Origin of the sequence: Burkholderia sp. IMCC1007, assembly GCF_027257875.1 — a bacterium.
Lineage (GTDB): Bacteria > Pseudomonadota > Gammaproteobacteria > Burkholderiales > Burkholderiaceae > Burkholderia.
Genome location: NZ_JAPVQY010000046.1, coordinates 1 through 57671 on the forward strand (window position 1 = coordinate 1; position 57671 = coordinate 57671).

The 57671-nt window shown below is 64.9% G+C and carries 50 protein-coding genes, 1 tRNA gene and 2 pseudogenes (1 of these 53 running past the window's edge); 29 read left to right on the plus strand and 24 right to left on the minus strand.

Going from position 1 to position 57671, the window contains the following annotated elements; genetic code table 11:
* Window positions 1–226 precede the first annotated feature (226 nt).
* The 4 genes from argC to O1Q03_RS29390 all read left to right on the plus strand — a co-directional run bounded on the left by argC (window position 227) and on the right by O1Q03_RS29390 (window position 5268).
* Window positions 227–1177: an N-acetyl-gamma-glutamyl-phosphate reductase gene (gene argC / locus O1Q03_RS29375; RefSeq protein WP_269507554.1), complete on the plus strand. Its 951-nt coding sequence runs from the start codon at window positions 227–229 to the stop codon at window positions 1175–1177.
* A gap of 432 nt (window positions 1178–1609) precedes the next feature.
* A complete protein-coding gene (locus tag O1Q03_RS29380; RefSeq protein ID WP_269507555.1) occupies window positions 1610–3025 on the plus strand; it encodes a DUF2957 domain-containing protein in 1416 nt (471 codons plus the stop codon).
* A 151-nt stretch (window positions 3026–3176) separates the two neighbouring features.
* Window positions 3177–4418: a DUF2957 domain-containing protein gene (locus tag O1Q03_RS29385; RefSeq protein WP_269507556.1), complete on the plus strand. Its 1242-nt coding sequence runs from the start codon at window positions 3177–3179 to the stop codon at window positions 4416–4418.
* A gap of 16 nt (window positions 4419–4434) precedes the next feature.
* Complete coding sequence (locus tag O1Q03_RS29390) at window positions 4435–5268, plus strand: OmpW/AlkL family protein (RefSeq protein WP_269507557.1); 834 nt, start codon at window positions 4435–4437, stop codon at window positions 5266–5268.
* Between the two features lie 221 nt (window positions 5269–5489).
* On the opposite strand, the gene O1Q03_RS29395 is transcribed toward O1Q03_RS29390, so the two are convergent.
* Entirely contained in the window at window positions 5490–6389 is a 900-nt protein-coding gene (locus tag O1Q03_RS29395; RefSeq protein WP_269507558.1) for a LysR family transcriptional regulator, read from the minus strand.
* 97 nt (window positions 6390–6486) lie between these two features.
* Here O1Q03_RS29395 and O1Q03_RS29400 point away from each other — a divergent pair, with 97 nt between their 5' ends.
* Complete coding sequence (locus tag O1Q03_RS29400) at window positions 6487–7764, plus strand: MFS transporter (RefSeq protein ID WP_269507559.1); 1278 nt, start codon at window positions 6487–6489, stop codon at window positions 7762–7764.
* 73 nt (window positions 7765–7837) lie between these two features.
* On the opposite strand, the gene O1Q03_RS29405 is transcribed toward O1Q03_RS29400, so the two are convergent.
* Window positions 7838–8473 carry a LysE family translocator gene (locus tag O1Q03_RS29405; protein WP_269507560.1) on the minus strand — a complete coding sequence of 212 codons (636 nt, stop codon included), beginning with the start codon at window positions 8471–8473 and terminating at the stop codon, window positions 7838–7840.
* A 71-nt stretch (window positions 8474–8544) separates the two neighbouring features.
* Complete coding sequence (locus O1Q03_RS29410) at window positions 8545–9621, minus strand: NAD(P)-dependent oxidoreductase (protein ID WP_269507561.1); 1077 nt, start codon at window positions 9619–9621, stop codon at window positions 8545–8547.
* On the opposite strand from O1Q03_RS29410, the gene O1Q03_RS29415 reads away from it, so the two are divergent.
* On the plus strand, window positions 9511–10314 hold the full coding sequence (locus O1Q03_RS29415) for a Mut7-C RNAse domain-containing protein (RefSeq protein ID WP_269507562.1): 804 nt from the start codon (window positions 9511–9513) through the stop codon (window positions 10312–10314). The two genes, O1Q03_RS29410 and O1Q03_RS29415, sit on opposite strands and share 111 nt — an antisense overlap.
* Before the next feature lie 78 nt (window positions 10315–10392).
* Here the strand turns inward: O1Q03_RS29415 and O1Q03_RS29420 are convergent, their stop codons facing one another.
* A complete protein-coding gene (locus tag O1Q03_RS29420; RefSeq protein WP_269507563.1) occupies window positions 10393–10626 on the minus strand; it encodes a hypothetical protein in 234 nt (77 codons plus the stop codon).
* Between the two features lie 365 nt (window positions 10627–10991).
* On the opposite strand from O1Q03_RS29420, the gene O1Q03_RS29425 reads away from it, so the two are divergent.
* The 4 genes from O1Q03_RS29425 to O1Q03_RS29440 are packed head-to-tail and all read left to right on the plus strand — an operon-like array spanning window position 10992 to window position 15254.
* Entirely contained in the window at window positions 10992–12197 is a 1206-nt protein-coding gene (locus tag O1Q03_RS29425; protein WP_269507564.1) for an efflux RND transporter periplasmic adaptor subunit, read from the plus strand.
* Window positions 12198–12207: 10 nt separating this feature from the next.
* A complete protein-coding gene (locus tag O1Q03_RS29430; protein WP_269507565.1) occupies window positions 12208–12906 on the plus strand; it encodes an ABC transporter ATP-binding protein in 699 nt (232 codons plus the stop codon).
* Window positions 12907–12924: 18 nt separating this feature from the next.
* Complete coding sequence (locus tag O1Q03_RS29435) at window positions 12925–14079, plus strand: ABC transporter permease (RefSeq protein WP_269507566.1); 1155 nt, start codon at window positions 12925–12927, stop codon at window positions 14077–14079.
* An 8-nt stretch (window positions 14080–14087) separates the two neighbouring features.
* Window positions 14088–15254, plus strand: a complete 1167-nt coding sequence (locus O1Q03_RS29440; RefSeq protein ID WP_269507567.1) for an ABC transporter permease — start codon at window positions 14088–14090, stop codon at window positions 15252–15254.
* A gap of 19 nt (window positions 15255–15273) precedes the next feature.
* Here the strand turns inward: O1Q03_RS29440 and O1Q03_RS29445 are convergent, their stop codons facing one another.
* The 3 genes from O1Q03_RS29445 to O1Q03_RS29455 form a co-directional block, all read right to left on the minus strand.
* Window positions 15274–16605, minus strand: coding sequence for a carotenoid oxygenase family protein (locus tag O1Q03_RS29445; protein WP_269507568.1), 1332 nt, complete (start codon window positions 16603–16605; stop codon window positions 15274–15276).
* Window positions 16606–16621: 16 nt separating this feature from the next.
* Entirely contained in the window at window positions 16622–17266 is a 645-nt protein-coding gene (locus tag O1Q03_RS29450; protein ID WP_269507569.1) for a DUF2239 family protein, read from the minus strand.
* Between the two features lie 130 nt (window positions 17267–17396).
* Window positions 17397–18128 carry a glutathione S-transferase family protein gene (locus O1Q03_RS29455; RefSeq protein ID WP_269507570.1) on the minus strand — a complete coding sequence of 244 codons (732 nt, stop codon included), beginning with the start codon at window positions 18126–18128 and terminating at the stop codon, window positions 17397–17399.
* A 40-nt stretch (window positions 18129–18168) separates the two neighbouring features.
* Between O1Q03_RS29455 and O1Q03_RS29460 the strand changes: the two genes are divergently transcribed.
* The 10 genes from O1Q03_RS29460 to O1Q03_RS29505 all read left to right on the plus strand — a co-directional run bounded on the left by O1Q03_RS29460 (window position 18169) and on the right by O1Q03_RS29505 (window position 31349).
* The gene (locus tag O1Q03_RS29460) at window positions 18169–19149 is read left to right on the plus strand and encodes a LysR substrate-binding domain-containing protein (RefSeq protein WP_269507571.1); all 981 of its coding nucleotides are present in this window, start codon (window positions 18169–18171) and stop codon (window positions 19147–19149) included.
* Window positions 19150–19360: 211 nt separating this feature from the next.
* Complete coding sequence (locus O1Q03_RS29465; RefSeq protein WP_269507572.1) at window positions 19361–20701, plus strand: MFS transporter; 1341 nt, start codon at window positions 19361–19363, stop codon at window positions 20699–20701.
* A gap of 62 nt (window positions 20702–20763) precedes the next feature.
* Window positions 20764–22167, plus strand: a complete 1404-nt coding sequence (locus tag O1Q03_RS29470; protein WP_269507573.1) for an enolase C-terminal domain-like protein — start codon at window positions 20764–20766, stop codon at window positions 22165–22167.
* 1205 nt (window positions 22168–23372) lie between these two features.
* On the plus strand, window positions 23373–24644 hold the full coding sequence (locus O1Q03_RS29475) for a glycosyltransferase family 2 protein (protein ID WP_269507574.1): 1272 nt from the start codon (window positions 23373–23375) through the stop codon (window positions 24642–24644).
* 7 nt (window positions 24645–24651) lie between these two features.
* Entirely contained in the window at window positions 24652–25728 is a 1077-nt protein-coding gene (locus O1Q03_RS29480; protein WP_269507575.1) for a Gfo/Idh/MocA family protein, read from the plus strand.
* Window positions 25729–25743: 15 nt separating this feature from the next.
* Window positions 25744–26589, plus strand: a complete 846-nt coding sequence (locus O1Q03_RS29485; protein ID WP_269507576.1) for a class I SAM-dependent methyltransferase — start codon at window positions 25744–25746, stop codon at window positions 26587–26589.
* A gap of 4 nt (window positions 26590–26593) precedes the next feature.
* A complete protein-coding gene (locus O1Q03_RS29490; RefSeq protein WP_269507577.1) occupies window positions 26594–27001 on the plus strand; it encodes a GtrA family protein in 408 nt (135 codons plus the stop codon).
* A 26-nt stretch (window positions 27002–27027) separates the two neighbouring features.
* Complete coding sequence (locus O1Q03_RS29495) at window positions 27028–28224, plus strand: glycosyltransferase family 4 protein (RefSeq protein ID WP_269507578.1); 1197 nt, start codon at window positions 27028–27030, stop codon at window positions 28222–28224.
* Window positions 28225–28227: 3 nt separating this feature from the next.
* On the plus strand, window positions 28228–29910 hold the full coding sequence (locus tag O1Q03_RS29500; RefSeq protein ID WP_269507579.1) for a hypothetical protein: 1683 nt from the start codon (window positions 28228–28230) through the stop codon (window positions 29908–29910).
* 566 nt (window positions 29911–30476) lie between these two features.
* Window positions 30477–31349: a hypothetical protein gene (locus O1Q03_RS29505; RefSeq protein WP_269507580.1), complete on the plus strand. Its 873-nt coding sequence runs from the start codon at window positions 30477–30479 to the stop codon at window positions 31347–31349.
* Window positions 31350–31632: 283 nt separating this feature from the next.
* Here O1Q03_RS29505 and O1Q03_RS29510 read toward each other — a convergent pair.
* The 5 genes and pseudogenes from O1Q03_RS29510 to O1Q03_RS29525 form a co-directional block, all read right to left on the minus strand.
* Window positions 31633–33356, minus strand: a pseudogene (locus O1Q03_RS29510) (ShlB/FhaC/HecB family hemolysin secretion/activation protein).
* A 75-nt stretch (window positions 33357–33431) separates the two neighbouring features.
* The gene (gene bcpO / locus O1Q03_RS29515) at window positions 33432–33653 is read right to left on the minus strand and encodes a CDI system lipoprotein BcpO (RefSeq protein ID WP_013696314.1); all 222 of its coding nucleotides are present in this window, start codon (window positions 33651–33653) and stop codon (window positions 33432–33434) included.
* 73 nt (window positions 33654–33726) lie between these two features.
* On the minus strand, window positions 33727–34023 hold the full coding sequence (locus O1Q03_RS29520; RefSeq protein WP_269507581.1) for a hypothetical protein: 297 nt from the start codon (window positions 34021–34023) through the stop codon (window positions 33727–33729).
* 1 nt (window position 34024) lies between these two features.
* Window positions 34025–34660 carry an RES family NAD+ phosphorylase gene (locus tag O1Q03_RS40315; RefSeq protein WP_442865885.1) on the minus strand — a complete coding sequence of 212 codons (636 nt, stop codon included), beginning with the start codon at window positions 34658–34660 and terminating at the stop codon, window positions 34025–34027.
* A 378-nt stretch (window positions 34661–35038) separates the two neighbouring features.
* Window positions 35039–37348: pseudogene (locus O1Q03_RS29525) on the minus strand (hemagglutinin repeat-containing protein); the annotation flags it as partial.
* A gap of 49 nt (window positions 37349–37397) precedes the next feature.
* On the opposite strand from O1Q03_RS29525, the gene O1Q03_RS29530 reads away from it, so the two are divergent.
* The 3 genes from O1Q03_RS29530 to O1Q03_RS29540 all read left to right on the plus strand — a co-directional run bounded on the left by O1Q03_RS29530 (window position 37398) and on the right by O1Q03_RS29540 (window position 41435).
* Complete coding sequence (locus O1Q03_RS29530; protein WP_269507582.1) at window positions 37398–38456, plus strand: hypothetical protein; 1059 nt, start codon at window positions 37398–37400, stop codon at window positions 38454–38456.
* Between the two features lie 1109 nt (window positions 38457–39565).
* A complete protein-coding gene (locus O1Q03_RS29535) occupies window positions 39566–40228 on the plus strand; it encodes a hypothetical protein (protein ID WP_269507583.1) in 663 nt (220 codons plus the stop codon).
* 4 nt (window positions 40229–40232) lie between these two features.
* A complete protein-coding gene (locus O1Q03_RS29540) occupies window positions 40233–41435 on the plus strand; it encodes a helix-turn-helix domain-containing protein (RefSeq protein ID WP_269507584.1) in 1203 nt (400 codons plus the stop codon).
* Here the strand turns inward: O1Q03_RS29540 and O1Q03_RS29545 are convergent.
* The 6 genes from O1Q03_RS29545 to O1Q03_RS29570 form a co-directional block, all read right to left on the minus strand.
* Window positions 41320–42582 carry a restriction endonuclease gene (locus O1Q03_RS29545; RefSeq protein WP_269507585.1) on the minus strand — a complete coding sequence of 421 codons (1263 nt, stop codon included), beginning with the start codon at window positions 42580–42582 and terminating at the stop codon, window positions 41320–41322. The two genes, O1Q03_RS29540 and O1Q03_RS29545, sit on opposite strands and share 116 nt — an antisense overlap.
* A 514-nt stretch (window positions 42583–43096) precedes the next feature.
* Window positions 43097–43172, minus strand: a tRNA-Ala gene (locus O1Q03_RS29550).
* A 65-nt stretch (window positions 43173–43237) separates the two neighbouring features.
* A complete protein-coding gene (locus O1Q03_RS29555) occupies window positions 43238–43591 on the minus strand; it encodes a c-type cytochrome (RefSeq protein ID WP_269507586.1) in 354 nt (117 codons plus the stop codon).
* The gene (locus O1Q03_RS29560) at window positions 43588–44385 is read right to left on the minus strand and encodes a BON domain-containing protein (RefSeq protein WP_269507587.1); all 798 of its coding nucleotides are present in this window, start codon (window positions 44383–44385) and stop codon (window positions 43588–43590) included. The genes O1Q03_RS29555 and O1Q03_RS29560 overlap by 4 nt, the downstream gene beginning before the upstream one ends.
* A 17-nt stretch (window positions 44386–44402) precedes the next feature.
* The gene (locus O1Q03_RS29565) at window positions 44403–44987 is read right to left on the minus strand and encodes an SIS domain-containing protein (RefSeq protein ID WP_269507588.1); all 585 of its coding nucleotides are present in this window, start codon (window positions 44985–44987) and stop codon (window positions 44403–44405) included.
* 126 nt (window positions 44988–45113) lie between these two features.
* Window positions 45114–45542, minus strand: coding sequence for a YraN family protein (locus O1Q03_RS29570; protein ID WP_269507607.1), 429 nt, complete (start codon window positions 45540–45542; stop codon window positions 45114–45116).
* A gap of 46 nt (window positions 45543–45588) precedes the next feature.
* On the opposite strand from O1Q03_RS29570, the gene rsmI reads away from it, so the two are divergent.
* A complete protein-coding gene (gene rsmI, locus O1Q03_RS29575) occupies window positions 45589–46467 on the plus strand; it encodes a 16S rRNA (cytidine(1402)-2'-O)-methyltransferase (protein ID WP_269507589.1) in 879 nt (292 codons plus the stop codon).
* 86 nt (window positions 46468–46553) lie between these two features.
* Here rsmI and O1Q03_RS29580 read toward each other — a convergent pair whose 3' ends face one another.
* Window positions 46554–47165, minus strand: a complete 612-nt coding sequence (locus O1Q03_RS29580; protein ID WP_269507590.1) for a septal ring lytic transglycosylase RlpA family protein — start codon at window positions 47163–47165, stop codon at window positions 46554–46556.
* A 656-nt stretch (window positions 47166–47821) separates the two neighbouring features.
* On the opposite strand from O1Q03_RS29580, the gene O1Q03_RS29585 reads away from it, so the two are divergent.
* The 3 genes from O1Q03_RS29585 to O1Q03_RS29595 all read left to right on the plus strand — a co-directional run bounded on the left by O1Q03_RS29585 (window position 47822) and on the right by O1Q03_RS29595 (window position 49672).
* Complete coding sequence (locus O1Q03_RS29585; protein WP_269507591.1) at window positions 47822–48466, plus strand: MBL fold metallo-hydrolase; 645 nt, start codon at window positions 47822–47824, stop codon at window positions 48464–48466.
* Window positions 48463–49122 (plus strand): exonuclease, encoded by a 660-nt coding sequence (locus tag O1Q03_RS29590; protein WP_269507592.1) that lies wholly within the window; start codon window positions 48463–48465, stop codon window positions 49120–49122. Before O1Q03_RS29585 ends, O1Q03_RS29590 begins: the two co-directional genes overlap by 4 nt.
* A gap of 79 nt (window positions 49123–49201) precedes the next feature.
* Window positions 49202–49672, plus strand: coding sequence for an Lrp/AsnC family transcriptional regulator (locus O1Q03_RS29595; RefSeq protein ID WP_006477376.1), 471 nt, complete (start codon window positions 49202–49204; stop codon window positions 49670–49672).
* A gap of 31 nt (window positions 49673–49703) precedes the next feature.
* On the opposite strand, the gene O1Q03_RS29600 is transcribed toward O1Q03_RS29595, so the two are convergent.
* The 3 genes from O1Q03_RS29600 to O1Q03_RS29610 form a co-directional block, all read right to left on the minus strand.
* Window positions 49704–50861 carry a cation diffusion facilitator family transporter gene (locus tag O1Q03_RS29600; RefSeq protein ID WP_269507593.1) on the minus strand — a complete coding sequence of 386 codons (1158 nt, stop codon included), beginning with the start codon at window positions 50859–50861 and terminating at the stop codon, window positions 49704–49706.
* A 237-nt stretch (window positions 50862–51098) separates the two neighbouring features.
* Window positions 51099–51392 (minus strand): H-NS histone family protein, encoded by a 294-nt coding sequence (locus O1Q03_RS29605; protein WP_096508184.1) that lies wholly within the window; start codon window positions 51390–51392, stop codon window positions 51099–51101.
* 355 nt (window positions 51393–51747) lie between these two features.
* Entirely contained in the window at window positions 51748–52407 is a 660-nt protein-coding gene (locus O1Q03_RS29610; RefSeq protein WP_269507594.1) for a HugZ family pyridoxamine 5'-phosphate oxidase, read from the minus strand.
* Between the two features lie 291 nt (window positions 52408–52698).
* On the opposite strand from O1Q03_RS29610, the gene O1Q03_RS29615 reads away from it, so the two are divergent.
* Entirely contained in the window at window positions 52699–53913 is a 1215-nt protein-coding gene (locus O1Q03_RS29615) for an MFS transporter (protein ID WP_269507595.1), read from the plus strand.
* 93 nt (window positions 53914–54006) lie between these two features.
* Here O1Q03_RS29615 and O1Q03_RS29620 read toward each other — a convergent pair whose 3' ends face one another.
* Window positions 54007–55149, minus strand: coding sequence for a branched-chain amino acid ABC transporter substrate-binding protein (locus O1Q03_RS29620; RefSeq protein ID WP_269507596.1), 1143 nt, complete (start codon window positions 55147–55149; stop codon window positions 54007–54009).
* Window positions 55150–55648: 499 nt separating this feature from the next.
* Window positions 55649–56740, minus strand: coding sequence for an NAD(P)H-dependent flavin oxidoreductase (locus tag O1Q03_RS29625; protein ID WP_269507597.1), 1092 nt, complete (start codon window positions 56738–56740; stop codon window positions 55649–55651).
* Window positions 56741–57007: 267 nt separating this feature from the next.
* On the opposite strand from O1Q03_RS29625, the gene O1Q03_RS29630 reads away from it, so the two are divergent.
* Window positions 57008–57671: the 5' portion of a dienelactone hydrolase family protein gene (locus tag O1Q03_RS29630; RefSeq protein WP_269507598.1), read on the plus strand. Its footprint extends 29 nt past the window's final position; 664 of the gene's 693 nt are visible here — the first part of the coding sequence; it begins with the start codon at window positions 57008–57010; its stop codon lies beyond the right edge, outside the window.

The window sequence follows — 57671 nt, forward strand, 5'->3', positions numbered from 1 at the left end:
CCCGCTGGGTGGCCGGCGGCCGCTGAGCGCGCCCGCGGTGCCTGCCCGCTCGCGCGGCCTCGGCGCGCGGGGGCGGTGGGGCGTGCGGGTGCGGGGCGTGTCAAATGGACCCGCGACGGCCCGCGGGCCGTCTTTTTTCGCCCCGTGCGGTGCAGGCCCGCCGGATGACGTCTTAAAATGGCGGTTTCAGGGCGCCGCGGCTCCCGTTTCATTCAGTGAGAGCGAAATGAGCACCAAAGTTTTTGTCGACGGCCAGGAAGGCACGACCGGCCTCAAGATCTTCGAATACCTGTCGGCACGCAACGACATCGAGATCCTGCGGATCGATGAAGCGAAGCGCAAGGACGTCGACGAGCGCCGCCGCCTGATCAATGCGTCGGACGTCACGTTCCTGTGCCTGCCCGACGTCGCGTCGCGCGAATCGGCATCGCTGGTCGAGAACCCGAACACGACGCTGATCGACGCGAGCACCGCGTTCCGTACCAATGCCGACTGGGCCTACGGCCTGCCGGAACTGACCCGCGCGCAGCGCGAGAAGATCCGCACGTCGAAGCGCATCGCGGTGCCGGGCTGCCATGCATCGGCCTTCGTGCTCGCGATGCGTCCGCTCGTCGACGCCGGCATCGTCGCGCCGACGTTCGCCGCGCACAGCTATTCGATCACCGGTTACAGCGGCGGCGGCAAGTCGATGATCGCCGAGTACGAAAACGCAGCGCCGGGCGGCAAGCTCGCGAGCCCGCGTCCGTATGCACTGGCGCTCGCGCACAAGCATCTGCCGGAAATGGCCGCGCACACGGGCCTCGCGCACGCGCCGATCTTCACGCCGATCGTCGGGCCGTTCCTGAAGGGCCTCGCCGTGACGACCTACTTCTCGCCCGAACAGCTCGCGAAGCGCGCGACGCCGCAGGACGTGCAGCGCGTGTTCGCCGAGTACTACGCGGACGAACCGTTCGTGCGCGTCGCGCCGTTCAACGCGGACGCGAATCTCGACAGCGGCTTCTTCGACGTACAGGCGAACAACGATACGAACCGCGTGGACCTGTTCGTGTTCGGCAACGAAGAACGCTTCGTCACGGTCGCGCGACTCGACAACCTCGGCAAGGGTGCGTCGGGCGCCGCGATCCAGTGCATGAACCTCAACATCGGCGCGGCCGAGGACAGCGGCCTGAAGCGCTGATCCTCCTTGCATGCGATGCAAAGCCGGCCGCTGGCCGGCTTTTTATTTACCGTGCCAGGCAATATATAAAGCCACACACTCGCGCATTTACAAATATTTACAAGCTTTCCATTGCGAGATTACCAGTGAATTAACTTCCCCTCCTTTTTATCCAGTCCAGCCCGAGTAGGGATAAACCGGATATCGTCAATTTAAACGCTGCCGTTATACGCGGGAAGGCCGTTCGAAAGCCTGCCGGGCGTGGCACGCTCCCCACGTCGACGACGTCCCGTCAGCCTCGTCGCGTTTTAATTCTTACTCCCGGCCCCATCCCGAAAGGAATTGAAACGCACAAGCCGTTTCAATCGTCTTTTTTAGACGAGTTCATCAATTGACAGCAAAAATCCATGCAGCGACATTAGCTCGCACAATTAAACGATTGGAGACAGCGGCATGTCGCACGCCTTATCGAAGGGGGTGGCAACGGCCTTTGCCATCGCCCCGTTCCTGATTGCCTGTGGTGGTGGCGACGGCGGCTCGCCCGCGCCGATCAATACGCCCCAATGTTCCGGATCAAGCTGCGGCACGCAAGGGCAGCCGCCGTCGCAGCCCGTCAACGGCGCGCTGTGTCCGGCCGACGCCGACATCGTGAAGAGCACGTACCTCGGCGGCGCCGGTAGCGGCGAGATCGTCAGCGTCAACATCGACGCGGTCGCGATGACCTACACGCTCAAGTGGCTCGAGTCGCCGATTCCGCTCGCGACCGGCACGGTCACGCCGAGCCGCGCCGGCACGACCATCACCGGCAAGGTCATCCATCCGCCGACCGGCACGCTGCCGACCGCAGAACAGACGCGCTGCGCATTCGTCCTCACGCCGGGTTCGGGCACAGCGCCGAACAGCTCGACCTATTCGACGGCCGCCGACTTCAACCCGGCGAACCCGCCGATGCTGCTGGTCGGCATGGGCGTCGCGGGCGGCGGCATTCCGGGGGCGACGGTTCAGTACGACGGGCTGACGATCCTTCCGGTCGTCGCGGAAAACGTCGGCAAGGTCCCGAACCGCCACTTCGATTTCTATCCGTTCCTCGGCTTCGCGAACACGACGACCGATCTCTCGAAGCTGCCGGGCACCTACAACGCGCTGATCTACCACCTCGTGCCGTCGGGCAACTACGCGACGAAGGGCATCAACTCGAGCGAGACGTTCGACGCGAACGGCGCATGCACGTCGACCTCCGGCAGTTGCCAGACCACCGGCAATCCGTGGACGGTGAACGCGACCGGCGGGTATCTCGACAGCACCCAAGCGCCACAGATCCTGCCGCAGACGTCGCTGCCGCTGATCGGTACGACCGGCAAGTCGGCGACCGCGCACATGGTGATCGGCCAGCTCAACGGCGCGACCGTGCCGGTGGTCGTGCGCACGGGCTTCGTGAACCTCGGCACGCCGCCGCTGCACGCCGACGCAAAGGTCGACGACGAATCGGGCATCGCAGTGCTCGGCGCGGCGACGGCGATCCGGTCGGGTGCGATCGACGGCGGCTACGCGGGCGCGGATTCGAACTTCAAGTACACGGCCGCGCTGATCCGCGGCAGCAACGCGTCGTTCATCAACCCGACCACGCAGGCCGAAGAAGACGGCTTCACGCTCGACTACGGCCAGACGACGGCGGGCCTGCTGAACGCAACGACCACGCCGCCGAGCGGCGCGAGCTACCCGTCCGCATCGGGCGTGGTGATCGCGACGGGCGGGCTGTATGCGGCGCTGATCCAGGGCACGGTGAACGGCGGCGTCACGCAGACATCGGCGAATTCGACCACGTCGTCGACACCGTACTTCGGCGTGGGCGCGCAGATCAGCAAGTAGCGAGCGGGGACGCGCCGGCGGCCGGCGCGCCGCCGCGTACCGCAGGGCAACGAAAACACGACGGCGTCCGGCACGACGCAGGCGCCTACAAGCAAACAGAAGCGGTCGACAGGGAGCTGACCGCCGTACAAGACAAATCTGGAGGAGCAACATGAAGCGCAACCTCGTTCTGGCGGCGGCCCTTGCCGCCCCCCTTCTTTCCGCATGCGGCGGCGGCGACAACAACCCGCCTCCGCTCGTCGAAGACCGGCTCTGCCCTGCGTCGCTCGACTACAGCACCGTATTCACGGGCGGCGCCGGTAGCGGCGAACTCGCGAAGGTGCAGCTCGACACGACCAAGATGACCTGGCAGGTGACCTATGTCGAATCGCCGGTGCCGCAAACGACCGGCACCGTCACGCCGACCCGCGCGGGCACCGTCGACAGCGGCACGCTCACGCAGGAAACGATGCTGCCGACCAACAAGCTGAACCAGTGCGCGTTCCGCCTGAACGGCGCGAGCCTCGACGCGTCGCGTCCGGCGCGCATCTTCGTCGGCTTCGGCGTCGCGGGCGGCACGATTCCGGGCAAGGAAATCCAGTTCAACGGCGTGCTCGGCCAGGCCGCGGTGCCCGACACGAAATTCCCGTACTACCCGTTCATCGGGTTCTCGTCGATCGAAACCGACATCACGAAGGTCGCGGGCACGTACAGCCATGTCGGGTTCGGCGAGGTGCCGTCGCAGAAGTTCGCGCCGGCGTCGATCGACGCGAAGGTGACGATCAACGCCGACGGCTCGTGGACCAAGTGCGACACGACCGGCCAGTTCGCCGGCGGCGCGTGCACGCAGCAGGGCACGAACTTCGTGCAGTCGGCCGACGGCAGCGGCGCGTTCCAGTCGAACCACTACGCGAGCCAGCTGAAGCCGACGCTGTCGGCCACGCCGCAGGGCAAGGGCTTCATGATCGTCGGCAAGCTGCGCAACCAGCTCGTGCCGATCCTCGTGCGCACCGGTGTCGCGAACCCGAACCCGACGCCCGACAGCAACGGCGTGCCGGGCCTCACCGCCGACGACGAATCGAGCATCTCGATCCTCGCGCCGCAGACGGCCATCGCAGCCGGCTCGCAGAACGGCGAGTACATCGGCGTCGACAGCCAGTTCGATTACCGGACCACCGCGCTGATCGACAAGCAGGCCACGCTGCTCGATCCGTTCCAGCCGTCGCAGGCTTCGCTCGCGACCGCGCTCGATCTGGACTACACGCAGAAGGTGCCGGGCACGGTCACGACGATCCACACCGGCTCGGGCAGCACGTCGCCGACCGGCAAGTTCATCTTCACCGGTGGCGTGTTCGGTTTCCTCGACAACGCGGGTTCGACGCCGTATTTCACGATCGGCGCGTTCGTCCAGTAAGCGGAGGCAAGCCGTGATGAAGAAGACCCTTCTCTGCGCGGCCGCCGGCGCCGCCGCACTGGCGCCGCTCGCGGCGCACGCGCAGAGCGCCGGCAGCAACGTCGTCACGCTGGGCTGGTTCCACGTGATGCCGCAGCAAAGCAGCACGCCGATGACGACCAACGTCGCGCCGACGCCGATCAACACGCCGCTGCGACTGCCGCCGTCGTTCACGTCGCCGGGCACCGGGCTGCGCACCAGCGGCGCGGATACCGTCGGCCTGACGGTCAGCCACTTCCTGACCGACCACATCGCGGTCACGTCGGTGGCCGGCGTGCCGCCGGTGTTCAAGGTGTCGGGCCAGGGGACGATCAAGCCGCCCGGCCCTGCCGGCGCGCTGGGCACGCAGAACATCGGGCTGGCCTCGGTCAACCCGATCGTGAAAAGCGTGCGGCAGTGGAGCCCGGCGGCGATCCTGCAGTACTACTTCGGGGCGGCGAACGCGAAATTCCGGCCGTTCCTCGGCCTCGGCGTGTCGTACAACTGGTTCAGCGACCTGCAGCTCAACACGAACTTCATCAAGCAGACGCAGGAGAACCTCGGCGCGATTCTCGCGGCGGGCGCGGGCAAGCCGGGCACGACCTCGGTGGAGGCAAAGGCGTCGTCGTCATGGCAGCCGGTGTTCAACGCGGGCCTGCAATACAACATGACCGAGCATTTCGGGCTGGTGGCGTCGGTGACGTACATCCCGCTGAAGACGACGTCGACGGTGACGATCAAGGCGGCCGACGGCACAACCCTCGCCGAATCGAAATCGGACCTGAAGGCGGACCCGATCATCAGCTACGTCGGGATGACGTACAAGTTCTGACGCCGGCGACGGAGGACCCGAGAAAGCACGGATGACCCGCGCCAAAAACGCGGGCAAAAAAAAGCCCGCCTAAGAGGCGGGCTGAATCCATATCAGAGGAGACATGGAGGAGACAGGTGTAACTATAGCGAATCGATTTCCGCATTGCAACATTTCCGTAGAGAAAATAAGGATTTTCCCTCGAATGGATGCTCTAGATCGCTAACTGACATCCGACCCCTTCATGTTTCCCGCTCCAGCACGTCCGCGAGCGCATCGCGCAGCAGCCCGACCGGCCGCGTCAGGCGGCCCGGCAACGCGGCGTGCACGAGCCACACGTTGATCCGCGTTTCCAGCCCCACCGTTTCCACCACCCGCAGCGCGTCGCGATGTGCGCTGCGCGCCAGCGCGTTCGGCGGCGCGATGCCGATGCCCACGCCGCGCGCGACGAGCGACAACTGCAGCTCCGAGCCGAACGCCTCGACCGCGACATCGAACGGCAGCCCGGCGGAACCGAGCGCGCGGCTCAGCGACGAGCGCATCCCGCAGCCGTCCTGGCTCAGCACCCACGGAAAACCCGACAGCACGTCGAGCGAGAGCGGACCGTCCGGCAGCGGAAAATCGCGCGCGGCGACGAGCACCGTCGGCCGCGTGCCGAGCAGGGTCGCCGTGAGCGTGTCGGGCAGCGTCGCGCTGGCCGGCACCATCACCGTCGCGACATCGAGCGCGCCGCGCTCGATGCCCTGCACGAGCGCCGGCGACCAGCCGGCCGTCACGCGCAACGTCAGCCGCGGAAATGCATCGCGCAGCCGGTCGATCGGCCGCTCGAGCGCGAGCTCGGACAGGAACGGCGGCACGCCGATGCGCAGTTCGCCGGACGGCTCGCTGTCCGGCGAGCCCGCGGCCATCAGTTCGTCGACGGCGCACAGCACGTTGCGCGCGAGCGCGTAGACGTCGCGCCCGGCGGCGGTCGGCTTCAGCGGCTTGCTCTGCCGCTCGAGCAGCGGCACGCCCAGCAGCGTTTCGAGGTTTTGCACGCGGCGGGTAAGGCCCGGCTGCGTCAGATGAAGCTTCGCAGCGGCGGCGACCATCGACCCGCTGTCGACCACCGCGACGAACGCCTGGAGATCACGCGTATTCAAAACAAACTCGCATAATCATGTTAGACATATTTCAATTGTCGCATAAACATCGGGCACCTACGATGGGGATTCTTTCGCTCCTCTTGCCACGCCTCCGATGAACTGCCCCGCCGATTCCCGCCCCGTTGCCATGCGCGCCGCGCGCGGCGCACCGCCCGCGCTGAGCACGGGCATGACCCTGTTCTTCGCCGCGACGGTCGGCGTGATCGTGATGGACCTGTTCGCCGCGCAACCGCTGACGGGCCCGATCAGTGCCGACCTGCACCTGCCGCCCGGCCTCACCGGCCTCGTCGCGATGCTGCCGCAGCTCGGCTACGCGGCCGGCCTCGTGCTGCTGGTGCCGCTCGTCGACCTCCGCGAAAACCGCCGGCTGATCGTCGCGACGCTCGTTGCGTGCGCGGCGGCGCTCGCGTTGCCCGCATTCACGCGCTCGGGCGCCGTGTTCCTCGCTGCGACGCTGATCGCGGGCGCCGCGTCGAGCGTGATCCAGATGCTGGTGCCGATGGCCGCGTCGATGGCGCCCGAAGCACAGCGCGGCCGTGCGGTCGGCAACGTGATGAGCGGGCTGATGCTCGGCATCCTGCTGTCGCGGCCGCTCGCGAGCCTGATCGCGGGCATCGCGGGCTGGCGTGCGTTCTATGCGCTGGCCGCGCTCGCGAATGTGGCGATCGCCGTCGTGCTGGCGCTGCGCTTGCCGGTGCGCCAGCCGGCGGTGACGGCCCGCTATCGCACGCTGCTCGCGTCGATGGGCCGGCTGCTCGCCGACGAGCCGGTGCTGCGCCGGCACGCGCTGTCGGCCGCGCTCGCGATGGCCGCGTTCAGCGCGTTCTGGACGGCCATCGGGCTGCGGCTCGCGCAGCCGCCGTTCGGCCTCGGCCTGCACGGCATCGCGCTGTTCGCGTTCGCCGGCGCGAGCGGCGCGATCGTCACGCCGCTCGCCGGCCGTGCGGGCGATCGCGGCCACGGTCCGGCCGCGCAGCGCGTCGCGCACGTGACGATGCTCGTGGCGCTCGCGGTGCTCGGCGTCGCGGGCGCCGGCTGGTTCGGCTTCGACCTGCACGCGCATCGCGGCGTCGCGCTGGCGCTGCTGGCCGGCGGCGCGGCGCTCCTCGATGCGGGCGTGATCGTCGACCAGACGATCGGCCGGCGCGCCATCAATCTGCTGAACCCGGCCGCGCGCGGGCGCCTGAACGGCTTGTTCGTCGGGCTGTTTTTCGTCGGCGGCGCGCTGGGCGCGGCGCTCGCGGGCAGCGCATGGGCGTGGGGCGGATGGAGCGCCGTGTGCGGCGTCGGCTTCGCGTTCGCCGGCGCGGCCGCCGGATTCGGCGTCGCGACCGGGCGCCGGGCCGGTGCTGCCACGTTGCCGCGCGCGTAGGCCAGGCCCGGATGTGCAAACGCCCCGCCCTCTGACGAGGCGCGGGGCGTTGCGCAGGCCGCGAGGCCCGAAATCAGTGACGAACGAGCGCCATCATCGCGCCGAAACCGACGAAGATGCCGCCCGTCAGCCGGTTGAAGATCTTCGCGACGCTCTGGCTCTTCAGCGTCGCGCCGATGCGCGTGCCGAACGACGCGTAGACGAGATACCAGCTCACCTCGATCACCGCGAACGTGACGACGAGGATGCCGAACTGCGGCAGCGTGGGCTCCGACGCGTTGATGAACTGCGGCAGCAGCGCGGCCGCGAACAGGATCGCCTTCGGGTTGCTGCCTGCGACCAGGAAGCCGTTGCGGAACAGCGCCACGCGCGATGCCGACGCGCCGGGCGACACCGCATCGACATCGGCGGCCGGCGTGTCGTCGACGCGCGCGCGCCACGCCTTGACGCCGAGATAGATCAGATAGGCGGCGCCCGCGAAGCGCAACGCATCGAACATCGCCGGCCATGCCTCGAGCACCGCCCCGAGCCCCGCCGCGGACACCGCGAGCATCAACACCAGCGCGCTCAGGCAACCCGCCATCGTCGACGACGAGCGGCGCAGCCCGTGCCGCGCGCCGTGCGTCATCACGAGCAGCATGTTCGGGCCCGGAATCGCCGACACGACGAACACCGTCGCCACGAAAAGCCACCACGTATGCAGGTTCATGACCGCCTCAGCCGAAAGAAAGACGAAACGTCGATTATGCCGTGAGCGCGGCGCTTCTGTCGCGCGCCGGCTCAGCGGCCCGCGCGGCGCAGCGCGACTTCGCCGAGCACCGCGAAGTCCTGTTCGCCGCCGCCGTGCGCGAGCGCATCGAGCAGGCTGTCGCGCACGACGCTCGCCACCGGCAGCGGCACCGACGCCGCGTCGCCGGCTTCCAGCGCGAGCCGCACGTCCTTCAGGCCCAGCCGGGCCTTGAAGCGCGCGGGTTCGTAGCTGCGCTCGGCGATCATCCCGCCGTAGCCCTGGTAGACCGGCCCCGGAAACACGCTGCTGGTGATCACGTCGAGGAAATCGCGCATCGCGACGCCGTGCGCGCCGAGCAGCGCGGACGCCTCGCCGAGCGTCTCGATCGCCGATGCGAGCGTGAAGTTCGCGGCGATCTTCGCGACGTTCGCGTGCTGCGGCAGCGAGCCGAACCGCCAGGTCTTCTGGCCGATCGCGTCGAACAGCGGCTGCACGCGGTCGATCGCCTCGGCCGGGCCGCCGGCCATGATCGTCAGGCGCGCGGCTGCCGCGACGTCCGGGCGCCCCATCACGGGTGCGGCCACGTAGTCGATGCCGCGCGACGCATGCGCGTGCGCGAGCGACTCGGCCAGCGCGACGGAGACCGTCGCCATGTTCACGTGGATCAGGCCGCGCGGCGCCTGCGCGAGCAGCGCGTCGTCGAACACGGCGCGCGCCGCCGCATCGTCGGCCAGCATCGAGAACACGGCGTCGCCGCGAAACGCGTCGGCCGGCGACGCGACGATCTGCGCGCCCAGCGCGGCGAGCGGCTCGGCGCGCTCGCGCGTCCGGTTCCAGACCCGCACGGTATGCCCCGCCTTCAGCAGGTTTGCCGCGATCGCCTGCCCCATTTCGCCCAGCCCGATAAATCCGAGATCCATTGCCCGCTCCTTCGATCCATGAAGCGAGGAGTTAAACACAGATGGCGGCGGCCTGCAGCGGCCGCGGCCGGCCGTGCGCGGTGCGATACTGGACCAATGGCGACCGCGACCTTCCGCTTCCACGGCGAACTCAACGCGTTTCTCGCGCGGGCGCAGCGCGAGCGCGCGTTCGCGCACGCGTTTGCGCGCGACGCGACGCTCAAGCATGCGATCGAGGCGCTCGGCGTCCCGCATACGGAAATCGGGCGGCTCTGCGTGAACGGCGCGCCGGCTGCGCTCGACCGGCCGCTCGGCGACGGCGAGCGCGTCGACGTCCATCCGGAGCGCGCGCGGCCGGCGGCCGGCGCTTCGGCCGCGCCGCAGCCGGACCGCTGGCGTTTCGTCGCCGACGCGCACCTCGGCGGCCTCGCGCAGTTGCTGCGCCTCGCCGGCTTCGACACCTGCTACGACAACCATTACCGCGACGACGAGCTCGTCGCGCTCGCCGCCCGCGAAGGCCGGATCGTGCTGACCCGCGACCGAGAGCTGCTGAAGCGCCGCGCGGTCGCGCGCGGCTGCTACCTGCACGCGCAGCTGCCGGACGCGCAGTTGCGCGAACTGTTCACGCGGCTCGACCTCGCGCCGCAGATGCGGCCGTTCCGGCTGTGCCTGCGCTGCAACGCGCCGCTACGCGCGCTCGATGCGGCGGACGCCGCGCCGCACGTGCCGCCCGGCGTCCGCCAGCGGCACCAGCGCTTCGTCGCGTGCGACGTGTGCCGGCGCGTGTTCTGGGAAGGATCGCACTGGCGGCGCATGCGCACGGTGGTCGACGCGATGCGGGCGCCGCCCGGCGAGCGGGATGCACCTCATCCACCTGACCCACCTGATGTACCCGATGTACCGCCTGCGGCGGACGCCTGAAAAAACAAAACCCCGCCTGCCGAAGCGTGCGGGGTTTCGCGACGGGTGGCCGGCCGTGCCGGCGCCGACGAAGCGTGCTTAGTTTGCTGCGCCTGCGTCGTTCGTGCCGGCTGCCGAAGCGGCCGCGGCCTTTGCCTTGCCCTTCGCCGAACCATGCTGCTTCAGCGCGTGCTTCGGCTTGCTGTGATCCTTCTTGACCGGTGCCGATGCAGCAGCCGACGTGTCGGCTGCCGGCGCGGACGCCTGTGCGAATGCCGAAACCGATGCGAGAGCGAATGCTGCGGTCATGATCGAAGCGAGCGTCTTCTTCATTGTTCTTCCTTTGGCGGAGAAAAAGTCAAACGTACCGGTAAAGATGCGAGGCATCCGCATCGGAACATCAGTCGCGCCGGGTTCCGGTCGCCGCCGGGCGGGTCGGCTCTCGCCTTTTCGCCTCGACAAATACTGACGCACTGGCTGCATAACGCACCGCCCGCGCGGCCAGTTGACACGCGCGTTGCAACCCTCGGGTTTCCCCGGGGGCGCAGGCTGCGGGCACCGTCCGAGGTGCCGCCGGCCGCCCGCGAATCGTCCGACAAACCGGCTCTCGCGCCGTTGCGGCGACGCTATACTGGCCATCTTCCGTTCCAACGGATCGCGGTCGGTCATCAGGCCGCCGCCGTCGCGAGGCGCCCAAATTGCCCGATCACAATCTGGACAAACTGAAAATCGACCGGCGTCCGATCGCGCCCGCGCCACGCCGGCGCAGGTGGGTCCGCTACGCGATCGCAGCCGCAATCCTCGTCGCCGCGATCATCGCCGCCCTGCTCGTCACCGGCCGGCCGACGGTCGACACGACGTCCGTCACGTCCGCCTATCCTTATCAGAACGACACGCAGCTCAATGCAACCGGCTACGTCGTGCCGCAACGCAAGGCCGCGGTGGCGTCGAAGGGACAGGGGCGCGTCGAATGGCTCGGCGTGCTCGAAGGCACGCGCGTGAAGAAGGACGAGATCATCGCGCGGCTCGAAAGCAACGACGTGCAAGCGTCGCTTGCCCAGGCACGCGCGCAGGTGCAGGTCTCCCGCGCGAACCTCGGCGTCGCGCAGGCCGAGCTGAAGGACGCCGAGATCGCGTTGCGCCGCACGTCCGCGCTCGCGCCGAAGGGCGCCGTGCCTGCCGCGCAGCTCGACACCGACACGGCGCGCGTGAACAAGGCGCGCGCGACGCTCGACAGCGACCAGGCCGCGATCGTGTCGGCGGAGGCGAACGCGCAGGCCGCGCAGGTCGCCGTCGACCAGACGGTGATCCGCGCGCCGTTCGACGGGATCGTGCTCGCGAAGCATGCGAACGTCGGCGACAACATCACGCCGTTCTCGTCCGCCTCGGACAGCAAGGGCGCGGTCGTGACGATCGCCGACATGGAAACGCTCGAGGTCGAGGCCGACGTCGCCGAATCGAACATCGCGAAGATCCGCGCGGAACAGCCGTGCGAGATCCAGCTCGACGCGCTGCCCGACATGCGCTTCGCGGGCCGCGTGTCGCGCATCGTGCCGACCGTCGACCGCTCGAAGGCGACCGTGCTCGTGAAGGTGCGTTTCGTCGACCGCGACGAGCGCGTGCTGCCCGACATGAGCGCGAAGATCGCGTTCCTGTCGAAGCCGGCGACGCCGCAGGACCGGCAACCGGTGACGGCCGTGCAGGCGAGCGCGGTGGTCGAACGCGACGGCCGGCCGGTCGTGTTCGTCGTGAAGGACGACACCGTGCACGCGACGACGGTGACGACCGGCACGCGGATCGGCGAGCTGGTCGCGATTCGCGGCGTGAAGCCCGGCGACACGGTCGTGCTCGCGCCGGGCGCGAAGCTGAAGGACGGCGCGAAAGTGGCCGTCGCGAAGAAATAGCGTGGCGCGCGTGAATGACACATCGCCGCCCCTCGTCGAGATCAGCCACGTCGCGAAGTCGTACCGGCGCGGCAACCAGGTCGTGCCGGTGCTGACCGACATCACGCTCGACATCGGCGAAGGCGACTTCGTCGCGCTGATGGGCCCGTCGGGCTCCGGCAAGAGCACGCTGCTCAATCTCGTCGCCGGCATCGACCGGCCCGACAGCGGCGAGCTGCGCGTGGGCGGCCTCGACATCTCGCGGCTCGAGGAAGCGCAACTGGCCGAATGGCGTGCCGCGAACGTCGGCTTCATCTTCCAGTTCTACAACCTGATGCCGGTGCTGACCGCGTTCGAGAACGTCGAGCTGCCGCTGATGCTCACGCACCTGTCGCGCCGCGAACGGCGCGAGCGCGTCGAGCTGGTGCTCGACATGGTGAACCTCGGCGACCGCACGAGCCACTACCCGTCCGAGCTGTCGGGCGGACAGCAGCAGCGCGTCGCGATCGCGCGCGCATTGATCACCGATCCGGTGCTGATCGTCGCCGACGAGCCGACCGGCGACCTCGACCGCGCCTCGGCCACCGACGTGCTCGCGATGCTGCAGCGGATGAACGCCGAGCTCGGCAAGACGATCATCATGGTGACGCACGACGCGCACGCGGCCGGCGCCGCGCGCTCGCTCGTCCATCTGGAAAAAGGGGAGTTGATCGATGGGCACGCCGTCTGACCGACGGGAGCGCGCGCGATGTACGTGCTGAAGCTGATCGCGCGCAACGCGCTGCGGCACCGGCTGCGCACGCTGCTGACCGTGCTCGGGCTCACCATCGCGGTGCTGGCGTTCGGGCTGCTGCATACGGTGATCGACGCGTGGTACGCGGGGGCGGCCGCTGCATCGAGCGGGCGGCTCGTCACGCGCAACGCGATCTCGCTCGTGTTCCCGCTGCCGGTGAGCTACGAGAACCGGATTCGCGGCGTGGACGGCGTGACGACGGTGGTGCGCTCGAACTGGTTCGGCGGCGTGTATCGCGATCCGAAGAACTTCTTCGCGAGCTTCGCCGTGTCGGAAAACTATCTCGATCTTTACCCTGAATTCATTCTCCCGGCGCAGCAGCGCGCGGACTACGACCGCGACCGCCGCGGTTGCCTCGTCGGCCGCCAGCTCGCGACGCAGTTCGGCTTCAAGGTCGGCGACGTGATTCCGCTGCAGGGGACGATCTACCCCGGCACGTGGGACTTCGTCGTGCGCGGGATCCTCGACGGCCGCGACGATTCGACGATCACGCGCCAGCTGGTGTTCCACTGGGATTACCTGAACGAGACGGTGCGCAAGCGCACGCCGAAGCAGGCCGACCAGGTCGGCGTGTTCGTGGTCGGCGTCGCGCACCCGGACGACGGCGCGACCATTGCGCGCAACGTCGATGCCATCTTCAAGAACTCGCTCGCCGAAACGCTGACCGAGACCGAGCAGGCGTTCCAGCTCGGTTTCGTCGCGATGTCGAACCAGATCATCGCGGCGATCCGGCTCGTTTCGTACGTGGTGATCCTGATCATCATGGCCGTGATGGCGAACGCGATGGCGATGAGCGCGCGCGAGCGCACGGCCGAATACGCGACGCTGAAGGCGCTCGGCTTCGGCCCCGGCTTTCTCGCGCTGATCGTGTTCGGCGAATCGGTCGTGATCGCAGTGGCCGGCGGCGCGCTCGGCATCCTCGCGACGCCGCCCGCCGCGAGCCTGTTCAAGCACGCGGCCGGCGGCATCTTCCCGGTGTTCAAGGTGTCGACCGAGACGGTCGTGCTGCAGGCCGCATGCTCGGTCGCGGTCGGCTTCGCGGCCGCGCTCGTGCCGGCGTGGCAGGCCGCGCGCGTGCGCGTGGTCGAAGGCCTGCGGGCGATCGGATAGAGGCGCGCATGGCGATTCCGCTCACCTACATCGCGCGCAACCTGTGGACCCGGCGGCTCACCACCGCGCTCACCGCCGGCGGGATGGCGCTCGTGATCTTCGTGTTCGCGACGGTGCAGATGCTCGATGCAGGGCTCACGCAGACGCTCGTGTCGACCGGCGAACCGGACAACGCGGTGGTGATCCGCAAGGGCGCCGAGACCGAGATCCAGAGTTCGATCGACCATCAGCAGGCGAACGCGCTCGAGATGCACCCGGCCGTCGCGCTCGGCCCCGACGGCCGGCCGCTCGTGTCGAAGGAAGCCGTCGTGCTGATTTCGCTCGTGAAGACGTCGACCGGCAAGCCGTCGAACGTCGTGATCCGCGGCGTGTCGCCGGCCGGCCTCGCGCTGCGGCCGCACGTGAAGCTCATCGTCGGCCGCATGTTCGCGCCGGGCTCGTCGGAGATCATCGTCGGCAGCGCGATCGCGAAAGGCTTCAGCGGCACGCAGCTCGGCGACAGCCTGCATTTCGCGCAGCGCGACTGGACGATCGTCGGCGTGTTCGACGCGGGCGGTAGCGGCTTCGATTCGGAGATCTGGGGCGACGTCGATCAGCTGATGCAGTCGTTCCGGCGCACCAGCTATTCGTCGATGGTGCTGCGCGTCCCCAGCGCCGACGGCTTCGCGCGCTTCAAGGCCGACATCGACGTCGACCCGCGCCTGACCGACGAGGCGAAGCGCGAGCAGACCTTCTACGGCGACCAGTCGAAGGCGCTGTCGACCTTCATCAACATCCTCGGCATCACGCTGTCGACGATCTTCTCGATCGCCGCGATGATCGGCGCGATGATCACGATGTACGCATCCGTCGCGAACCGCACCGCCGAGATCGGCACGCTGCGCGCGCTCGGCTTCAAGCGCATGAACGTGCTCGCCGCGTTTCTGCTCGAAGCGCTGCTGCTCGGCTTCGTCGGCGGCGTCGCGGGGCTCGCGTGCGCATCGCTGATGGGGTTCGCGTCGTTCTCGACGACCAACTTCCAGACCTTCTCCGACCTGTCGTTCCGCTTCGTGCTGACGCCCGCGATCGTCGTGAAGACGCTGCTGTTCTCGCTGGTGATGGGGCTCGTCGGCGGGTTCCTGCCCGCGATGCGCGCCGCGCGGCTGAACATCGTCGACGCGCTGCGCGCGCAGTGACGCGCGCAGCCGCTCACGTTCAACGTTCGCGCGGCACCCACGCGCCGTGGAACCCGGCCGGCACGCGGCGCGGCAGGTGCACGGTCGCGACCGGCCCCGCGTCGATCGCGCGCGCGTCGAGGATCACGACGTCGCTCGTATCCGTCGCCGCGCGGTAGACCACCACGAGCAGCCAGCCGTCGTCCTCGTCGGTGCCGCCCGGACGCGGCACGAACACCGGCTCGCTGTTCTGGTCGCCGGCCGGCACCGCGTAGTGCATCGTCGTGCCGCGCACGTGGTCGAAGCGCATCACGCCGCGCATTTCCGCGTTGTTCGGTTGCTCGACCGCATACAGATAGCGGTAGCGGCGCCCGGTCCGGCTTTCGTTGATGCGCGGCAGCTCGATGCCGCCGTCGGCGAGCGGCCCTTCGTCGATCAGCCCGTTCGCGGTGTCGATCACGTAGCGCCACAGCTCGCCGACCGGGTTGTCCGCAAAGCGGCCCGTGCGCGCGTCGAGCCGCAGGAACGACGGATAGCGCACCGCGTCGAGCACGATGCACGACGCGTCGCAGTCGTATGCGTTCACGACGTGCATGATGAAGCACGGCTCGACGCCGAACCAGCGCACGTCGCCGCCGTGGCGCGGGATCACGCCGATCCGCGCGGCGCGGTCGTCGTGCCAGCGCAGCGGCATCCGGTGGCCCTGCTTCAGCAGCGAGAAGTCGTAGCCGACGTTCAGGTCGAGCAGCAGGCTGCGGGTTTCGGTGATCGCGAGGTCGTGCATCATCGACGGCGCGCTCAGGTCGATCGCGATGTCGACACGCTGCACGCCCTGCGCGTCCGCGACACCGTAGCGCAGCCACGGCGCGCGCCAGTCCGCGCGGGACATGATCAGCTCGCCCGTCACCGGATCGACCTTCGGATGCGCGGTCATCCCGCCGCCGAAGCCCGCATGCCGCGCAGGCACGCCGAGCGAATCGAGCGCGGCGGTGATCGCGAACGGCGCGCCGCCCTCCGACAGCGCGAGCAACTCGCCCGCGTGCTGCAGCACGCTCACGCTCGGATTCGTGTCGGGCAGAAGCGGCACCTGGGCGGGCGCATGCACGGCGGCCCAGCGTTGCGTGCGCGGCCAGCGGTTCCGATAGCCGGTCGCACGGCCGTTTTCGAACGCGATCGCGTGCAGCATCGCGGCCTCCGGCCACCACGACAGCATGTCGTTGCCTTCGAAGCGGCCGCCCGGCGGGTTCGGGCCGTTGCGCAGCAGCGTGCCGTCGAGTTCGCGCGGGATCGTGCCGGTCACCCGCAGGTCGACGAGGTCGACTTCGTCGGCGACCGGCGCGAGCGCGCCGCCGTTCAGGTCGAATACGGTCATCGCGTCGCGTGCTCCATCAGCAGTCGTCGGCCGACGGCGGCAGATCGCCGCGCGCGAGGGCGAGCGCATGGTCGCGCACGTCGTCGGGCCAGCCGGCGATCAGCTCGGCCAGCCGTGCCGGATCGTTCGCATACAGCGCCCGCGCGGCTTCCTCGAAACCGGGCAAATCGCCCGCGATCGCCGACATGAAGTGGTACGCGCGCGCCTGCGCGTCGCGGCGCCGGTCTGCCGCCGCGTGCGTGCGCCGTGCGTCCTCGACGAGCTTGCGCAGCGCGACCGACGCGCCGCCCGGCTGCGCGGCGAGCCATTCCCAATGACGCGGCAAGAGCGTGACCTCGCGCGACACCACGCCGAGCTTCGGGCGGCCGCGACCGCGTTGTTCGGCCGAGCCCGAGCCCGCGCCCGCGCCTACCGGCTCGCCGGCGCCGCCCGACGCGTCGGCCGAAGGCGCCGCATAGCGCGCGCGAATGTCGTCAGCCGTGCCGCGCAGGTCGAGGTCGATCGAGCGGCCGGTCGCGTCGTCGAAGATCAGAATCGTGCCGGGCGTCGCGTCGCCGGCCGCCTGCCGGACCGCGAGCGCGACCGTCGCAAGCGGCCCCGACGCGAGCCGCCGGTGGCCGTCGAAGGCCGTGTACGAAGGAAGAAGCGTGGAAGAAGTCATCGTGGTCGCCCGCAGGCTGGAATCGGAATGACGCTATTTTTATCCGGGTATTAATTGGATGTCAATATTATCCGGGTAAAAACATTGCCGTCATCGAATTCCATCCTGCGGTTGCGACCATGGTGGCCGATCAGATCACCCGCGCCGGCGCCACGATCCCGCGCGCGCTGGCCAGCGCGTCGTCGAGCGATACATGCCCTTCGAACGCCGACGACGCCGGCGGCGGCAGGTTTTCCTCGATCGCGTGCGCGAACTGCACGCCGGCATCGTCGGCGAGCCGCGCGCGCAGCGCGGCGACGCGCGGGAACGCATCGCGCTCGAACACCGCGTGATAGTCGGCCCAGCGCGCGATTCCCGTGAAGTACGCGTCGGCCAGCGTGCGTCGCGCGCCCAGCAGCCACGGGCCTTCGCCGCGCTCGAGCAGCGCTTCGAGCTGCCGGTGCGCCTTCAGCACCTTGCCGCGGCCATATGCGTGCAGCGCCGCCTTCTCGGCGCCTTCGGTGTCGTGTTCGTACACGTACCAGAGCGCACCGAACGCGTTGAAGAACGTCGTGTTCAGCCACGCCAGCATCCGGTTCAGCCGGTCGAAATCCGCACTGCCCTGGCGAAACGCGAGGCCGCTATCGAGCGCCTGCGCGCCGATATGGCCGAGGATCGCGATGCTTTCGGTCAGCACGTCGCCGTTCGCGGTGACGAACGCCGGCGTCTCGGCGACGGGGTTCAGTGCGAGGAACGCGTCGCTCGTCACGGCGCCCGGCATCGTGATGCGCGACAGCCGGTACGGGCGGCCGGTCCATTCGAGCGCGACGATCGAGCCGAACGAGCAACCGGCGGGAATACCGTAGAGAAGGATCGGAGACATCGGGGAATTCCGAGGAAGTTGAACGAGCAGTCATGCTCCCATGGCGAACGATGGCGCAGTAGCCGCTAAAATCGAAACCCGTCGTTTCCCCATATGGACGCTGGAAGTGAATCTGAACGACCTCTACCTGTTCGTGCAGGCCGTCGACGCCGGCAGCATGTCGGCGGCCGCGCGCCGGCTCGACATGCCGAAATCGACGGTCAGCAAGCGCGTGGCCGAACTCGAGCGCACGCTCGGCGCGCGGCTCGTGCATCGCACGTCGCGCAGCTTCCGGCTCACGCCGGTCGGCGCCGAATTCTTCGAGCATGCGCGCGCCGCCGTGATCGAGGCCGACAGCGCGCGCGACGCGGTGCTGCGGCAGGCCGCCGAGCCGGCCGGCGTCGTGCGGATCACGAGCTCGGTGCCGGTCGCGCAGCACATCCTCGCGCCATGCCTGCCGGCGCTCGCGATCGCACATCCGAAACTGCTGCTGCAGATCCATGCGAGCGACCGCCTCGTCGACATCGCGCAGGAAGGCTTCGACATCGCGGTGCGCAGCCATTTCGCGCCGCTGCCCGATTCCGCGCTCGTGCAACGGCCGCTCGCGGCGTCGCCGATCGTCGTCGTGACCGCGCCGGCCTATCTCGCGCGGGCCGGCACGCCCGGCACGCCGGCCGATCTCGCGCATCACGACGGGCTCCACCCGGGCGCGCAGCCATGGCGGCTGCAGCGCGACGGCGACGGCGACGCCGTCGACGTGACGCCGCGCCTGCGGCTGCAGGCCGACGAATCGACGCTGCTGTTGCAGGCGGCGACGGCCGGCCTCGGCCTCGCGTGCCTGCCCGACTGGATCGCCGCCGCCGCGCTCGCATCCGGCGCGCTCGTGCGCGTGCTGCCCGGCTGGCGCGCCGGCACCGTCACGACGACGCTGCTGATGCCGCATCGGCGCGGCCAGTTGCCCGGCGTGCGCGCCGCCGTCGAGTTTCTCGCGCAGCACGTGGCGCGCCATCACGGCAGCGGCGCGGACGACGCACGCGCATGACCGCCACCTCGCTCGATCAATTCAAATACTGAATCGATCAAGTCAGCAATTGGCATGAAAGCGCAAATGTCGACATGACAGAATGGCCCGGACGCCCTGCCTGCCCCGCGTCCGGTGCCCGGCCTCCCGCCGGCGGCATCCATACACATCATGCGCGCGCCCACCGCGCCTGCCGCACGACGGCACCTTCCGCCCTTCGGAGGAGACAGTCATGAATCCGCTTCAAGCGCTGCCGACGTCCGCATCGGCAACGGCCCGGCGCACGCGCGTGCGCTGGCTCGTGCTGGCCGTGCTGTTCGCGGTCACGACCATCAACTACGCGGATCGCGCGGCGATCGCGATCGCGGGCCCCGCCCTCGCCCGTTCGATGCACCTGAGCCACGTGCAGATGGGCTTCATCTTCTCGGCGTTCGGCTGGTCGTACGTGGTCGCGCAACTGCCGGGCGGCTGGCTGCTCGACCGCTTCGGGTCGCGCATCGTCTATGCGTTCAGCATCTTCTTCTGGTCGCTGTTCACGCTGCTGCAGGGCGGGATCGGCTTCTTCGGCGGCGCGACCGCATTCGCGCTGCTGTTCGGGCTGCGCTTCCTGGTCGGCGCGGCCGAGGCGCCGTCGTTCCCGGCCAACAGCCGGATCGTGTCCACCTGGTTCCCGGCGTCCGAGCGCGGCACCGCGTCGGCGATCTTCAATGCCGCGCAGTATGCGGCGACCGTCGTGTTCGCGCCGCTGATGGGCTGGCTCGTGCACGCGTTCGGCTGGCAGTCGGTGTTCGCGGTGATGGGCGTGCTCGGCTTCGCGTTCGTGCTCGTGTGGAACCGCACGATATACGACCCGAAGGTGCATCCGCGCATCAACCGCGCGGAGTTCGACTACCTCGCCGACGGCGGTGCGCTCGTCAATATCGACCAGGCGACCGGCACGCGCGACAGCGGCCCGTCGATGCGGCACGTGAAGGCGCTGCTGAAGAACCGGATGCTGGTCGGCGTGTACGTCGCGCAGTACTGCATCAACGCGCTCACCTACTTCTTCATCACGTGGTTTCCCGTCTATCTCGTGCAGGCGCGCGGGATGTCGATCCTCAACGCGGGGCTCGTCGCGTCGATCCCGGCCGTGTGCGGATTCCTCGGCGGAATTCTCGGCGGCATCGTGTCCGATGCGCTGCTCAAGCAGGGCCGGTCGCTGTCGGTCGCGCGCAAGGTGCCGATCGTGATCGGCATGCTGCTGTCGATGTCGATGATCGTCTGCAACTACACCGATTCGCACGTGCTCGTCGTGCTGTTCATGGCGCTGTCGTTCTTCGGCAAGGGGCTCGGCGCGCTCGGCTGGGCCGTCAACGCCGATACCGCGCCGCGCCAGATCGCCGGGCTGAGCGGTGCGCTGCTCAACACCTGCGGCAACCTTTCCAGCATCACGACGCCGATCGCGATCGGCTATATCGTCGACCGCAGCGGCTCGTTCAACGGCGCGCTCGTCTACGTCGTCGCGCACGCGCTCGTCGCCGTGATCTGCTACCTGTTCGTCGTCGGCGAGATCCGCCGCGTCGAGCTGCAATGAACGGCGCGGGCCGCGCCCATGCGTCCGCCGGGCCCGCGCATTACGGAACCAGGAGCGAACCGATGTCCGAATCCCGCCGTGCCGGCACCCCGCGCGTCACGCGCATGCAGGTGATCCCCGTGGCCGGCCGCGACAGCATGCTGCTGAACCTGTGCGGCGCGCACGCGCCGTATTTCACGCGCAACCTCGTCATTCTCGATGACAGCAGCGGGCATACGGGCGTCGGCGAAGTGCCGGGCGGCGAAGGCATCCGCCAGGCGCTGGCGCGAATGACGGATCTCGTCGTCGGGCAGTCGATCGGGCGCTACCAGGCGACGCTCAACGCGGTGCGCGCGGCGCTGTCCGGCGCGGCGGCCGGCGGCGGTGGCGGCCGCGCGATCCGGCACGAAGTGACGTCGGCCAGCGAGGCTGCCGTGCTGCGCCAGCCGCACGAGATCAATTTGCGGCTCGACAACGTGATCACCGCGATCGAGGCCGCGTTGCTCGACCTGCTCGGCCAGCATCTCGACGTGCCGGTCGCGGCGCTGCTCGGCGAAGGCCAGCAGCGCGACGCGGTGCCGATGCTCGCGTACCTGTTCTATATCGGCGAACGGCGCCGCACCGACCTGCCGTATCGCGACGAGACGCACGCTTCGGACGACTGGTTCCGGTTGCGCAACGAAGCGGCACTCACGCCGGCCGCGATCGCGCGGCAGGCCGAGGCCGCGGTCGAGCGCTACGGCTTCGCCGATTTCAAGCTGAAGGGCGGCGTGATGGCCGGCGCGGACGAGATGGAAGCGATCGCAGCGATCAAGGCGCGCTTTCCCGACGCGCGCGCGACACTCGATCCGAACGGTGCGTGGTCGCTCGACGAGGCCGTCGCGCTGTGCCGCGGGCAAGGCCACCTGCTCGCGTATGCGGAAGATCCGTGCGGGCCGGAAGGCGGTTATTCGGGCCGCGAGGTGATGGCCGAATTCCGCCGCGCGACCGGCATTCCGACCGCGACCAACATGATCGCGACCGACTGGCGGCAGATGGATCACGCGGTGCGGCTGCAAGCGGTCGACATCCCGCTCGCCGATCCGCATTTCTGGACGATGCAGGGCTCGGTGCGGCTCGCGCAGCTGTGCCGCGACTGGGGGCTCACGTGGGGCTCGCACTCGAACAACCATTTCGACGTGTCGCTCGCGATGTTCACGCATGCGGCCGCGGCGGCGCCCGGTACGATCACCGCGATCGATACGCACTGGATCTGGCAGGAAGGCGACGCGCGGCTCACGCGCGAGCCGCTCGAGATCGTCGGCGGGCAGGTGGCGGTGCCGGAGCGGCCGGGCCTCGGGGTCGAGCTCGACATGGCGCAGGTCGAGGCCGCGCATGCGCTGTATCGGGAAGTGGGCGGCACGGCGCGCGACGATGCGGTCGCGATGCGGTATCTGGTGCCGGGGTGGACGTACGATCCGAAGCGGCCGAGTTTCGGGCGGGGGTGATTGCGGCGGGCCGGGGAATGGGCGGGATGGCGGGCTGAGCCGGCGAGAAGCGGGGGCGGTGCCGGGCGTCGTGTGCCGGCTACCGGATCGGCAACGCGGTCTCGCGATCTGCACAAACGGCCGCATCCTGCCGGCTGCCCAATCCTTTGGCTCGCCGACCGCCGGCGTCGCGAACGGATCGGCGGCGTTCGTCGCGTTGTCGGTGCCGACCTTGAGGACCGTCAACGAGTTGCTGAACTAGCCGGCGAACCGACGGACGTTCAGAACGTTTCGAGCCGCGGGCCAGCCTCCAATCGCCTTCGCGGCGCGCGTCCATGACCCCGGTTCGAACCCCACAGCGGCAGCTTCCGGATCGAATGTTTCACGCCTGAAACACGAGGTGCCACGCGAGGTTTCGTCCGGGGCACTTCGGTCGCGACACACTGCAACCGGGACCCGGAAGCCCGGCCCGCACCGCTCAGGCGTTACAGGACTGAAACATTTCCGACGGGGAAATCGCAATCGCGCGCGAAGCGGCGTCCTGCCGTCAGCCGGCAGGGCGTTTCCGGGTACATGGCACGCTCCCTGCGTGCGTCGTCAATCGTCTCGCCAGCCCAAACTCAGACGATTTGAGTCAACGCTGCCTGGGACGGCGCACGTAGACGCCATACACTCAAATAGACGTTTCGTATTCGGGGCGAATATGAAAACCAGAACTCAAGCCGCATGGCCGGCGAATTCGGGGTTGAGCAGCATGCTGCGCTCATTCTGTTCAGCATTGCGAAAAGCATGCCGTCTCGATATCCATTTTCGGATCCGGCCCGCGCCTTCCCGCGGTCGCGGCCACACCCTATTTGCACCGCCCAGCCATTTCGAGCCCTTTGCTGGAGCGGCCCGCGCAACCGTCGTCGCACGTCCGCCGCACCGTCGAACACAATCGCATTTCGGAATGTGATGTGCAGCGCCGGACGTCGGCGCTGCCAGCCATCGCCTCCGGCATCGCGCGGATACTGAAATCGCACCGCCGCGTGGCATCCGCGGGCTCGGCATCGAACATGAACTGCGTTGCGTTCGCTCCGGACGATCAGGACTGCGCGGCACGCGTTCGCGTCGACGCCAATCGCGCTGGTAATTCCTGACCGGCCAGCGAATCGGTACGCGGCGTCAGGTTGGGCCCGCCGCAACGCGAGCCCCAAGAAAAGCATGGAACCAATCAGGAGACCAAAATGGCGAGCGATATTCTTCTGCGCGAGGATTGCGCCGGCGCGCCGGCTTCGAATCATGCCGCGCCAGCCGCAGGCGAGAACGGTCCCGCGGCCGATCGGATCAGGGTGTCGGCCGTTATGCCCTGCCTCGACGAGGAAATGACGCTGGCCATATGCATCGTGAAAGCGCAACGCAGCTTCGCCAGGCTGGGTGTCACCGGCCAGGTCGTGATCGCCGACAACGGCTCCACCGACCGCTCAGTCGAGATTGCTCGCGAGCTCGGCGCCAAGGTGGTACATCAGCCGGTTCGGGGCTACGGCTCGGCGCTGACGGCCGGCATTGCCGCGGCCGACGGCGACATCATCATCATGGGCGACGCGGACGACTCCTATGACTGGTCGAATATCCGCGACTTCGTCGCGAAGATCGAGGAGGGCTACGAGTTCGTCATCGGCAACCGCTTCAAGGGCGGCATCATGCCGCATGCGATGCCGCCGCTTCATCGCTATCTCGGCAATCCGGTACTGTCGACGATTGCACGGCTGACCTGCAGCGTCCCGGTCGGCGATTTCCATTGCGGGATGCGTGCGTTCACGCGGGAAGCGTTCGCGCGCATGGATCTGCAGACGCCCGGGATGGAGTTCGCATCGGAAATGGTGATGAATGCGGCGCGCAACGGATTGCGCATCGTCGAGATTCCGACCGTACTCCACCCCGACAAGCGCAACCGTCCGCCGCACCTGCGTTCGTTCCGCGACGGCTGGCGGCACCTGCGCTTCATCCTCACGTACGCACCCAACCACGTCTTCGTGATGCCAGGGCTCCTGCTGTTCGTCGCGGGCCTGCTGCTGCTCGGCCTGCTGGCGGGCGGTCCGACGACCCTGTTCGGACACTTCATGGGCCCGCACTTTCTCGCGCTCGCCAGCGTCCTGACGCTGATCGGATTCAATTTCATCACGATGGGCGTGCTCGCCAAGGTGATCATGGCCGATAAGCATCCATTGCTGCGAGGGCGTATCGTCCGATGGGCCACTGGCCCGTTCGCGATGGAAGCGTGTCTGCTGGGCGGCGCTGCAACCGCAGCGCTCGGGTTGATCCTGGATGCGAATATGCTATTCAAATGGCTAACCAATCCGGCGCTTCCAATGGAAAGCACCGTGCATCTGGCCAGTGTCGCCACGACCCTGATCGTACTCGGCATGGACGGCGCATTTTCCGCCTTCCTCCTCAATCTGCTCGTACGTGAAGGGGAAAGACATCACGCACATGCCGTGCCTTTCATCGGGAAATAAGCGAACCATGAAAACGGTGTCCCAAACTGCCGCCGCCCCGATTCGTGTCGCGTCCGTCGGGCTGGGATGGGTGACGACTCATCGTCATCTGCCCGTGATGCTACGCGACCCGAGCTTCGAAGTCGTCGGCCTGATCGATCGCCAGCCGCAACACGCGGAGCGCGTCGCGCAACGACTCAGTGTCCGGCACCACGCCTGTGCCGGATCGCTTGCCGACGTTCCGTGGCTCGACGACGTCGATGCCGTGACGATCGGCGCCGGCCCACACGCTCATTACCCGCTGATCCGGGAAGCGCTGCGCGCGGGCAAGCACGTGCTCACCGAAAAGCCGTTCACGATGCGGGTGGCGGAAGGCGAAGAGCTGGTCAAGCTGGCGAAGGCCCACGAGCGGACCCTGTGCATCGTGCATAACTTTCAATTTGCCTCTTCGACCAAGCGCCTGCTGCGAGACGTCGAGACCGGCTGCTATGGCAGCATCCGCTCGATTACCGCCCATCAATTCGGGAATCCAGAACGTCGCCTGCCTGCCTGGTACGAAGACCTTCCGCTAGGCCTCTTCTACGACGAGAGTCCACACATGTTCTATCTGCTGCGGCGCCTGGCTCCTGGCGCGCTGGCGCTCAGGCATGCGACTGTCGTCCCGAGCAGCACAGGCCTCGAAACGCCTTGCATGATCACCGCACATTACCAATGCAATGCCCCGCACGGCTCGATTCCAGTCATGTTGAACATGAATTTCGAATCGCCGGTCAGCGAATGGCAGGTGGTCGTGTGCGGCGAACGCTTCATGGGAATCGTCGACGTTTTTCGCGATATCTACATTCGTTTGCCGAACGACGGCGCCCATACGACCGCGACGGTCCTGCGCACGTCGCTGTCCGCCACGTGGCAACACTGGCAGCAACATTTCACGAGCGGAATCCGGCATCTCAGAGGGATGCTCTTTTACGGCAACGACGATGTCTTCGCGGGTTTCGCCCGCTCGATTCGCACCGGCAACGCGGTCGAGCCCATCGGTGCCGACTCGGCGCTGGCGATCCTCGGCATGCAGCATCAGATCATCGAATGTGCGGCACGGGTATGACGGAGGTATTCCCAAATGACCATGAATTTCGATTTGCTCCGGCGCTTCTTCAAGGAAACGCCGTTTCAACCCGCGACGAGCCTGTGGCGGGCCATCGAGATCGACGTCGTGCTGTCCCGGCCGTTTCCGCCCGGCCGCGGCATGGACCTCGGCTGCGGCGACGGCAAGCTGATGAAGACCATCACGGATCACGTCGGCCGGCGCGAACTCGTGGGCGTCGACATCGATCCGCTCGAAACCGGCCAGGCAAGCGCGCTCGGGCTCTACGACACGGTTCATACGACCTCGGGCGGTCGCATTCCAGAGCCGGAAGACTCGTTCGATTTCGTGTTTTCCAACTCGGTCCTCGAGCATATCGACACCATCGGGGACGTGCTCGATGAAGTCTCCCGCGTCCTCAAGCCGGGCGGTAAATTCGTGTTCACGGTGCCGAGCAAATATTTCCACGCGTGCCTGACGGGCCCGTGGCTGCCAGCGACGAGCCGCTCCGCCTACCTAGACGAAATCGATCGTCGCTGCGCGCACAAGCGGTACTGGGGCGTCGAACTCTGGGAACAGGAACTCGCCCGCAGAGGGTTGCGGGTTAGCGACCATGTCGAGTACCTGACCGTAAACGAGGTACGGCGCTGGGAAAACATTTCCAGACTGACTGCGGGCATTCTTTATCTGGCGTTCGGCAAGCGCCGTCAACCGATCGACATTCAGCGCAGTCTCGGCTTGCGCAAGTCGAAGTCTTCCGTTCCGAATGCGCTTGCGGTCATGGCCAGCAAGATGCTGGCGATCGGTCTGAACCGATCGTCACCATCGGCAGGCCCCTTCGGTTGCGTGCTCGTCGAATCCGTCAAGGTCGTGAGCAACTAGAGCGATGCCTCCGCATTCGGCCTCTCGCGTTCCACCCCTACCCGGGAAGTTTCTACGCTTCGTCCTGGTCGGGGGCATCTGCACGCTGCTGAACCTGTCAACGCTCTGGTTCGTGACGACCCACCTCAGGTGGCATTACCTGATTGCCGTCACGATCTCGTTCTTCACAGTCAACGGGGTGGGTTTCGTTTTCAACAAGTACTTTACCTTTACGAGAATATCGCCCCCAAACTTCCGCGAGATCCGGCGGTACTACTTCGTGATGTCGAGTTCGCTTGCATTGAATCTGGGCATTATGTTCATCATGGTCGACATGCTAGGCATCAATTACCTGCTGTCCAGTGTTGCGATCACCTTGCTGTTCATGATCTTCAATTTCCTGACCCATCTCGGCTGGACCTTTGCGCCGTGACACACGACCTGCCGCCGGAAAACGACATGAATGCACAGACCGACGGCGCATCGCTGTCCCGGGACACTGCACAACTCGTGCGCATCGTCCTGATTACCCATTTTTTTCCCGCCCACCGAGGCGGCGTGGAACTCGTCGCGGGCCATCTTGCCGAGACGCTCGTGCGGGACTCGGCGGCCGTCATCGAATGGTTCGCGAGCGATTGCGACCCGGCCCCGGCCATCGAAGGCATCACGTGTGTGAGCGTACCGGCGTGGAATCCCCTCGAGCGCCGCTTGCACGTCCCGTATCCATTCTGGTCACCGTTGCGCCTGAAGGCTCTGTGGCACGCGGTCCGGCGAGCCGATCTCGTGCACATTCACGATTACATTTACGTCGGCAGCATCGTTACGTTCGCGATTGCGAAAATCCAGCGCAAGCCGATCCTGATCACTCAGCATGTCGGCGCAGTTCCGTTTCGCAACGCGATGGTTCGGCGCCTGCTCGCGTTGGCAAACATGACGCTCGGCAGGGCGATGCTCGAATACGCCGATGGCGCAGCGTTCGTCAGCACCGTCGTCAGGCAATTCTTCCTGCCCGGCGACACATCCGAACGACCGGGCTGCCTGATTCAAAACGGACTCGACCGCTCGACCTTCTTTCCGGTCGCCGATGCCGAGCGCGACACGCTGCGCGTCGGCCTGAACATTCCGGCCGGCCGCACCTGCTTTCTCTTCGTTGGCCGCTTCGTCGAGAAGAAGGGGCTCGATCTGCTGGAACGCCTGACGGAATCGCTCCCCGACGTTATCTGGATATTTGCCGGCAAAGGGGAAATGGACCCCGAAAAATGGGCAAGAAGCAACATCCGGATTTTCCGCGACCGTTCCGGATCGACGCTTGCCGAGCTCTATCGCGCGGCCGACCTGCTCGTCTTGCCCAGCGCAGGGGAAGGCTTTCCGCTCGTCGTGCAGGAATCCATGGCCTGCGGCACGCCCGCTATCGTCGGCCGCGATACCGCATCGGCGCTGCCGGGCATCGAACAGGTGCTGTTCTCCGAGACCGTGGAGGCCGGCGATGCGCTGCCGGCTTGGCATCGCCGCCTGACGACACTCGCCGCCGATCTACCCCTGCTCGCGCGACGGCGCAGTGAGGTCGCGAACTGGGCCGCCATGCATTGGTCATGGGATCGATGCGCGAACGCCTATCGAGACTTGATCCGCACAATACTCGAGCAACAGAGGTGATTCATGGCGAGCGTTGAAAAATCCGTGTCTCGGGTCCCAAGCCTCTCTTCCCCCGCAGTGCGGCTGATCGTGCGGACCGGCATCGGAGGCTGTATTTGCGCGCTGCTGCTCGCAGCCGATGCACCTTTGAATATCTTTTCGCCGTTCTTCTCGTATCTGCTCAAAACCTACGATCGTCCGGCCGCGCACCTGAGCCTGCTGGTGCTGATCATCGCCGTCGCCATATCCCCGCTCTGTCATCGCGTGTCCGCCGTCGCCACCGCATGCGGCCGCCATCCATGGAGACTTGCTGCGTTGACCGCCGTCACGTTCGCGTTCGGTGCGCGTTTCATCTATCACGCGCATCCCTTGTCAACAGACGAATACACGGTGTGGTTCCAGGGTCGCGTCTTCGCGAGCGGCGCGCTGACCGGACAGTTCCCGCCCGATTGGCTGAATCGCCTCGTCTACCCGCCGTTCCAAAACCACCTCCTCGTCGTGTCCCGCACCACGGGTCACGTGGCCTCTGCCTATTGGCCCGGCTTCGCACTCTTGCTGGCCCCCTTCAACTGGATCGGGGCCGACTGGCTGTGCAACCCAGTGCTATCCGCCCTCACGCTGGTCGCCATCGCGCGCACCTGCCAACTCGCCTTTCCGGACGAGGACGCTGTGGCAGGCTGGGCGATGCTGTTCACGCTGGCGTCCCCGGTCTTTGCGGCCTCGGGCATTTCCTACTTCGCGATGACGGGCTTGCTACTTGCGAACCTCGCATTCGTTTGGGGATTTCTCCAGCCGACTCCGCGTCAGCTTTTCTTCAGCGGCGTGATGGGCTCGATCGCGCTGACCTTCCACAACCCGTTGCCGCACGTGCTCTTTGCGTTCCCGTGGCTGGTCTGGTTTCTGTTCCAGCGCCCGTCCTGGCGACAGATGCTGACGCTGATCGCGGGATACGCGCCTCTCACGCTGTTGCTGGGCATCGGCTGGGTATTGTTCAAGGCGCATATCGCGACCGACATCGCGAATCACGCGGCTCGTCCGCCATCGCAAGGCGTCCTCGACTGGATCGCGTCGGCCTTCACGCTGCCGGGCCTCGGAATCCTGTTCGTGCGACTGGCCGGCACAGTCAAGCTGTGGATCTGGGCGATGCCCGGTCTGCTGATCCTGGCCGGAATGGGCTACGCACGCAGGCGCGAAAACATCGCCGTCCAGTTGCTCGTAGCGTCGGCCGTGCTGACCTACTTCGGCTATTTCTTTGTACCGTTCGATCAGGGGAACGGCTGGGGCTACCGCTACTTCCATCCGGCATGGAGCGTTCTGCCCATCCTCGCCGGCGCAGCCGTCGCCGGCTCGCTTCCGCACGGGAACGACACAACGCCCGCAGCCCTGCGCAATCAGGCGGGAGCCCTGATTGTGTGCAGCCTGATGATTCTCGTGCCGTGGCAAATGAACAGCATCGAGCACCACATCGGCACTCAGCTGGCACGCATCCCGGAAGTCCCGGCCGACAAGCGCAGCATCGTCTTTCTTTCCCTCGAGCGTAGCAAGTTTCTCATCGACCTCATCCAGAACGATCCGTACTTGCGGAATCGATCGATTCGGATGATCAGTTCCGGAGAACATCAGGACGCGGAATTTCTGCGCAATGCGCACATCGATGCCGTGCCGCTTCCGGCGACGGAATTCGGACAGGCGTGGCTGATCCGGTAATGCGGCGACGTGCCCCTGATCCATCTCAGCGAATCACCGCGTCAGCAGATAATCGCTTCGCTTCTGCGTAGTCGTGTGTCTTGAGCGGAAAGATGATTTGCTTTCGCACGCAGTGCGCTTGACGATGGACGAGAATCTTGCGACCAGCCCCTTTGCCGCTTCCGCCGTGCCACGATTTCCCGCCAACCGCCCGAGAGCGGCGCCCACCAAGGTGCGTGTCCGCGAACGATGCGGAAGAAACTGCGCCAGAATACAAAACAACGCACTACATCGAAAGACGTAGTTGAGACAGGGAGCAAATCCTTGCACGCAAGAGGACGCATTTCTTTGCACTCCAACCGCAGAAATCAAAGGCGTCTGTAAAACGAAGGCCGAGCGGAGGGAAGCAATTCTCTGCACTTTGTCCTAGCTGCACTGATTTCGTTGCACTTTGTGCACGTGGCGTGGTGGTGGCTATGGCCCGCTTCTGATGCAGATCCCCACTCGATACAGGTATGGTTGTGTGGAAGGGCAATCAGTCGACACGGGCATGCAGATGTGCATGCAGCGTGCCTCGGCCAACCGCTATGGATCCCGATACCACTCACACGTCAACGCCGCCCAGTAGCCTCGATCAATTCATCTCGTCCTTGAATGATCCGGGAGGCGCGAATTCAATGATCTCAGCAAGGCGCTTCGCCGTCGCCTTGCAGATCGACATGCCAACGCTCGCGCAGTTGGCCGGCGTTGACCGCAATGCCGTTAGATCCGAGCGTATGCAAAGATTTCTTCAGGACGCTATCAAAGTCATCCAAGCCGCGGCCGATGTCTCCGGAGACGTACAGCAAGCGCTCTCTTGGTATCGCAACGAGCCGCTACCGGCCCTTCTTCTGATGACGCAGGGGCTACGCACCACGCCCGTCGCATTCCTGCGAGACGGTCTCGACGCCTCGTTTGCGGCGCCTGCGCAACGGCAGTTCCGGCCACCTAGTCGTCGCACATTAGAACTGTCAGTCAAGCAGCGCAACGCGTTGACCGAGGCGCTCCGAAACATCATCGCCGAAGGGTACTCCGAGTGCCCCATGAAGGACGTCGCAGAGAAATTGGGCTATAAGTATACGTACCTTCGATACTGGTTCGAGACCGAGTGTCGGCAGATCTCAAAACTTCATCGGCAGTGGATACTGGCTCAACGTCTAGAGAAGGAAAGGCGTGATGCTGCGCTTGCAACGCAGGTCGTTCGAGCGCTGTATTCGACCCAGGCACATGTTACTCGGCGTCATACTGAAAAATGCTTACGGAACGTTGGGTTATCACTAGCCAGTCCAGTTGTACGTGAGGCTGCGAATCGCGTAAAAGATGAACATTTTTCGGCCTGTCGTACGATGCAGCATAGTGATTCGAACGAGACATTCGCGTCTGACGAGCAGCAAAGTGAAGATTCGAACCCATCCGATTGAAGTCTCACTGTACCTGAAGCTCGACGAATCCCCCGGTCTGAATGCTGCGCACGCCATCGTCGAGTTTCTTTACATAGAGAAGGGGGAGAAAGTGGACGTAGACAGCGACCGAACCTTGTCCGTCGACAATGGCAGCAACATGATTTTCGTTCGTACGGGACGCGCGCCTCGGGGCGACCTTTGCACTTTCACCATTCGAAATAACTCCCTCGCGTAGCCCGTTGATCGCCAAATGCTCAGACACCGAAGACGGCAGGCCAAGTAACGGAGTGGGCTTGCTTCATCAGAACTGTGCGGTGACCTGAAAACCAACCGTCACGCGTGCCGTAGGAAACCCGGACGGCTTGTAGATCGGCGTTCCGGCAAACAGGTCGTAACCATAGGCGCCCAATCGAGTCGCGACACTGCCCTTTACGCCTATCACGGCGCCCGCCAGCTGCGTGCCGACGAGGGTGACGGGTTGCGGGCCCCACACGCGGCCGTAGTCGATGCCCGCGTATATCGCCTGCCCGGTTTGGCCGATCGGCGCCTGCAGTTCGTTGCGCCAATAGAGGCCGCGGGAGGCGGCCAGCATCGTCTCTCCGTCGAATCCACGTACTGTGTAACGACTGCCGATCGTCAGGTCGTCGATGTAGTACAGCGTGTTGCCCGTGTATTGTCCGTGGAACGTCGTCACGTAGCGGAACGGCTGCTGCGCGATTGCGAACGGCACCGACAGATTCGCATCGAGCACGGCCATCTTGTAGCGGTAGGTCGGGCCGCCGTCTGCCGCGAGGCTGTCGTCCTGCGCGCCGAACGCGCCGATACCCTGCCGGTAAGCGAGCATCCCGTCGAACTGCGCATTGCCAAAATAATGGCGATCGGTCAGGCCGAACTCGACGAACGTGTTGTTGCGACGCTGCTGCGGAATTTCCGTGTCCTCGATGAAGCTTTGCCCAAACCGGCGCGACAAGCGAAACTGAGCACCGAACACGTCGTTCTGGCTACGCGACAGCACGCGGCTCAGCTTGAAATCAACTGTCTTTGAATTGCCGCTCGCGATGAACGTTTGATTCACGCCAGCGATTTGCTGGTAGTACGTGTTGGTGTACGCCGATAGTGTGGCGGTCCAATAGCCCCACGGGATCGAGTAGAAACCGTTCCAGCCATGCGAGCCGAGTCGCTTGTCGCCGAATTCCAGATCCTGGCTCACGCCAATGTTGAAGATATCGTTCAGGCCAAGGGGATTGTCGATACCGAGCGACAAGTTGCCCTGAAGGCGGCCCGTAGCGCGCGTGCCCGAGTTGTCGATCGAAGCGACGACCGTCCAGGGCTTAGTGCGCTTTACGTCGAGCACCACGTCGCTTTCGCCGGGAACGTCGGCTGGGACGATCTGCATCGATACGTCCTGGCTCGTCACGCGCTTCATCTGTTCGAGGCCTTGTTCGAGGTCGCGCAGGTTCAGTAGTTCGCCGTCGCGAGTCGGAAAGGCGGTTTTCCACGTGCCGCGGAGCTTCTCGTCGGCAAAATGCACATGGCGGATTACGCCAGGGACCAGTGAAAACTTGAGGGTGCCAGTCGACAGATCCTGCTCGGGCAGCAGCACGCGCGTCGTCACATATCCGCGCGCCAGGATCGCTTGCGACAAGCCTTTGACGAGCAAATCGAGACCCTGTTTGCCAACGCACGCGCCCGCGTAGTGCCCAAGCCATTCACGCGCGAATGCGAAGCGATCCATCGGCAATGCCGATGCGCCTTGCGATTTAAGCGATCCATCGGCAATGCCGATGCGCCTTGCGATTTCAGAGAGGCAGGCAGCGCATCGGGTACCTCGAGTACGAAACGCTCGATCCGAAAGCAAGGTGTTTCAGAAGGCAGCGTTGGATACTCAGCACTTCGCACCACTTCCGATCGCACCCCGGGCGCGGAGACTACCCGTTCACGCTCTCGCGCCTCTTCCTGCTGTCGGGTTTGCTGGTCGTTGCCCGGAATGATGAGACGGGGAGCTTCTTGCGCCGACACTGCCATTGGTATCAGCCATGCAGCCGACAGCAGGACGGCCGGGGTACGGATTGTCATAGATGTGGTGTTGTTAGTTCGATCTTATGGCTTAGGTGCAAGGTGTCCCGGAACCCAAACCCATTCGGTGCCGTTCCATTTCCAAAAGCCCATAACCCAGATCGTGCTCGACCAAGAGGGCAACACGGGTTCCATTTCAGGCTTTGGTGGAGGACGCGGAGGTGCGTCTGGTGGCACAGACTCACAAGCCGCGAGAAGCGCCAATATTGCTAAGGACTGGACCGTCAATACTGACCTAAATCTCATTCAATTTGCTCCTGAGCGTGCCCGCACAGAATGACTGCCGCATGTTTCGACCATAACAATAGAACGCACCAGTTCAATTAGGTTCGCTTCGCTTTCCCAACGCCGGCCACCATGGATTGGATATTAGTATCCATCGAATCTCCGCCCTTCCTTTCTCCGATTTCAGAAGATCGATCGGCTTTTTTCGCCCCGCCGCTGGCATCTTGTAATCCAACCACGGAAGTGAATTGTCTTCCATACACCCCCAAATAACAACTGCAATTTCCGGATCGGAAACGCGACGAGAAAGCTCTCTCGTTATATCGTTATCAATCCATTTGGTCCTCATGAACTTAACGACATCCTCCCATCCTTTCGGAAAATCTTCCATCTCAGTGCTTTCCCAACGACTGGAACGAAACCAGGTTGACACCCCCAGGATTTTGAGCAGACGGTGCCAAAATTGCCTGATAACCTTGCTGCCGCGCCCAATTGCTGATCGCTTGTGTCGCATCATAAGAAGTACCTCCGTGACTCGGCTGTGTAATCTGATCCAGGGTCACTCCTAATGCTTGACGTGCGGCTGGATCGGTCAGATCCAGCACGTTGTTAATTACAAAATTCTTGGTTACAAGCACCTTCCCATTTAGCGGGGCATAACTAGCAACCTCATTATATGCAGTCTGCTGTGAAGTCGATGTATAAACCGCACCAACCCCTTTAGGTGAATAGCGGTGATTTAAATCTACGTTTCCATCAAAGAGATTCCATGTATCATCAGCATACTTTGGCAACTGATAACGATATAGAGGCCCCGAATATTCTGCGCTACTTGAACCAGTATACGTCCCCTTCGCCCAAGCGTTCGCGGCAGCAGTTGCATCAATTGCACGGCCAGCGATTACCGTTTGAACCGCAGCGCCTCCGAGGTTAAGCGCGCCATAGACCAGCGCCGCTCCCGTCGGGCTCATACCGAGGCTTTGCAAGGCTTGCTCGCCATAGGTCGGCGTCAAATTGCCCGACATCATCTGGGTGAAGCCTGACTTTGCATAGTCGACCGCGCCTACCGCAATGGCCGCTCCGAGCGCACAGCCGGCCACTGACGCGCATCCGCCCGTCACTGCGCCAGCCGCAACCGCCACGCTTCCAACGCCCTGAACAGCACCCACAAGACGATTGGAGACCTGGTTTCGATCGTAGGTGTCGGATAAGCGATCCAGGTCTCCATAGCCGTCGAATGCACCGGCTTTCTTCAGCACGTTTTGTTCGTACGTGTACTGCGCGCCGTCGTTTTGAATCTTTTGCAACGCGGCCTTATTCGGGTCATTGTCCGGAATATTGTCCGCACAATGCACGAGCGCACATTCGGCTGCTGCGAGTCTGTACTGCTGCTCGGGGCTTTGCCCTTTCTGAAGCTGCTTGAGCTTGTCCGCTTCGCTCTGGTGAAGTTGCCGATTGTAAAGTTCGTTGTTGCTGGCCGACCCCGCTCCGGCGAGAGCGCCCGACGAGCCACCACCCGCGAGTGCGCCGCCCGCCGCACCGCCGGCTGTCGCCACGATCTCGTTCAGAGCCTTCCGCGCAGCGGTTTGCGCGTCCAACGGCAACTGGCTTACCGTCTGATCAATGATTGGCTGCGCCAGAGACTGCAACACATCTCCCGCCAGAGAACCTGCAATCGCCCCGCCAACGTTCCCGCCTGACAGCGCAGCCCCGATTGCCGCCACCGCGGCGTGCAACACGTCACGACCGGCACCACCTTCGCCGAACAAGGCCTTCATCTGCGGACTGCTATTTTCGAGCTGCGTCGCCGCTTCCGCTACGGCGAAAGTTGCGGCCTTGCCGAACGCCTGCGCGAACGCCAGATTGTTCTGAACCTTCTGCAGGTTGAACGTATTCTCAACTGTCTGGTTCGCGTTTGCCGTATCGCGCGACAGGCCGGCCGTGCTGTCCGTGCCGTTCTGTTCGTCCGCCTTCACGACGATCTTTGCCGGGCTCACCGCAGCGTGCGTGACACCGCTTGCGCTGTCGCCAGTCTGCGCGAAGCTCGGCCCACCCGCCGTCGAAAAGCCTTCCGACGAGCCTGAATACGACATCTTGTTCTGGATGTCGGTAAATCCAAGGCTGCCGGTTGTCAGCGTGTTGCTATCGGCCGGCGCAGCGCTCGCGATCTGTGCACCATTGAGTTGGGTGTGGCCCACCACATTGACGTCGAAACCTTCCTTACCCGCCACAATGCCGGTTTGCTGATTCACCGACGCATAATTCGCGTCGATGCTGGTGTGGCCGATCGATGCATCGACGCCACCACCGTAGCCAAACGTAAAGCTGCCGCTTACCCCCGTGTTGTGCTGGTTGCTGCTGTAGTTCGACGTGTCCTGAAGACTCGTCATCGTCAGGTCGCCGCCGACATCCACCTTGACCTTATCGCCCGACACCCGCGCGCCCGACAGCGTCGTGTCGCCGCCCGACTTCATAGTCAGGTTGTTGCCAGCCGCCACCGTCGTGTTGGTCTGCGTGACGCTGTCCCCGTTGCCTTGACCATGTGCGTTCGAGCCGTTAGCAAAAACGCTGATGCCCGTGTTCTTGCCCACCCCGATCGCGACGCCAGCATTCCAGCCGGTCGAACTGTTCGAACTCGTGTTCTGCTCCGTACTCTGGGCGCTTTGCAGCGTAATCGCGTTGTTGGCATCGAGCACGACGTTCTTGCCGAGCACCGACGCTCCGGTCATCACAATATTCCCGGTACCCGCCTGGGCGTTTCCGTTCGCGTCCGGCGTGCCGGTCGCGATAATGGATACGTTGCCGTTACCGATGATCGACGAACCTTTCGCATCCGAGATCGATGTCGTCGAATTACTGCTGCTATGGTTCGATCCGATGCTTAGCTGCACCTGAACACCCTTTGCGGCATCGCTCACGTTTCCGTTCGCCAGGGCATTGGCGGCATCCTTGATCCCGCCACGGTTCTGGTATGCCTGTTCGGCTGCCGCCACGGCTTGCACCGCCGCGAGGCGCGAATCGCCCGACTGCTGGCCCTGGCGGACCGCGCCCGCCATCGACTGCCCGAGCCCGACGAGACCACCGCCCAATCCGACGCTCAATCCCGACTGGCTAAACTGCTGCGACTGCGCGTCCTTGTAGGTGTCGTACGCGGCATTCACGGTCACGTTCTGAGCGGCGATTCCGACATCCTGGCCCGCAACAATCGTGCTACCCGTAATCGTCGCATCCTTGCCGGCCTGGATCGTGACATTACCCTGCGATGATCCGATCACGCTCCCGTTATTCGTCACCGAGCTGGTTTGGTCTTGCTGTGCGGTCGAGCGCGACCCCACCGTGACCGACAGGCCACCATTTGTTAGCAGGCCGGATTCCTTCTTCTCGTAGTAGCTGGACGATTGAGTAGTGTCTTGTGATGTCTTGATATTGACGTCACGCTTGGCCTGCAACGTGACGTCGTTCGTACCCACGACATTGCTGCCGGTCACGTTGATGTCGCGGTTGCTGACGATGTTGATGCCGTCGGCTGATACCGTGCTGCCCTGGCTATAGGCCGCTGTCTGGTCGATCCCGCTCGCGATCTTCGCGCCGCTCACCACATTGCTGTGGCTGTGCGTTTCGTGCGAATTCAGCTCGTGCGTCTCTGTTGCCGCACCGATATTCACATCGCCGCTCGCCATCAGATTCGCATTGCCTTTATCCAGGCTGGCAATCGACTGAGCCGGTCGAAGGTGATCGCGCCTATCTGACCTATAGGAGGGACCGATGAGCCGCTCGATCATACTGCTAGGTGGCCCCGATTCGGGAAAGACTAACTATATTGGCCGTCTATGGAGGGCACTTGACGCCGAGACGGGCGCGCTGCACGCCGCAGAGCAGCCCGAGGACATCAACTTCGTGCTCGAGGTAACCGACCATCTTTTTGAGGGAGGTTTCGCGCCGCGCTCGGAACACAGCGACGTGCGGCGGGACTTCGAGGTCGTCGTCGCCGCGACGAAAAATGGGCCTAAATCCAAGGTCGTCGTACCGGATATCTCCGGGGAGCTCTGGCGTAATGCTGTCATCGAAGGCGAAATTGATCCGGATTGGATGAGCGAGTTGAGGCAGGCAGACGCCGCACTGCTCTTTGTGCGAGTCGATTCCGACCAAGATGTCCGACCGCTCGATTGGGTGACGTCCCGAAAAATGCTTGAGAAACTTGGTGACGAGGAGGATCAAGGGCTTCCAACACAGGTCATGTTGTGCGAACTGATCCGCTTTCTTGAGATTTCGCTTACTAAGCGCGAAGACGGCGAGTTACCGCGCCTCTCGGTCGTTGTCACGGCTTGGGATCTGGTTGATGCGGGTAAGTTCGATCAAGGGCCAGCGGCGTATCTTGAGCGGGAATACCCCCTTGTCGCCGGTCGGCTGAATGCGGCCGGATGGCTCATACAATCGCTGCTTCACGCCCGTCGACAGCCGGTCTCGATGTTGATCGCGGCCTTGTTTCCCGTGGTCTATCAGGAACTTGCGAAGGCCGACGATGTGCCAGACTTCTTAAAGTTTGTCCCGTTTTTCGATTGGGATCGCTGCAAAACAGCACGCCGGGAGCTCGTCAACGCATTTATGTCGTCGTCGTGGAAGGCCGGCGATCTGGCGCTAGTTGCATGCCGAACTCACGATATCGCCAAGATTCTCAAGCGGGTGGCCGCTTCATACGGTGGTGAGGAATACCTTACGCGGATTGAAAGCGATCTGGACCGCCTGAACGAGGATGATCGGCGGCAAGTCAAGCGCACGATTGACGAAATCAGGTCAGAGAGATCCTATAAGTTTGACTGGTGAATGGCTGCATTTCTATCGTTGGAGTCTTGATGGCTGCCTACCGGACAACAAACCGCCGACCGTTCATGCGGTGGGTCACGCGCCCCGATCGACACGCAAATGCACTCACAACTGCCGGCAACGATAAGGGACAAAGCTGTCAGAAGACGCAGCCTTTGGGAATATTCATCTGATGTGCTGGCTCGAGTAAGCAAGAACGTGAGCGACCAAACAAAAAGCCGGCACGAGGCCGGCTTTTTGCCAAGGAAGCATAACGTTGCACTTTGTCAGGGAACGGCCGGTGTTTCCGGCTGTCTTTACTTCATGAAGGGTATTTATTCGGGCATTTCCGCTTCGAAACCGGCCTGTACATCTTCTGTAGCTACGTGATCGTCTCGCGACAACATCCGTCTAATCGGACGCCACTGGAAGCCACTGGAAGCCACCGAGCCAAGCTTTCTACATCTATTTATGCAAATGAAGTTTTTGAGATTTCGCTGACCGGCACAACCGATGCGCCTTGCTGAACATCATGCATCACCCGTTGTTCAGGGGCGAAGCTGGATAGCATGCGCGAACGCGTGCAAGCCGTGAAAGGAAGCCACTGGGGGAATTCATATAGATGCGGAACCAGAACTGGTATCCGCTTGCGGAGCGTCCGGCAAATCGACCGGACGGCAGTCACTCTCTTTGCAGAGAACGCACATTATAACAAAACAGGGTCGTTGTGTCAACAAGTATTGACACAAGCCACATTTCATGAGTGGTCGCAACCAAAAAGAGATGACCGGATGGCACGCGCTTGCTGTTATGAACGCACTACGGATTCGCCACCAGCCAGCACGCTCGCCCGCGCGATGCCGTAAGTCCGCGCCAACGCGCTGACCATCTTACCCAACACGTACTTGCCCTTCATCTCTTCATGCTGCGATGGCGTTGTCGTGGATGGACGACCAAGGGCCTTACCTTCCGACAGGCCGCTGACACGCAACGCCAGCCGCCCCAAACGACTATCTACGCATGGCGTTGCCACTTGAACTCCGGTTAACGATATACTGACCGAGCATTCAGCTTCAAAACGAAGAATTTCTTGGCTTTAATCCGTATCACAAGGTTGATAGGAGCTTACATTGAGCCTGCAAGCTGTCCGCCGTCCGCTGAAAGATGATTTGATCCAGTACATCGCATCTCGCACACCCGCAGTCTTCTTCCAGCGCGTTGTGGAAGAGATCGAAGCTGGACATTCCGCCGCGCATCAGCACGCTGTAACGTTCGATGACCCGGAAAGGTTTCGGGTGCACCCGCAACTGCAACACTACCGGTCGAGTGGGGCGTTGCGTAAGGCGGCAAGCGACGCAGGGATGACCGCTGCCGCTCCACATACCGAACCCAAGGGAGAACGCTTCAGTCTCGTCGCCAGCGGCGAAATACGCTTTGGTCAGATTTGCGTCCCGTTCAACAACCGAACGCCAAGACAGGCCAAGCACCGCCAGATGATTGCTGCTGTCAATGATCGACTGGAACCAGCGAACCTTGATCTGTTCACGGGGAATTCCGAGCCACTGCCGGATGGATTGGGGTGCTTGATCGTCGCAGTAAAACCGCACCGCAGAGAACCACAATCGGTCCCCTTCGCGGTGATGCTCGGTGTGCCTTACACCAGTCTGAAGGACTGGCACCTGTTCGTGCCGGTTTCTGAAGTTATGGCCGCATACCATCCTGAAGAACAGGTGGAAGTCCCTGACTTGGCATGGGCCACCCTTAAGCGGCGTCTGCGCGCGTCGGAAACATAAAACCATGCGAATTGGAGTTGCAGGCTTTCAACCCGAACGCTTAGTACAAGCACGTCTTTGCCGTGGGCTAACGCAGACAGCGTTGGCATCGAAGGTAGGTAAGTCGTCGGGTACCGTCTCGAAGTGGGAAAAGGGCGATCAAGTTCCAGAATCGGAAGCGCTTCAGCGCTTAGCCGATGAACTTGGCATGCCGACTTCATGGTTTCTCACCGCACTACCGGGCTACGGCGACAAGGTCTGTTTCTTCAGAAGTACGGCGGCAGTTACCAAGGAAGCGCAGACCATTGCTGACATTCGCCTGAAGTGGCTGAACGAGATCAGCCTTGTACTTCAGGAGTGGGTCGATTGGCCGGTGGTGAGCATTCCCCGTCTAGGCGCGAATGACCACTTGAAGATCACTGACGCCGACATCGAAGAAGCGGCGCAAGCATGCCGCCGCCAGTGGAATCTTGGTCTAGGCCCGATCTCCGACATGGTGCTCGTGTTGGAGAATGCGGGCGTCATTTGTGTCCGGGAAGAGCTTGGCTACACTCGTATGGACGGCGCATCACAATGGTTCGACACCGATGGTCGTCCCTACGTGTTTCTTGCGGCGGACAAAGCAAACGGTGTTCGCAGCAGATTCGACGCTGCGCACGAACTCGGGCATCTAGTCCTGCATCGAGACATCGATGACGTAGAGTTCATGAAGCGGTATCCCGAGATCGAACGGCAAGCCCATCTGTTCGCCGGTGCATTCCTGTTGCCAGCGGAGACGTTCGCAGCGGAAATGATCCGACCTAGCCTTGATACCTTTCTCGCACTGAAGCTGCGCTGGAAGGTGTCGGTCGCCGCAATGATTATGCGCTGCCGTCAATTGGAGATCATCGACGACGCCTATGCAACGCGCCTATGGAAAAACTACAGTGCACGCGGCTGGCGAAAAGGTGAACCCCTTGACGATAGACTCGGCTTTGAATCGGTTCGCCTTCTTCCCCGAACCATCAATCTGCTTCTATCTGAAGGTGGGCTGACGAAAGAAGGGCTTCTTGCATCAGTGGGGTTCGGTGCAACTGATTGTGAAAGGCTTTGCGGGTTGCCAGACGGATTCTTCAGTCATGAGTCAAGCGTTTCATCGCTCGACGCAGTTCGATTGAAGAAACAGTCCAGTGATGGGTCGCCGTCGTCCCCGACCGGAACGATATTGCAGTTCCCCCGTAAGGCATGACTGTAGCATTGCAGCGCGATTGCAAGCAGACAGGGGCAGCGCTGCAACCGGTACGTGGCGTCGCCGTCATGTACATGCGCTTGGCAGCGCGGATGTAATCGGCGTCGTGGACCCGAACGAAGGTGCTTTCGTCGTCATCGCCGAAGGTCGCGCCGGTCGTGCGATGTGCTTCGTCGCAGACGATAAGGTCGAAGTCGGCCATGCCGAACTGCTTCTGCGCACGGCTGATGACATCAATCGAGTGGTAAGTCGAGAAAACGACGCTCATGTGCGACGCGTCGTGCCGCTTCGCCATCTCTGCCGCCAATCGGGCCGAATCCGTCGTGGCTGGATAGCGCAGTTCATGGACGAAAGTTTGCACCATGTCGTCTTCTTTCTTGCGCTTCTTGCCAACGTCGCTGTCGGAACAAACCGCGAAGCTATGAAGCGGCGTCCCACTCTCTTGCGTCCATTCGGTCAGGGACTGCGACAGCAGCGACAGACTTGGAACAAGGAACAGCACCCGTTTGCCCGCACCGGCCATCGCTTCGGCGATCTTCAAGCTGGTAAATGTCTTCCCGGTCCCGCACGCCATGATGAGCTTGCCACGGTCGGCATCCGCCAGACCATGAACAACTGCATTCAGTGCATTGATCTGATGCGAGCGCAGTTCCTTCTTCGCCTTGATGACCGGCGCGGCCTTGGGCTGGTACTGGCCCCAATCGATCTGGCTTTCTTCAAGGGCGGTCAGGTCGATTTTGCTGACTGGCGGCTGCTGATCCAGTAAGGCATCTTCGGCGTGTTCGCTCCAATGATTCGTCGTGGCGACGATGATCCGGCGCGTGAATGGCTTCTTGCCCGATGCCGTGAAGAAGCTGTCGATGTCGCCTTTCTGGACCTTGTGGTTCGGCGCAAACAGCTTGCACTGGATCGCGTGGAACTCGTCCGTGCCACGCGTCTTCGCCACAAGATCGATGCCCGTGTCCCGCTTGTCGAGCCCTTGCAGGTCAGCCCATTCCGCATAAGTCCAGACATCGCTGTACAGATCGCGGTACGTAGCTTCGTTCCGCAAATAGGTGACGATCAACTCTTCGAAGTAGGTTCCCTTCTCCCGTTCAGTAACGGCGGCATGGCGGAAGGTATCGAGAAGCATTTCGAGTGCGGTCATAGGGGCTGAGTCGCTTGTTATTGTGGCGATGAAACCACGAAGGCGACATTATGCCTTTCGGCCAATCAGCCGACACCTGCGGCATTCATCGGGGCATACGTCAGCGACGCCGCCTGAATTTGTCCCAACGAACCGGGAACACAGCGGCATCAACATCGGGGAAACGCGCTGGTGACGAGAGTCGTACCTTGGAAAACCACGTGCCGCGAGAAGTATGGCGACAAGTCACGCCATCGGAAGTGAGATCGCGAAACGGTGTTGGGATTGCTTCAGAGAAGGACCGCATCGCTGATGAAGACCGCACATCAGACGATGAGTAATGACGACAAGTTCGGTCGCACGCGGTTGCACTCTATCGCGACTGTTGACCTTGTGTCAGGGTGCATGCCATTCTTCCGCCGTCAGACAACTGTCTGTCACCCTGATGTCACCCTGCGGGGTGTCGAGCCAACGACGACGGAAGCAACGCCCAAAAGAAAAAACCGCCTAAGCGGCGGTTTTTAAAGGGATTTCTTGGTGGAGCGAATGGGGATCGAACCCACGACCTTCGCATTGCGAACGCGACGCTCTCCCAGCTGAGCTACCGCCCCAACAGTCAACCATCATACACACGCATTTCTGCGCTTGGCAATAGGGGTTCGCTACCCCGAATGCGTCACTTCGACGGCGCGCCGGCGAGCACCCATTCGACCACGGAACGCAGGTCCGCATCGCTCATGCGCGGGTGCGCCGGCATCGGAATCGCGCCCCACACACCCGAGCCGCCATCCTTCACTTTCTTCGACAGCTTCGCGACGGCCTGCGGATCGGACTTGTAGCGCGCGGCGATGTCCTTGAACGAGGGGCCGACGAGCTTACGGTCCACCGCGTGACACCCCATGCACGCGTTACCGCGCGCGACCCGCAGGCCGTCGGCGACATCGGCATGGGCGGTGCCGAGCGCACCGGCCGCGAGCACCGCAGCCGCGGCGCCCCGTGCGATCCGCTGTTTGATCTGCATCAGCTTCATTGCGGCGTCGCCTTCGGGTTGCCCGGATGCACGCTCGACGAATTCGAGATCGGCGCGGGCGGTTGCAGCGGCGTGGACTGGACCGACGCATCGGGCACCGCACCGACGGTCGCCGAATCTGCGGGCGCGGCGGCGGCCTGCGCGCCGGACGCACCGCTCGGCGACGCAGCCTGCAACGCCTGTGCATCCTGCGGCTGGATGTACTGGAACACCTTCACGACCTTCTCGACGCCCGGCACCTGGCTCGCCGCATCGGCACCGCGATTGCCTTCGTCGACCGTCACGAGGCCCATCAGGTAGATATTGCCGCGCTCGCTGACGACCTTGTAGTAGTTCGCCGACAACCCCTTCGTCGCGATGAACTCGGACTTCACGCGCCCTTCGAGATACGAGTCGTTCGCGCGCGACGACAGCGACGACGCAGGCTCGACCGACAGCTCGTTGACGATCCCGTTCACGTTGTTGATGCCGCGCACGATTTCCTCTGCGCGCTGCTTCGACGCATCGTTCGGCACTTCGCCCGTCAGCAGCACGCGGCGGTTGAACACCGTCACGTTCACGTGCGACTGATCCGGCAGCCCATTGTTGATCTGCGTGAGCGCCTTCACCTGGATCTCGCGATCTTCAGTCTGCGCGCCGAGCGTACGGCGGTCGGTCGCGATCAGCGCGCTGCCGCCTGCCGCAGCACCGAGCACGCCGAGCACGCAGCCCTGCAGCGACACGGCAAGGCCCGCCGTCAGCGCGACGAGCAACGTGGTTCTGACGAGCGTCCCTTTGACGCGGCTTTGATTCATCGACGGCTCTCCTTCGTTCAATCCTCACCCAGCAGCATCGCGTCGATGCCGTCGCACAGGCAGTGGATGGTCAGCAGATGGACTTCGTGGACGCGCGCCGCGCGCGACGCGGGCACGCTGATCGGAATATCGGTGTCGGACAGCGCGGCCGCGACTGCGTGGCCGTTCCCGCCGGTCAACGCGACGACGGTCATTTCGCGCTCGTGCGCCTCGTCGATCGCAGCGAGCACGCGCGGCGACGCGCCGCCCGCGTCGAGCACCAGCAGGATGTCGCCGGTCTGCCCGAGCACGCGCACCTGCTGCGCGAACAGCTGATCGGCGGCGGTCGCAGCGGTGAGCCCGCCCTGCGACGCGTCGGTGGCCAGCGCAATCGCCGGCAGGCCCGGACGCTCGCGCTCGAAGCCGCCGACGAGGGACACGGCGAGGTAGTGCGCAGCGGCGGCCGACGGGCCGTCGCCGCACGCGACGATCTTGTTGCCGTTCGCCAGCGCGGCGAACATCGCATCGACCGCGGCTGCGATCGGCAGCGACAGCGCATCGGCCGCCTCGGCATGAAGCGCGGCGCTATCGCGGAAATGTTGCTGAATACGTTCGACTGACATCGATTCCTGGTGAACTGGGCGCGTGGCACGCAGCGCGCGACATCATGGGTGCGGCGAGTTTACCGCACTCCGGCGCCGTGTCCGGGGGTATGGCAAGAACTCTTTACATCTCGTCACAGCTCGCGGCTACACATCGTCGGCCCGAAATGCGTCGCGCAGCCATTCGAGCCGCCCGGCCTCGAACGCGACGACGTCGAAGCGGCACGCAGCGCCCGCGCCGTGCCGCGCCCAGAACCAGAGCGCCGCCGCGATCAGACGCCGCCGCTTGCGCCAGCCGACGCTCGCGGCCGCACCGCCATGGCGCATGCTGCGCCGCGCGCGCACCTCGACGAACACGAGCGCGCCATCGGGCGCCCGCATCACGAGATCGAGCTCGCCGCCGCGCACCGTCACGTTGGCCGCGACGAACGCGAGGCCGCGACGCTCGAGGAACTGCCGCGCGCGCTGCTCGAACGCCGCGCCGACCGGTTTGGATCGCGCCGCGCCGGAAAAGTTGTCGGCGGCGGCCGGCAAACCGCGCGCGCCGCCCGGCGCGCGCGGCTGCGCGTGGCACAATGCCGTCCTTGTTCCGCTTGCGCCGCGATTGCGCGCATTGCCTGCCATGACTGCCCTCCTCGAACTCGCGCAAACGCAGCATTACCCGAACGCCGCGCTCTACGTGGTCGCGACGCCGATCGGCAATACCGCCGACATCACGCTGCGCGCGCTGCACGTGCTCGGCCTCGCCGACCGCATCGCCGCCGAAGACACCCGCAACACGGGCCAGCTGCTCGCCCGCTACGGGATCTCGAAGCCGCTCGTCGCCGTGCACGAGCACAACGAACGCGAAGCCGCGCTGCGCGTGATCGAGCTGCTGCGCGCGGGCGAACGCGTGGCGTACGTGTCGGACGCCGGTACGCCCGGCATTTCGGACCCGGGCGCGCGGCTCGTCGACGCCGTGCGCACCGCGGGCTTCGCGGTCGTCCCGCTGCCGGGCGCGAGCGCGGCCGTGACCGCGCTGAGCGTGGCGGGCGACTGGGCCGGCTCGTTCACGTTCGCGGGCTTCCTGCCGCCGAAGACGAAGCAGCGCGCCAGCGCGCTGCAGGCGCTCGTGCGGCATCCGTATGCGCTGGTGTTCTACGAAGCGCCGCACCGGATCGCCGAAACCGTCGCCGCGCTGGCCGACGCATTCGGTCCCGCGCGCCGGCTGCTGATCGCGCGCGAACTCACCAAGCTACACGAGCAGCTGTTCCAGGGCACCCTGGCCGAAGGAGAGAGCTGGCTCGACGGCGATGCGAACCGGCAGCGCGGCGAGTTCGTGCTGGTCGTCGAAGGCGCGCCGGCCGATCGCGACGAGGCCGACGACACCGCGCACGACGCGCTGCTCAAGCTGCTGCTGGAAGAAGTGCCGGTGAAGAGCGCCGCGAAGCTCGCGGCGGCACTCACGGGCGCGTCGCGCAACGCGCTGTACGCGCGCGCGCTAGCGCTGAAGGAAGGTTGACGCGGGACGCGCACGGCGCGAACCGCTGAAACGAGAAAGGGCTGCCTGAAGGCAGCCCTTTCTGCATGGACGGACGAACCGCCGCGTTACTTCGTCGACACCGACGCGACCATCTCGTCGCGCGCCTCGCGCGCTTCCTGCGGCGACAGCCCTTCGATCTTCACGCGGCCCGTGCCGGCGTGCACGAGACCGATGATCTTGGCAGCCGCATACGACAGGTCGAGCACGCGGCCGCGCTTGTACGGCCCGCGGTCGTTGACCTTCACGACGACCCACTTGCCGGTCGAAGCGTTCGTCACCTTGATGTACGAAGACAGCGGCAGCGTACGATGCGCGGCGGTCAGCGCATTCATGTTGAAGCGCTCGCCATTCGCGGTGCGGCGGCCATGGAAATCGCGGCCATACCACGATGCGCGGCCCGTCTGATGGAAGTCGGATACGTCCTTGCCGTCGATCGGCTCGGCGTCCGCCAGCGACGACTTGTTCGCGTCCTTGCTGTCGGCCGCCGGCATCGATGCCAGCGCGGAATCGAAATTCAGTTGCTGCTTGTTGTCGTCCGCTTTCGCGGCCGCGGCCGTCTTGTCGACGGCGCCCTTCAGATTGGCGTTGCCGGTGGTCTGGCTGGATGGCACCGCACAGCCCGTCAACGCAAAAAATAAAGCAATGGTCCCGAATCGAGTCGGAAATCGAAAATTCATCGACGTGTCGCCTTCTGGTTCGGGCCGCACCGATACAACGCTGCTCAACAACGCAGATACGCGGCCCGGACGGCAAATGCGTGCACGCCCCGCTCGGATGCGAGCAGGCGGCTAGCATGGGCGCGGCTTCTTCTCAGCCGCAACCGTCCTGATTAGTTTTCACGTCTGGCGCAACCTGTCCCCGGCAGCCTGACCAGACCCCACATGCCGCCATCGAACATGGCTCTCACGTTCGCGCGCGTCGCGTACAGCCAACGCACAGGAACGGCGGCACAGGCCTCATCCGGCGGCGCGGCAGCAGGGCCGCAGGCGGGCGCGCAGCACCCGGCCGGACAAGACGTGAGCACCGAACGTCGGTGCTGGATACACCGCCGGACTCCCCGGCGGTCGATGCTTGACGGTGAATCCGACGCCCCATTTAACGGGGCCGAAACACCAGCGAATTGCGTGAAATTCACGCGCAATGGGCCGCATTATACATAAATCAAAACGCCGTCTCGAAATCCGCCCCGCTTCCGCCATTGATTCTCACTATGGCGGTAACAATCGGAGGCGCGGGGACGGCCCGCACGGCGTGCGCCGAACGCTCGCTCCGCGGGGCCGGCGGGCGGCGCGCGCGACCGGTACAATCGGTCCTTTTAGCCGCCGGTGCCCTCATGAAAGTCACGCTCATCCCGGTCACGCCGTTCCAGCAGAACTGCTCGCTGCTCGTCTGCGAAAAGACCGGCCGCGCCGCCGTCGTCGATCCGGGCGGCGATCTCGAACGGATCGAACAGGAGATCGCGCGGCAGAACGTGCAGGTCGAGAAAGTGCTGCTCACGCACGGGCACGTCGACCACTGCGCGGGCGCAAAGGCGCTCGCCACGCATTACGGCGTGCCGATCGTGGGGCCGCAGGAAGACGAACGCTTCTGGATCGAACAACTGCCGATGCAGAGCCAGCGCTTCGGCTTCCCGGCCGCCGAAACCTTCGAGCCGGATCACTGGCTGAACGACGGCGACACCGTGCAGTTCGGCGCCGAGACGCTCGAGGTCTATCACTGCCCGGGTCATACGCCCGGCCACGTGGTGTTCTTCAGCCGCGCGCATCGCGTCGCGATCGTCGGCGACGTGCTGTTCGCCGGCTCGATCGGCCGCACCGACTTCCCGCGCGGCAATCACGCGGACCTCGTGCGCTCGATCAAGGAAAAGCTGTGGCCGCTCGGCGACGACGTCACGTTCGTGCCGGGCCACGGCCCTGTGTCCACCTTCGGCGACGAGCGCCGCACGAATCCGTTCGTGTCCGACAAGGCATACGGATGAACCAGACCGCCATCCCCGAAATCTACGTCAGCACCGACGTCGAGGCCGACGGCCCGATTCCCGGCCCGCACTCGATGCTGAGCTTCGCGTCGGCCGCCTATACCGAGGACAAGCAGCTGATCGCGACGTTCTCGGCGAACCTCGAGACGCTGCCCGGCGCGACCGCGCATCCGGTGCAGGAAGCGTGGTGGAAGACGGAGCCCGACGCATGGGCCGCATGCCGGCGCGACCTGCAGGCACCGGAGGCCGCGCTCGTCGCGTACGTCGAGTGGGTCGAGGCGCTGCCCGGCAAGCCGGTGTTCGTCGCGATGCCGGCCGGCTTCGATTTCACGTTCATGTTCTGGTACATGATGCGCTTCGCGGGCCGCTGCCCGTTCTCGTGGTCGGCGCTCGACATCAAGACGCTCGCGTTCGCGATGACGGGCCTGCCGTACCGCAAGGCCATCAAGCCGCGCTTTCCGAAGCACTGGTTCGACGATCACCCGCATACGCACGTCGCGCTCGACGACGCGATCGAGCAAGGCGCGCTGTTCTGCAACATGCTGGCCGACCTGCGCCGCCAGCAGGCCGCGCTCGCGGGGCTGGCGGTCGCCGACACCGACCGGTCGGAACAGGCGGGAGCGGGACAAAATCCCACGGATCCGCGCGCAAATTAGCGAATCTCGCTCACCGGCACGCCGCCAGATTGCCTTTCCTTTCCCGGCCCTCTAACATTCAGCGTGTTGTAGCTGCCGCATGGAGGCGCAGGTGACGCTCGATTCCTTTTCGCAAAAAATCCTTCGCCTGTTGCAGCTCGACGCGCGCCGTTCGGTACAGGAAATTTCCGACCAGGTCGGCCTGTCGAGCACGCCGTGCTGGCGGCGCATCAAGGACATGGAACAGTCCGGCGTGATCCAGCGCTATACCGCGCTGCTCGATCGCGAGAAACTCGGCCTGCACGTGTGCGCACTCGCGCACGTGCATCTGACGCGTCACAACGAAGGCGGCGTCGAACAGTTCGAGCGCGAGATCGCAACCTGCCCGGAAGTCACCGAGTGCTACAGCACGACGGGCGAAGCCGATTACATCCTCAAGATCGTCGCGCCCGACATCAAGGCCTACGACGTCTTCCTGCACGAACGGATCTTCAAGATTCCAGCGGTGTCGCAGGTGCGCACGAGCGTCGTGCTGCGCGAAATCAAGTTCGACACGCAGCTGCCGCTGTAACGCGCGGCGCGCGAACGCGTTCGCGCCGGCGTCACGCCTGCGCGGGCAGCGCGCGTGTAAAGCTGATCCGGCGCGCGCCGAACTGGCGCTTCAGCGTGTCGACGTCGAGCCTGCCGGCCAGTGCCGCGTCGGTCGCGCCCGCCTCCGCGGCAAGCGTCACGTCGATCTCCAGCCCCGTGCTCAGATAGTGCAGATCGATCGCGTCCGCATGCAGCCCGCGCTGCGCGAGCGCGTCGTCGAGCCGCGTCGCGATCTCGGCGCGCGGCGGCAGCGCGAGCGCCGGACGGCGCGCCGCGTCGTTCTCCGGGTCGACGTGAATCAGCGCATCCAGCACGCGCGGGTCGCGCAACACGCGCGCCCGTGCGGTTTCCGCGATGTAGTGCCCTTCCGATACCGAGATCATCGGATCGACCAGGATGTGCGCGTCGACGAGCGCGGCATCGCCCATCTTGCGCGTGCGCAGGTCGTGCACGTCGCGCACGCCGGGCGTCGCCGCGAGCAGCGCACGGATCTCGTCCGTGTCGGTCGTCGCGAGCGCGCGATCGGACAGGTCCTGCAACGCGTCATAGCCGAACGTCCAGCCCATGCGGGCGATCATGAAGCCGACGATCGCGGCCGCGATCGGGTCGAGCAGCCGCACCCCGGCCAGGCTGCCGACGATGCCGATCGCGACGACGAGCGACGACGCGGCATCCGAGCGCGCATGCCACGCGTTCGCGACGAGCATCGCCGAACGCACGCGCCGTGCCTCGCGCAGCATGTAGCGGAACAGCGCCTCTTTCGACACGAGCACCGTCAGCGCGACGATCAGCGCGGAAAAATGCACGGCCGGGATGTTTTCCAGATTTACGAGGCGATTGCCGGCGCGCCAGAGCATGCCGATACCGACCGCGATCAGGATCACGCCGAGAAACAGCGATGCAACTGTCTCGTAACGGCTGTGCCCGTAATTGTGGTCGGCGTCCGGCGACGCGCCGCTATGACGATTCGCAACCAGCACCACAAAATCCGAGATCAAATCGGAAATCGAGTGAACGCCGTCGGCAATCAATGCCTGCGAATGCGCAACCACGCCCACGACGATCTGAAACGTCGCAAGCACGAGATTCAGCACAATACTGACGAGGGTGCTCTTGCGCGCGACCGCATGCTTATCGGCGCTTTGCGCGTCACCGGAAAACGTGGACATGAAATACAGAATATCGGTTGAGGTAAGAAATTCTATCAAACCTGGCCGTCAGGGCATTCCGATAACCTTAAATTTCCCAGTTAAATCAACCGCTTATGCGAACGGATCGCATTTCCATTCGCACACCGTTTCTGACATTTTCATGACATCGCGCATACATTTCTATACCGCCATACAAAAAAGCCGCGCTCCTGTGCGGATGCGCGGCTCTTCTGACACTACGACTTAAACGTTCGTTTAAATCGAAAATTGTTCGCGGTCCTTGCCGGCGATCCAGCGCGGCGGCTTGCCACGGCCCGACCACGTCGCGCCCGTTTCCGGATCGCGGTATTTTGCCGCCACGCCAGCGCGCGGACGACCCACCTTGCCTGCCTTCGCGCGGCTCAGGCCGAGTTCGGCGAGCGAAAAGCCGTAGTCGGCAATTTTCTGCTTCACGTCATTCAGCACTTCAGCGTATTCGCGCGACTTCGCTTCTTCGATTTGCTTCTCCAGCTTCTCCCGCTGGGCCAGCAGGTCCTTGTAAGAAGACATAGTTTCCCTTTCTATATGACCAATGGCACCGGTCTGCAGCCGGCTACCCATTCATGGAATATTGGTGCCTCGGATTTTCGAAGGCAGAGATTAGCACAAAAAAGATTTGATTGAAGCGGGACTTACGAAAATCCCGAGACCAATTGTAAATCACACACGCCATTTTGGGCCACCACGGCCTTTTCTCAAATTTTCTCGCGGTTACATAGAGATTAGGACATTAGGCATCGCGTATTAGGTCTATCAACATACGCAATTACCCTGCATGCGAGAAAATCGAAGCTTTCATCCCGCGACAAGTTCGCGTAAATCGCGGCTCGCGGCCTGCCAAACGCTCGAACCGGGCTGCGCGACGTCACGTCACATCACGCGCGCACGCAATCAGCCGCTCGCGCAATGCGTCCGAATCAGCCGGCGTCGCATCGAACGGCGTGCGCACGCGGCGGCCGTCGCAACGCCAGTCGGCGCCGTGGCGGTCGACGCCGAGCAGCTCGAGTCCGTCGCGACGTGCGTCGCTCGCCTCGTACGCGTGCCAGAGCGCCCGCTCGTCGTCGAACCCGAGCGGCGGCAGCGCATCGAGCGCCGCGCCGTCCAGCCAGCCCATCCGGCCGAACCCGCCGATATAGCGCAGCCGCTCGACGTCGAGCGCCCAGAACGAGAAGTCGCCGAGCGCGAGATAGCGCGCGGCGTCCGGCTCGTAGCGCACGTAGCGTGCGGCGACATGCGGATCGTCGCCGAGCGGCACGAAACGGCCGAGCAGCGTCGCGCGCTCGGCATCGAGCACGTCGCCGTCCGGTGCGTCGACGACGAGAAAGCCCGCACGCGGATCGGCGGCGAGGTTGCGCGTATGTTCGGCGAGACGGCTTACGAGAATCACCGGCCGATGGCTTGCATCGGGCGCGAACGGTACGACGGTCGGATACGGAAAACCTTGCGGGTCGCGCGCGTGGGTCGCGAGCGTGCCGAGCGCGCAGCGGTGCAGCAGGTGCAGGGCAAGGGCGGGATCGATGTTCACGGTGACTCCTGCGGTCGAAAGACAGACGCGGCGATGACGGCGGACGCGCGCGCAATGCGTGTCACGTACCGGGCACCGCGCATGCGCACCGATGTTACCTGCGCACGCGACATCCCGTGCATCGGCCGGATGGACAACGGATGCGCCCGCGCCAGTACCGCGCGCGGTCGTCCCGGTCGTCTCGCGCGGCAGCCACGGCCAGCGCGCCGGCAAGACAGTAAGCGGTTCGATAGAATCGGATGAATCAGACGGGCGCGACGCGCCCGCGCATTTTCCATCGAAGAGCCTTCCGTGTCCGAATCTTCCTCCCGATCCTCGTCCGATTTCGCCGCCCCGCCCAACGCGCATCGCGTGCTCGCGCTGCCGGTCCGCCAGCGCGCACGCATCGCGACGATGGCGGTGTTCTTCGTCGCCGGCATGATGTACGCGTCATGGGGCGTGCACGTGCCGACCGTGCGCGACAACTTCGCGCTGAGCCCCGGGCTGCTGTCGATCGCACTGTTCGCGGTCGCGGGCGGCTCGATCGCCGCGATGCTGACGATCGCGCGCTGGATCGCGCGCGTCGGCTCGCGAACCGCGTGCCTCGCGGGCGGCCTCGTGATGTCCGCGTGCGCGGCGCTGATCCTCGTCGTGCCCGACTACTGGATGCTGCTCGTCGTGCTCGCACTGTTCGGTTTCTCGATGGCCACGCTGGACGTCGCGATGAACGCCGAGGCGAGCGCGGTCGAGCTCGCCCTTGGCAAGCCGATCATGTCGTCGCTGCACGGGATGTTCAGCGTCGGCGGGATGGCGGGCGCGGCGGCCGGCGGCGCGCTGCTGTCGGCCGGCATGGCGCCGGCCGTGCATCTGGCGCTCGCGGCGGCCGTCGGCGCGGCGGTGCTGCTGGCCGCGAGCCCGGCCGTGCTGCCGCACGTGCCGCATCACGAACACGCGCACGGCGGCGGCAATCGCTGGCGCTCGTCCGCGCTGTGGATGCTCGGCGGCATCGCGCTCGTCGCACTGATCGCCGAAGGCGCGATGTACGACTGGGCGACGGTCTACATGCGCGACGTGGTCGCGGCGAGCCCGGCGCTCGCGAGCGCCGCGTATGCCGCCTTCTCCGGCGGAATGGCGATCGCGCGCTTCGCGGGCGACGCCGTGCGCGCGCGCTTCGGCGCGCCTCAGCTCGTGTTCGTCAGCGCGTCGCTCGCGTGCGCGGGGATGGTCGGCGCCCTGCTGCTGCCGAACCCGGTCGCGGCACTGACGGGTTTCACGCTGATGGGCCTCGGCCTCGCGAACATGATGCCCGTGCTGTTCGCCGCGGCCGCACGCGTGAAAGGGATCCACGCGGCCGAAGGCCTCGCGCACGTGGCCGGGATCGCGTATTTCGGACTGCTGTTCGGTCCGGTCGCGATCGGCGCGGTCGCGCAAGCCGCGAATCTGACAATCGGACTGTCGGTGGTCGCGCTGTGCGCGGCGCTCGTCGCGGGCGTCGCGCCGAAGGTGCTCGCGCATCTGAAGATCTGACGGGCGCGCCGCGCGGTTGCGGCTCCCCAAAAAGGAAGCGCGCCTGCGTTGCCGCAGGCGCGCTTTCACCCCTTCTGTCGACCGCTTTTCAGCTTACATCTTCACTTCGTCGAGCAGCGTCTTCTTGCCGCTCTTGTAGTTGTACAGCGAAATCACGCCGTGCTTCAGATCGCCCTTCGAGTCGAAGGTCGTCGTGCCGATCACGCCCGTGTAGTTCGTCGCCGGCATCGCGGCAACGATCTTCGCCGGGTCCGTCGAGTTCGCGCGCTTCATCGCATCGGCGATGATGTACACGGCATCGTACGTGAACGGTGCGTAGATCTGGATCGGCTGGCCGAAACGCTTCTCGTACTTCGCCTTGAACGCGGCACCGCCCGGCATCTTCTCGAGCGACGCACCGGCTTCCGAGCACACGATGTTGTCGGTCGCATCGCCGGCCAGGTCGGCCAGCTTTTCCGTGCACACGCCGTCGCCCGCGAAGATCTTCGCGCGCAGGCCGAGCTGCTTCGCCTGTTTCGCGAACGGGCCGCCGGTGGCGTCCATGCCGCCGTACATGATCGCGTCCGGATTCTCGCCCTTGATCTTGGTCAGAATCGCGCGGAAGTCGACCGCCTTGTCGTTGGTCGCGTCGTGCGACATCACCTTCAGGCCGAGCGCCTTCGCCTTCTTCTCGAACTCGTTCGCGAGACCCTGGCCGTACGCGGTCGAATCGTCGACCACCGCGACGCTCTTGATGCCCTTCGAGTGCGCGTAGTCCGCCAGCGCCGGGCCCTGCTGCGCATCGGTCGCGACCACGCGATACGTGGTCTTGAAGCCTTGCTGCGTGTAGACCGGGTTGGTCGCCGACGGCGAGATCTGCACGATGCCCGCATCGCTGTAGATCTTCGAAGCCGGGATCGACGTGCCCGAGTTCAGGTGGCCGACCACCGCGACGACCTTGTCGTCGACGAGCTTCTGCGCAACCTGCGTGGCCTGGCGCGGGTCGGCCGCGTCATCCTGCGCATCGAGTTGCAGCGTGATTTTCTGGCCGCCGACCGTGAGACCCTTGGCGTTGATCTCCTCGACCGCGAGACGTGCACCGTTTTCGTTGTCCTTGCCCAGGTGTGCAATGCCGCCCGTCAAAGGCGCGACGTGGCCGATCTTGACGACTTGATCGGCGGCCGCGTTGCTTGCAGCTGCAACGCACAGCATCGCCGCGGCGGTGATCGGCAACAGCTTTTGCATCTTGATATTCATGTAAGTCTCCAGTTTCGGTCCCAATAAACGCCATCGCCCGGTGCCCCGCTGCCATCCCTGTGTTTGCATTCACTGGACGATTCGCCGGTTGCATCGTTCATGCACTTGGCCTCAAGCACGTGGGGAAACGGCCGCTTTTAGCAACTGCCCGCCCGTACTTGCGCGCAAGTGTAGGTGATCAAATTAATTTGTGGGACTTTTTTGGGGTAGTGGTAACACTACCGATACCGCACTTTCGAATAGCCGCTCGAATATCGCTGCGAGCCCCGTCGGATAAGGGTTTCCGCTAGTCGCCAGACGCCGGATGAAAGCTCGCTTCACAGCATTCCCACGCCATTTCGATTCGGTATTTTGTGCAAGGGATCGTTGAATGAAACGCGCGTGACAACACGCGCGTTTCGAGCTCGGCTAGGAACCGTTTACGCAGCGTTCGAACGGCTCGCGCACGCATCGACGCTTTCATCGCGGCATCGAGACGTTCACGCAGGTGTCGGTCCGCTCATGCGAGCGTCGCGCGCCATTCGGCGTCGAGCGCCGCGACGAGCTGCGACGTCGTCAGCGCGGCGTCGCGCCGGCGCGCGAGCGGCGCGCCCTGCCCGGCCCACAGCGACAGATAGTCGCCGTCGTTCGCGCGCGCGGCCGCCTGACGCAGCGGCTGCGTCAGCGCGTTTTGCACCGGGTACGGCGCGACGTCGGTGATGCGTTCGCCGAGCCGCGCCATCAGCGTGTTGCGCAACCCGCGCGCATGGCGGCCGGTGATCGCGCGCGTGACCTGCGTCGACGTATCGGCGCTCGCGAGCAGACGCGTTTTCCAGTCGGCCGCGATCGCGCTCTCTTCACAGGTGAGGAACGCGGTTCCCAGTTGTGCGGCCTGCGCGCCCAGCGCGAGCGCGGCGGCGATCCCGCGGCCGTCCATGATGCCGCCCGCGGCGAGCACCGGCAGGCCGGTCGCGTCGGCGAGTTGCGGCACCAGCGCGAGCGTGCCGATCAGCGCGTCGTCGGCCGGGCCGATGAAGGTGCCGCGATGCCCGCCGGCTTCGGCCCCCTGCGCGGACAACGCGTCGGCGCCGGCCGCCTGCCACGCGAGCCCTTCGGCGACGTGCGTCGCGGTGCCGATCACGTAGGTGCCGGCGGCCTTCAGGCGCGCGACGTCGGCCGCGTCGAGCACGCCGAACGTGAAGCTCGCGACCGGCACGCGCAGCGCGACGAGCGCATCGAGCTGCGCGCGGAAGTCGGGCGCATAGCGCGCGGGCGCGGTGCCCGGCGGCAATCCGAGCGTCGCGTTCAGCGGAGCGATCGCGGCGAGCGCGCGCGCGACGGTCGCCGCGTCGGGCGAAGCACCGGGCGATGCGTCGGGCAGCACGAACAGGTTCACGGCGAACGGACGATCGGTCGCCGCGCGAATGGCGGCGACTTCGGTCGCGAGGCGATCGGGCTCGAACGCGCCGGCGCCGAGACTGCCGAGCGCGCCGGCATTGGACGCAGCCGCGACCATTGCGGCCGTGGTCGCGCCGACCATCGGCGCCTGCACGAGCGGCAGGCGCAGGCCGAAGCGTTCTGAAAACGGTGTGGAGAATGAACGGGCGGACATGGCGAATCCTTCGATGACATGCGCGAAAGCGCTTTGTAAAGGCCGACACATCGACTCTATCGAAGCGGCGCCGCGCCGAAAAATGAATAATCGAGATCAAAACGATCGCTGCGCGAGAAGCAGTTTCGACAGCATGCTGGAGAAGCCCGTACGCACCGCGGGCGCGGGCCTTGCGCGCGCTGCAGCGCCCCGGGTTTGGTGGCACACTAGGCCGCCCCTCTTTCATCCGCGGCGCGCCTCGCGCGCCCGTTCGCCAGGAGTTCAAACGTGACAGCCCAATGGATCGACATCCCGACCGGTAACGACAGCTTCGGCGGCTATCTCGCGCTGCCCAAGCGCGGCAAAGGCCCCGCCGTCATCATCATCCAGGAGATCTTCGGCGTGAACTCGCACATCCGCGCGGTCGCGGATCAGTACGCGGCCGACGGCTTCGTCGCGCTCGCGCCGGACGTGTTCTGGCGCACGCAGCCGCGCGTCGAGCTGACCTATGAAGGCGCCGATCGCGACAAAGGCATCGAGCTGATGAAGAAGACCGACATCGGCCTCGCGGTCGCGGACATCGGCGCGGCCGCCGACGCGCTGCGCGTACGCCCCGAAGTCGACGGCAAGATCGCCGCGATCGGCTATTGCTTCGGCGGCCAGCTCGCGTATCGCGCGGCAGCGGCGGGCAAGGTCGATGCGGCGGTCGCCTATTACGGCGGCGGCATCCAGAACGCGCTGGACCTCGCCGGCAAGGTCACGCAGCCGATCCTGTTCCACTACGCGGAAAACGATCACGGGATCCCGCTCGACGCCGTCGAGCAGGTGAAGCGCGCATTCGCGGGCCGCGACAACGCATCGTTCCACGTGTACCCGGGCGCCGAGCACGGCTTCAACTGCACGGATCGCGCGTCGTACCATCAGCGCGCATCGGCGCTCGCGCACGGCCGCA

Bases quoted from the DNA above. Each gene is read 5' to 3' on its own strand.
- O1Q03_RS29625 (WP_269507597.1), bottom strand. From the start codon at position 56,740: ATGTCCGCCCGTTCATTCTCCACACCGTTTTCAGAACGCTTCGGCCTG.
- O1Q03_RS40315 (WP_442865885.1), bottom strand. From the start codon at position 34,660: ATGATGTCGGGCAATTTGACGCCGACCTATGGCGAGCAAGCCTTGCAA.
- O1Q03_RS29620 (WP_269507596.1), bottom strand. From the start codon at position 55,149: ATGAATATCAAGATGCAAAAGCTGTTGCCGATCACCGCCGCGGCGATG.
- O1Q03_RS29600 (WP_269507593.1), bottom strand. From the start codon at position 50,861: ATGTCCACGTTTTCCGGTGACGCGCAAAGCGCCGATAAGCATGCGGTC.
- O1Q03_RS29460 (WP_269507571.1), top strand. From the start codon at position 18,169: ATGGCGAACGATGGCGCAGTAGCCGCTAAAATCGAAACCCGTCGTTTC.
- O1Q03_RS29410 (WP_269507561.1), bottom strand. From the start codon at position 9,621: ATGCTTGAGCGTCGCGTCGCGCGCAAACGCGTGCGCGAACGCGCGCTC.
- O1Q03_RS29565 (WP_269507588.1), bottom strand. From the start codon at position 44,987: ATGTCAGTCGAACGTATTCAGCAACATTTCCGCGATAGCGCCGCGCTT.
- O1Q03_RS29440 (WP_269507567.1), top strand. From the start codon at position 14,088: ATGGCGATTCCGCTCACCTACATCGCGCGCAACCTGTGGACCCGGCGG.
- O1Q03_RS29505 (WP_269507580.1), top strand. From the start codon at position 30,477: ATGGATCCCGATACCACTCACACGTCAACGCCGCCCAGTAGCCTCGAT.
- O1Q03_RS29545 (WP_269507585.1), bottom strand. From the start codon at position 42,582: ATGACCGCACTCGAAATGCTTCTCGATACCTTCCGCCATGCCGCCGTT.
- O1Q03_RS29475 (WP_269507574.1), top strand. From the start codon at position 23,373: ATGGCGAGCGATATTCTTCTGCGCGAGGATTGCGCCGGCGCGCCGGCT.
- O1Q03_RS29530 (WP_269507582.1), top strand. From the start codon at position 37,398: ATGAGCCGCTCGATCATACTGCTAGGTGGCCCCGATTCGGGAAAGACT.
- O1Q03_RS29380 (WP_269507555.1), top strand. From the start codon at position 1,610: ATGTCGCACGCCTTATCGAAGGGGGTGGCAACGGCCTTTGCCATCGCC.
- O1Q03_RS29415 (WP_269507562.1), top strand. From the start codon at position 9,511: ATGGCGACCGCGACCTTCCGCTTCCACGGCGAACTCAACGCGTTTCTC.
- O1Q03_RS29420 (WP_269507563.1), bottom strand. From the start codon at position 10,626: ATGAAGAAGACGCTCGCTTCGATCATGACCGCAGCATTCGCTCTCGCA.
- O1Q03_RS29465 (WP_269507572.1), top strand. From the start codon at position 19,361: ATGAATCCGCTTCAAGCGCTGCCGACGTCCGCATCGGCAACGGCCCGG.
- O1Q03_RS29385 (WP_269507556.1), top strand. From the start codon at position 3,177: ATGAAGCGCAACCTCGTTCTGGCGGCGGCCCTTGCCGCCCCCCTTCTT.
- O1Q03_RS29405 (WP_269507560.1), bottom strand. From the start codon at position 8,473: ATGAACCTGCATACGTGGTGGCTTTTCGTGGCGACGGTGTTCGTCGTG.
- O1Q03_RS29500 (WP_269507579.1), top strand. From the start codon at position 28,228: ATGGCGAGCGTTGAAAAATCCGTGTCTCGGGTCCCAAGCCTCTCTTCC.
- O1Q03_RS29450 (WP_269507569.1), bottom strand. From the start codon at position 17,266: ATGACTTCTTCCACGCTTCTTCCTTCGTACACGGCCTTCGACGGCCAC.
- O1Q03_RS29540 (WP_269507584.1), top strand. From the start codon at position 40,233: ATGCGAATTGGAGTTGCAGGCTTTCAACCCGAACGCTTAGTACAAGCA.
- rsmI (WP_269507589.1), top strand. From the start codon at position 45,589: ATGACTGCCCTCCTCGAACTCGCGCAAACGCAGCATTACCCGAACGCC.
- O1Q03_RS29590 (WP_269507592.1), top strand. From the start codon at position 48,463: ATGAACCAGACCGCCATCCCCGAAATCTACGTCAGCACCGACGTCGAG.
- O1Q03_RS29585 (WP_269507591.1), top strand. From the start codon at position 47,822: ATGAAAGTCACGCTCATCCCGGTCACGCCGTTCCAGCAGAACTGCTCG.
- O1Q03_RS29470 (WP_269507573.1), top strand. From the start codon at position 20,764: ATGTCCGAATCCCGCCGTGCCGGCACCCCGCGCGTCACGCGCATGCAG.
- O1Q03_RS29435 (WP_269507566.1), top strand. From the start codon at position 12,925: ATGTACGTGCTGAAGCTGATCGCGCGCAACGCGCTGCGGCACCGGCTG.
- O1Q03_RS29390 (WP_269507557.1), top strand. From the start codon at position 4,435: ATGAAGAAGACCCTTCTCTGCGCGGCCGCCGGCGCCGCCGCACTGGCG.
- O1Q03_RS29445 (WP_269507568.1), bottom strand. From the start codon at position 16,605: ATGACCGTATTCGACCTGAACGGCGGCGCGCTCGCGCCGGTCGCCGAC.
- argC (WP_269507554.1), top strand. From the start codon at position 227: ATGAGCACCAAAGTTTTTGTCGACGGCCAGGAAGGCACGACCGGCCTC.
- O1Q03_RS29455 (WP_269507570.1), bottom strand. From the start codon at position 18,128: ATGTCTCCGATCCTTCTCTACGGTATTCCCGCCGGTTGCTCGTTCGGC.
- O1Q03_RS29400 (WP_269507559.1), top strand. From the start codon at position 6,487: ATGAACTGCCCCGCCGATTCCCGCCCCGTTGCCATGCGCGCCGCGCGC.
- O1Q03_RS29580 (WP_269507590.1), bottom strand. From the start codon at position 47,165: ATGAATTTTCGATTTCCGACTCGATTCGGGACCATTGCTTTATTTTTT.
- O1Q03_RS29555 (WP_269507586.1), bottom strand. From the start codon at position 43,591: ATGAAGCTGATGCAGATCAAACAGCGGATCGCACGGGGCGCCGCGGCT.
- O1Q03_RS29520 (WP_269507581.1), bottom strand. From the start codon at position 34,023: ATGGAAGATTTTCCGAAAGGATGGGAGGATGTCGTTAAGTTCATGAGG.
- O1Q03_RS29595 (WP_006477376.1), top strand. From the start codon at position 49,202: ATGGAGGCGCAGGTGACGCTCGATTCCTTTTCGCAAAAAATCCTTCGC.
- O1Q03_RS29605 (WP_096508184.1), bottom strand. From the start codon at position 51,392: ATGTCTTCTTACAAGGACCTGCTGGCCCAGCGGGAGAAGCTGGAGAAG.
- O1Q03_RS29490 (WP_269507577.1), top strand. From the start codon at position 26,594: ATGCCTCCGCATTCGGCCTCTCGCGTTCCACCCCTACCCGGGAAGTTT.
- O1Q03_RS29480 (WP_269507575.1), top strand. From the start codon at position 24,652: ATGAAAACGGTGTCCCAAACTGCCGCCGCCCCGATTCGTGTCGCGTCC.
- O1Q03_RS29560 (WP_269507587.1), bottom strand. From the start codon at position 44,385: ATGAATCAAAGCCGCGTCAAAGGGACGCTCGTCAGAACCACGTTGCTC.
- bcpO (WP_013696314.1), bottom strand. From the start codon at position 33,653: ATGAGATTTAGGTCAGTATTGACGGTCCAGTCCTTAGCAATATTGGCG.
- O1Q03_RS29495 (WP_269507578.1), top strand. From the start codon at position 27,028: ATGAATGCACAGACCGACGGCGCATCGCTGTCCCGGGACACTGCACAA.
- O1Q03_RS29485 (WP_269507576.1), top strand. From the start codon at position 25,744: ATGACCATGAATTTCGATTTGCTCCGGCGCTTCTTCAAGGAAACGCCG.